Genomic DNA, 40698 nt, shown 5'->3' on the forward strand with positions numbered 1-40698 from the left:
CACCACACAGGTCATTCTTATTTAAACATTTTTGGAAAGAATATACTTTCTGGTCTGATGGTTATTTTGTTTGTTCAATAGGTGAAGCATCTCCTGATACTATTCGTGAGTATATTCTCAATCAGGGGTAGTCGCTTACATCCCACAGCCTAAAGACCTGTGGGTTTTACGCTCCGTTTTATAAAAGTTAAGTAAAGTCTTTAGAAAAAGACTTTACTTAATTCTTTTTGAAGGCGTTTATCGTCCATGTAATCATATACCGAAGTTTTCAATTTTTTAACAACAGCATCTTTGGATTCTGGCACTACTTTTTTCTTCTTAGTCAAAGTAGATGATATTACATCATTATTCAGCTCCACTTTCGTCGCGAACATATTGATATTCAATAAAGGAATGGAGACACCAAGAATTGTACCTGGCAAACCTTGTATAAGCTCTGGCCCTCCTGGAACCTCCAATTGATTGGTAAAAAATGCAACGACATATATCGAGTCCTGAATTAATCCATTGGCTCGGCGGCAGTCATAACCCGCCACGTTTCGGTACTCGTCTGTATATTTCCATTTTACAGTTGGGATAGTATCGGTCATAATCAATTCTTCGTCACCAAATGCCAACAATTTATTGAAAGTACCTTTTTTATAATCCACATAAGTCTTTGAATCTCTCATTAATGGGATATACCACATCGCACTTCTATAATTACTAGGATACTCCTCATTTACAGTTTCAAATAAGGTTTCCATTCCATTAAATTTTAATGTGTGGTGGGTAATCAATTCTGTAGGCCCACTCTTTTGCAAGAATTCCAATGAACTTTTGTCCCAAATATCAAGATCTACTTTCCCTCCCATAGTTCGTTTTAGAAAATTCTGCAAATGAAACTTCCGTTCATAGGTGATAGTACCACTATTAGGAAAATAGGTGTACTGTGCAAAACTCATATTACTAGAACAAACAAATATTAATATATAAAATAACTGCTTCATCTTAATTGTCTCCTCTCATAGTGGTGAAATTGTAAATCAACTTAAACATGCCATATCTTCTTAAGACATCGTTGGTAGATTGTGAGAACGTATACCCAGATTGATATCTTCTCACCCCTGTATTTTTATTGAATAGATCATTCACAAAAAATTGTGCTTCTAATGACTTATCCTTTAAGAACTTTTTAGACACGTATCCTGAGACATTGACCACATTGAATTCTGGTAAAGTTTTAGTAGCAGCTTCGTGCGATTGCTGCATATTCATTACTATCTTGTAATCTTTAGGGAAAGTATAACTTAAATCTACGTAAGAATTAAGTATGAAGTTGTTCGTATTTAAATCTGGCTGTAATGTTGACTTATTAATTCTATATCCTGGATTCATATTTAGATGAAAAGACCATTTATTAGCTTTATAAGAGCTAAATCCCAAAGATGGCGAAAGGGAATAGTTTTCATTATTATTTAATTGAGACTCTCTATTTGCCAAAGAAAGATAATTGTAACTATTGTTATAGCTGACGTTACCTCCAATATTCATACTTAAAGCGATTTTCTTCCACAATGGTCTTCTATATCCACCGTACGCACTTGCTGAAATATTTGATTCATCAATATTAACAAATTGAATATCTCGACGTCCACTTTCTGGATCAAATGTAACAGTGCTTCCTACTGGATTCAGATATTGACTTACATTTGCACCGAAATAAACGCTCACGTCTTTGAGTTGCTTATAGGAATTAAAATACAAATACATATTATTTGTAAAACCAGATTCCAAATCTTTGTTATCCATGTAATTAATTAATGGATTGTCATTCTGTTTAAGTGGCTCTAGCTGATTCAAGTCAGGCTGTGTAGTACGCCCAGAATAACTGAGATACATACTTTTACTTTTTGTAATTTGATAATTAACTGATAAAGATGGTGCTACAGACACTTGATCTCTTGTAAGCTTCTGATTAAGATTATTGTATTTTCGTTCTAAAGATTCAAAAGAAAATGAATTACTTAAATTAACAGTAATCGTATTCTTCTTATAATTAAGACCTGTATTCACTGAATTTCTTAATGTAATATTATCAAAGTCATTTAATAAACCTTGATCCAGTTGATCATAATTACCTGTGATTTCATTTTTATTGAAAGACTGATTTAACGTATACGAAGAAACCGAACCTAATGTGTAACCTGCAGTTGCAGTCAAGTATTTTGTAAGGGGCTCAGTATAATTTAATGTACTGTTGAAATTGGTATTTTCCCAGACATTGTTCTTAAACTGATCGATTAATAAAGAATCATTGAGCTGACGAAAGTTGGTATTCGAAAAATAATTGGAAGTTCCGTCCGTTGTGTTATTGGTGACAGAAGTATTCAATGTTAGTGATCTTCTTAGCTTTTTGAATCTTTTGGTAAGCATTATACTTGCATTTAAAGATTCATTTAGACTATTTCCAGAATTACTTGTTCTTGTATCGTTTAATAATTCTTCATTCAAACTTCTTTCTGTAGATGTACTAAAACCCGAATTATCTCTATTGGTTGTATTATATCCTAAGCGCACTGTCATATCAGAAGTTGAGTCGATTTTCAAATCATAACGCATATTTGCATTATGAGATTTATTCTCATTTGCACTAAAACCTTTAGATTGCTGAATACTCGCTAGTTCCGGCAAATTGTTTTGTATAAAGTTTGTACTATTATTCTCCACCTCCATCTGCCCGCGTCTATAATTCACATTTAGCTTATGCTTATCCCCTTTGAATTTGTCCGAAAAACTCGCACCCATATTCAAGGCATTAGGCACTCCATTGCCTCGGTAGTTTCCACTCCAAGAATCCATACCATCTCCAGAACCAGAAGACATGATATAAATGCCCCCATCATCTGAGATAGACATATTAGAGCTGTTCCCTCCATATTTCTCCCCATCCTCAAAACCCAGACTCACCATTCCATCATTAGCGGAAATCCCGTAAGCTGCAATTTTTTGTGCCCCCTTAAATCTATTGACCATACCTTTTAAGCCAAAATAGTTTTCTGATCCATATCCACTTTGTGCTTGACCAAAGGCACCTTTCTTTTTGTCTTCCTTGAGTGTGATATTCACCGTTTGCGTTCGTTCACCATCATCCACCCCTGTCCTATCATTCAAATCTGATTTTTTCTCGTAAACCTGCACTTTATCTACCATATCGGCACGGATATTTTTAGTTATCAAGGTTGGATCACTGCCAAAAAACTCCTCCCCATCCAACAAAACTTTTTTCACTTCCTTACCTTGGGCAGTGATTTTTCCATCTGCGTCAACTGTAATACCCGGAAGAACCTTGAGTAAATCATCTACTTTCGCGTCTTTATCCACCTTAAAACTGCCTGCATTATATTCAATTGTATCTCCCTTGATGACCACCGGAATTTTTCCTGTCACAGCCACTTCATCCAACAAAAGAAAAGCTTTAGATAATTTTACTGTGCCAATATTGTGATCTTCCAAAACCTTCAAATCTTGCACATAATCCGCGTATTGCGGATAGGATACTATCACTTTGTAAGATCCCGTATCCAATTTAGGAATCAGAAAATTTCCATTTTCACCACTTCTAGCGAAATTTACGAGGATTGAATCTTTAGGGTTTAATAAGGCTATTGTTGCTTTATGCAATTTAACGTCATCCGTTCCATCGGAAATCGTACCCGAAAGTTTGACTTGCGAAAATGAATACGTCACATTAAAAAACATAATAAATGTCAATAACACATAAAATAGATTAGACTTCATTCAAATTGGTTATTAAGTTTTCAATATAAAACTAAAAATTTAGTTGTAAATTTTTATTAAAAAACAGTTAAATTTTTATATTTAACTTCTTTTAACATAAGCTAATAACTCATATGATGACTAACCTATAAATTTTCCATAAAAAAAGTGTTGTATAACTACAACACTTATCTTATTTCAAATCCTTACCCAGGCAACGGTAAATAACCATCATCTCCCGGCACTTTTGGGAATTCATGTTTTCGCCAGCGTTCCTTCGCTTCTTCAATTATTTGCTTATCTGTTGCTACAAAATTCCAATAGATAAATCGTTCCTCAGGGAAAGGTTCTCCCCCAAAAATATAAACTGTGGTATTGGCTTTTATTGTGAACGAACAAAGATGTGCATCCTTAGTAATTAAGATTTGCTTTGCACCATAATCGTAGCCATTGCTCTCGATTTCACCCTCCAAAATATACAATCCACTCTCACCATACAATTCACCTCGAATATCAATCACCGCATCTTCCGAACTTTTGATTTCAATCATATACAATTTGCTATACACTGGAACAGGTGATTTTTTACCAAAAGCTTCGCCAGCAATTAATTTATAGTGTACATCATTCTCTACCCATGCCGGAATATCTTTGGCCTCGGTATGGTAAAATTCAGGATCCATAAATTCCAATTCCTTTGGTAATGCTACCCATATTTGCAATCCATGTAAAAATTTATCACGCTGACGCAAATGTTCTGGAGTACGTTCAGAATGCGTTACACCTTTTCCTCCTGTCATCCAATTTACAGCACCTGGAGTGATTTCCATCGCTGTCCCCAAACTATCGCGGTGGAAAATAGAACCCTCGAATAGATATGTCAGCGTCGAAAGCCCAATATGTGGATGCGGTCCAACATCTAAATTTTCATGATCTGCCAAACAGGCTGGCCCCATATGGTCAATAAAAACAAATGGACCGATTGAACGCTTTTGACGAAAAGGCAATAATCGCCCTACCAAAAAATTCCCAATATTTGCAGCAGTTTCTTCTCTTATGAAATCAATGTTTGACATAGTAAATCAATTTTAATCTAAAAATAGCTAAAATTTATGAAGGTTTAGAATGATTAAATTTACCGCTAACCGAGCAGTAAGTTCGGTCCAAATCAAAACGTGATTTAGCTAAAAAATATATTCAGAATTATTTTAACACGCTAAAAAACATTAAAAATAATTTTTACTTAGCACAGGAAACACTTCCAACAAAATCAAATACCGAATTAAAAAAGAGCAATTTCTGGAATTTAAAGAATATGTTTTATCCTATTGAATTACATGATATCCACAATGGTTGTTTTACATCAAACCATTCAACTATAGGCAAACTACATGGATGACAATAGATTCAATTTATTCATTGCTATTAAATTACAATCCTAAAAATCTTTCTGTAATTGAAACGATGTTCAGACATATTAGTTTCATTCAGCGCTATTAAACGCCTTATGTCGAGAATAGAAAAAATATAAACTTATGAGATTTCTCTCTCCACTACGTTTCGTTCGAAATGACACCGTCTTAATATCTTTCTGTGCTTTTAGTTCGTCATATCGACCGCAGAGAGATCTCTAAAAGGTAATCGGGAGTTTTAGCTAGACTTGCCCGGCAGAGGGGTGATTAAAGAAGCTTTACACAAAAAAGTCCTTTTGAATTAACAAAGGGACTTTTCATCTTCTTATCTTTCCTGATCTACCAGAACTATCTTTTCTTTCGAATTTTCTATTTTATCCTTTTTAGCATTGCTAAGTGTATGATCGCCTAATATTGGTGCAATTACCAATCCTACAAGACAGGTTAATTTTATCAAAATATTCATTGAAGGACCTGAAGTGTCTTTGAAAGGATCTCCTACTGTATCACCTGTTACGGCAGCTTTGTGTGCATCCGAACCTTTGAACGTCATTTCGCCATTAATTTCTACTCCAGCTTCAAAAGATTTTTTCGCATTATCCCAAGAACCTCCTGCATTATTTTGGAAGATGGCCCACATCACACCAGATACCGCAACACCTGCCATATACGCGCCCAGTGCTTCTGCACCCATCACAAATCCTACAATAATAGGCGTGATAATCGTCATCGCTCCGGGCAACATCATTTCGCGCAAAGCCGCCTTAGTAGAAATATCTACACACTTGCCATATTCGGGCTGTCCCGTTCCTTCCATAATCCCTGGAATCTCGCGAAATTGACGTCTTACTTCATTAACCATATCCATCGCTGCTTTACCCACAGATTGCATCGCTAATGCTGAAAACACAACAGGAATCATTCCACCAATAAACAAAGCAGCCAATACATTTGCCTTAAAAATGTTAATACCATCGATGCCGGTGAAAGTCACATAAGCTGCGAATAACGCCAAAGCTGTCAATGCCGCGGAGGCTATTGCAAAACCTTTTCCTACAGCAGCAGTGGTATTTCCTACCGAATCCAATACATCTGTACGTTGACGCACCTCTTTTGGTAATTCACTCATCTCTGCAATACCACCAGCGTTATCCGCAATAGGTCCAAAAGCGTCAATTGCTAACTGCATCGCAGTAGTTGCCATCATCGCAGAAGCTGCAATCGCAACTCCGTAAAAACCAGCCAACGCGTATGAACCCCAAATTGCGGTAGCAAACAACAATACCGAAGAAAAAGTTGAAATCATACCATTTGCCAAACCTGCTATAATATTTGTACCTGCACCTGTTGATGAATTGCGGACAATGTCCAAAACAGGCTTCTTTCCTAACCCTGTATAGTATTCTGTAAATGCCGAAATCAAGCCGCCCACAGCCAATCCCACAATCGTAGAATAAAACACATTCATACGTGGAATATCTTTATACCCTTCTCCGAAAAATTTCATTTGAATAACTTCAGGAAGCATATATCTTATCAAAAAGAAACAAGCAATTACTGTAAGAATAATAGAAATCCAGTTACCTAAATTCAACGCACCCTGAACTTCATTTTCTTTAGCATCATTATTTGATACTTTCACAAAGAAGGTACCGATTATTGAGGCTAATATTCCGACACCTGCAATTACGATGGGTAAAAGTATCGGTCCCATACCATTGAATGCATCCGTAAAAACACCTCCGTTGGCTTCTGCCATATCTTTGATAATATAATTTCCCAATACCATGGAGGCCAATACAGTTGCTACATAAGAACCGAATAAATCCGCCCCCATACCAGCCACATCACCAACATTATCACCAACATTATCTGCAATTGTTGCTGGATTACGCGGATCATCTTCTGGAATTCCAGCTTCGACTTTTCCAACCAAATCCGCACCTACATCTGCAGCTTTGGTATAAATACCTCCACCAACACGGGCAAATAAGGCAATGGATTCTGCACCCAAAGAGAAACCAGCTAAAGCTTCTAAAGCGATAGTCATTTCAACATAAAAGTTCCCTCCATCAGTGACAAACATCTTAAGGAAAAGCATAAAGAATATACTTAATCCCAATACTGCTAAACCTGCAACACCTAAGCCCATCACCGTCCCACCAGAAAAAGAAACTTTCAAAGCTTGAGGAAGGCTAGTACGTGCCGCTTGTGTGGTACGGACATTCGCACTTGTCGCGATACGCATCCCAATGTTTCCTGCCAATGCAGAAAAAAATGCGCCAAACACAAAGGCAACAACAATAATCCAATGTGTCGTCTCAACTAACGTTGAAACAAAAAATAATGCAATAGCTGCAATAACTACGAAAATAAATAGAATACGGTATTCGGCTTTCAAAAACGCCATTGCCCCCTCTTTAATGCTTTTGGAAATAAATTGCATTTTACTTTCTCCTGAGTCTTGTTTATTGACCCAATTCGCTTTTGAAACCATGAATAGTAAACCCAAAACAGCGAGCGCTGCTGGTAAGTAAATCATTAAGTTTTCCATAAAAAAAGTTTATTTTGGTTATATTAAAGCTATCACTTTTTTTGCAATAACCCTATACAAACAACACATTTTCTTTTATGAATCAATATGTTACAGTAGAAACATAATAAGGACAAATTATTTTTGAGTTACTTTGCTCAGTTCCACCTTAGCCCCATCTAGGTCTTTACTTATATCCGCAGCTTCAATAAATGCACAAATTTCCAGCGTTTCAGCACTATCAAAAGGTATTTTGTTCGTGTCGAAAAATTTGATAATCTCATCGAGTAAAGCATTATAACCTTCAAATTTCCCTAAAGTAACATTCGCCGATTCACAATATATTGTACCACCAAACTCAGGTTGTCCAGATCGTGTTCCGCGAACTGTCCCCACACGTCCATCATCCCATATACCGACCAAAATATCTGTATCTGCGGTGTGTGTACGGGATATGGATTTACAACCGACACCCATCGCCGCAAACAAAATCTCTACCCCATGGATTCCATACCAAAAGAAGTCAGGATGACTCGAGTCTGTTTCGGCTGGGAGAATACGTCAGTGCCCAATACTTTCTCGTATTTACCCGCAATCACGTCTTGTAAACCTGAAATGTAGCGCAAGGATGAAGACGAAAAAAATGGAACTTTATGTTGAGCAGATAATGCAAATATTTGTGCTGCATCTTGATATGATGCCGCTAAAGGTTTGTCTATAAAAAGAGGCTTTTTGGCTTTGAAAACTTCTCGCGCCTGTTCCAAATGCAAACGACCATCATTCGTTTCTAATAAAATATAATCTACTTTCTTCAATAAAGCTTTAATAGAACCAACAACTTCTACCCCTAATGTTTTGATCTATTGGATGTTACTGAGGAATGCGTGATGTCGCAGAAGGAATAGTTTTTGTACCATAAGGATAAGCCGCCACAACCTTATAACCTTTGAATCTATCTGAATCCTGCAATAATGATCTCGCAAACGCGATAGAATGTGAAGTGTCTGAGCCTATAACACCTATACGCTTGTTTTTTAGGTTAGTCAAGGGGTTAGCATATGTGTTATTAATTAGCAGCCCACCAAGCGCTAAAGTACCCATACCGATAAAGTCTCGTCGCGTAAAGTTATTCATAAATTAGATTTATACTGACGAATATAATGAATTGTTAACGTAACCGTAACAGCCCTTAAAATTAAAGATTAATTAATTAGCGTTCCAATAATAAAGCATCTCTTTTAGCTGTATTTTAGCATCATCCACTAATTCGCGTAATATGGATAGCTTTTTTTCATCATCGGTAACAGAGATAGCATCCATCAAATCATGTAAATTCATTGGCTTTTCAAGCAAGAGTACCCGAATTTCTTGTTTTATCTTCTCTTCTATACCTTCTGTATGTTTTCTTTTAAGACACAAATCACATTCCCCACATGGTTCACCATTTAACTCACCGAAATATTCTAATATTGCATTACTCCGACATCCTGTGGTATCCAAAAAGTGATAAATTGCTTTGATTTGTTCTTCCTTTACATCTTTACGTTCGCGGATGAATTCCGAATCGATAAAAAGATTTTTGTAATCAACGCGTGATTGCAAAAAAGTCAATTGCGGTTTATCCGTACTTTTCAGGTAAGAGCCCACTTGTTGTTTTTCCAAACCTTCGAGCATTTGAACGATAGTTTCATAAGGAACACTTAATTTTTTCGCAAATTCAAATTCATTGATCGGTACATAAAAATCAAAAACACCACCATAAGTTCGTAAAATCGCCTTGATCAACGGATCATATTTTGCAGCTTGCACCTGAAATTTATATAAATCTTGAAAGTCTATTTCAAATTTAAATCGCGAAGGAATAAAAACGGCTTCGGATAAACTTAACCAGCCATCACGTTCCAAAAATTTCAATGCACTCATCGTCGGAAGAACATCTAGCTTGTATTTTTTAGCGAATTCAGCTAGATCAAAATCAACGGTAATATTTTTCCCCGCACCATATGCAATTTGATAATGATTGGCCAAATGATGGTAAGCCTGCTGGATAAATTGAACCGAAGGAAAACTATCTTGAAAATTCTTCCACAGCTTATCTCTGTCTTCTTGTTGATACAACAAAACTGGAAAAGCTTTTTTTCCATCCCGACCTGCTCGACCTGCTTCTTGATAATATGCCTCTAGCGAATCTGGAATATCAATGTGAATCACAAAACGCACATCCGGCTTATCAATCCCCATTCCGAACGCGTTCGTTGCCACAATAACACGTGTTTTGTTAGTAGTCCACGCATTCTGTTTGGATTCTCGTTCTTTCATGGTCAATCCAGCATGATAAAAATCAGAAGGAACACCATGATTTAGGAGAAAACGAGCAACTTCTTGTGTTTCTCTCCTATTTCGAACATATACAACACCCGAACCACCAATTTTCTTCACAATACGTAGCATACGATTCATTTTGTTTTCCTCATGCAATGCCATATAGCTAAGATTTGGACGGGCAAAACTTTTAGAAAACACATTTTTTGTACGAAATGCCAAACGCTCTTGAATGTCTTCGACAACACGCAATGTAGCGCTGGCGGTCAATGCCAAAATGGGGACTTTTGGATGTGCTTCTCGCAAATCTGCCAACTGCAAATAAGAAGGACGAAAATCGTAACCCCATTGCGAGATACAGTGCGCCTCATCAATAGCAAACAAATTGACTTTCATGTACTTTATACGCTCACGTACTATATCCGAATAAAAGCGCTCAGGAGCAATGTAGAGGAATTTTATCTTTCCAAATACGCAATTGTCCAAAGCAATATCCACTTCACGGTAATTCATACCCGAATAAATGGCAATAGCTTCAATACCTTTGCTGCGCAAATTCTCAATTTGATCCTTCATCAAAGCAATCAAAGGTGAGATAACAATACAAATTCCTTCTTGTACCATGGCTGGTACTTGAAAACAAATGGATTTACCACCACCCGTCGGCATCAATGCCAATGTATCTTTACCTTGCAACACAGATTGAATAATATCCTCTTGCAAGGGTCTGAACGCGTCATAACCCCAATACTGTTTTAATATAAAATGAATCGAATTGCTCATGCTTAATCCTCTTCCCAAACATAAGCAAAATTATTTTTTAGAATATAAAGTCTATCTGAATTACTTGAAAACGCATTTTTCAAAGGCTCAAGCGTCTTGTCACCATTGCTTCCATCTGCGATGAAAGTGGCTTTAGGATAAAGAGATAACAAACTATCCGAATCGGAATAGTTATTTTTACGCCAAAGTACAAAATCAACCTCCACTGGAAAATCATCAATTTTCTTTTCTAAAATTAGAATCTTATGCTTTCAAATCTCAATCAGTCGATTATGTCTTTCCGTGTCTGGTAAACTCTTAAATTCAATATCACTTTCAATCATATACTGTCGCAAATCTGGAAGTACACTGTATTGTAAAGTTGGGTGATTTACGGAATCCAATGTAGAATATAACACAACTTGATTTTCATGTATTAACGCAACTCCAATTTCCGAACGAACACTATAAAATTTTAAAGCCTTATACGAAGATTTCTGAAAGTATTGAAAGCTATTGAACACAGACAGGAGAAATATCGAACTAAAAACTACCAGAAATGATTTCGAAGATTTGGAATTTAAGGCAATAATTAGCGAAGCAATTCCAATTCCTAATAATAAAACTTGGCTCCAATGCCAATCCACACCGTGTACAACGGCAAAAGGTAAATGTTCCATCCACTTTAATCCATTCATCATGAGGTTCAGCAGCCATTCGATAGCTACTCCAAAAAGTGAGATTGTCCATTCAAATGGTAATATCGCTAACCCCATGCCTACATACATAATTAAAGTACTCGGAATTGCTATAAAAAGATTAGCCATCAAAAAGTAATTTGGGAATTGTCCAAAATAATATAAGGTAAGTGGCAAAGTAAATAACTGCGCTGCAGTGGAAACATAAGTGTATTCCAATACGTAATTGCACCATTTATTGGGTGTGAGGTAATAGTTTTTCAAAATGGGATATAGTAATATGATACCTAAAATCGCCATATCAGACAATTGAAATTCCACATCAAATAAATAATTGGGCGAAAATAAGAGAATAAATAAAGCAGAAGCGGCAAGTGTATTCAAAGGAATTTGTTTTCGATTGATAACTTTTGAAAACACGAAGAATGAAATCATGGTTCCTGCTCTCAAAATCGGTGGACTCATTCCGGTCAGAATTACATAAGACCAAATAAAAAGTAAAATCAAAATGGATTTGATAAATTTTCCATAACGAAATCTATCCATCCAAAACAGCAGCAAATTCAACAATACAAAAACCAAACTCACGTGTAACCCAGAAATACTCAAAACATGTATAGTTCCAGTATTGGTGAATGCCGAAATCGTGTTTTGATCTATCTGTGAGCGGTAACCAAAAATCAACGCTACAGCCACGTTAAATGCTTCATCGTCTTGGATGTACATTCGAAATTTTGCGATTAAATTTGTACGCAGTTCCAACGAATATGCAATCAAGTTATTACCCTTTCTTCTATTCAGAACTTTGAGTTCGGTTCCTGTGAGTAAACTTTGTTGCTTGATACCCTTGTTTGACAAATAAGATTTATAATCGAATTCTTTTGGGTTGTAAGGAGGATTGACATCCGCTAGTTTATTTACAAAAACTATTTGATCGCCATACGCATACTTTTCTTCTCTCAAAGAATCCCGAAGGATAGTTAACCTCACTTTGCCTTCAGCTTTTGAAATCTTGGAAGAATCAATCGCTTGTTGTATTCGTACTGGAAAACGAATTGTTTTTACTTTTACAATGGATTCGTCATCGATAATTCCTATATATTGAATAGCCTTATAATTAGAATAATACGAGGCAATATATGCAGATTGATTAGTTGCGTATTGAAAATACCCAAAACAAATAACAACTACACTAAAGCAAATGTTAAATAAGTTTCGTCTATTATACTTGGTTAAATAATACCCTAAAAAATAAGCTCCAATCGCTAGTGCAATAACGATTAGACACACAAAAGGAGAAATAAAAGATTTACTGGCTACAGCCATAACAACACCTAACACGTAAAGAAATAATGCTTTGAGCATGGGTACTTTGCCCATCGACAAATCCAAGATATCATCCTTTACCATTGCCATCTTACTTGTAATCTTATGTCCGAACGTTTGTTTCCTTCAATCAAATCCAAGCCCGAACCAATATTTTCTCTATTTAAATTGTTGGTCAATGCACAACGCAACCAAACATCGTTAGATCTAAAAAGTCTGTACCGCACATTGAGGTATGTTCGAATTCCTTGATCAAAATACATTGGAAAACTCGACACATAAAGGACATCACTTTCGTAAGAATAGATGCGTGAGTCATAATCCTTTGTGTTGAAATAAGAAACCCGCGCATTCAGATTCAATTTATCCCGAAAGCCTTTCCAATACACATCCTGAAAAACCATGTATCCTTCAGATCGATTCTCCATTTTCTTCTCAAACAGTGACAATTCAGCACGGGTTTTAATGTTCCACGTATCACTAAGTATATATTGATATTCCAATCGAAATTGATTGCGTAGCACATCTGCCATAATATGTTCATTCGCTTTTGGCAAAGCCAAATTTTCCTGCTTTATCCGATAGCGATAACGCAACAAAAACTTACCACGTTTGTAACAAGAATAAGTGGCTTGCGATAAAAAATCAATTCCTTGACTTGGACTATCAACACGAAAACGCAACCACGGAAAGTTAAACATATCCACATAATTCACCCACTCAAATTTCCGCGTAACCTGATATACAAGATCAGTATACAAGCCTTTTTCGTTTGCGACATTAGAACTTTCCGAAAGTGTCTGTGCAAAAAAGCTGTGGTAATTACGTCGAAAATTACGGTAATTAACAAACGCTGAAACCTTAGGATGAAGACTTGCGATAAGTCCATTTATAGTGGCAAAGCCAGAACCTAAATATGTGCTGTTTCACCAAAAAAATAGACATTTCGGAAATTATACTTGTAGTGAACACCAACTTGAATCAAATCTTTACCTTCAAAATCGAATTGATTTCTGACAGCGTTAGCTTGCAGTATCTCTCCATTGAAATTCGTATAGACTCCAGTTATACCCACTTTTAGCCGCTTATATTGATATGAGAAATCCGATCCTATAACCAATTGACCAATAGCATCTCGATAGGATTGTTCGGTAGGTGTACGATGTAATCCTGAGCTGTTGATGGTATGTATATAAGAAGCCGTGTCTGATTCTTCTACATTCCCACTCAGCATATTATATGCTACAAATGGAGTTCATTCCATATTGTTAAACTTTAGCTTTGCAGCAATGCCACGTTGAAAATTGTTTTCATTCATCGAAGAATACGAGCGTAATCCTATCCCTTGCTTGGCTACAGCTCCAATCCAAGCCCCTTTACCAAAACTTAATCCATTCCACAGCAGCAATCCTTGTCCAAATTGTAAAGCATAATCTCCAACCACCACTTTCTTCACCGTTTTACTCACATGATTGATTTCGATATATCCGTAATAAAAATCAAATCCCCTCTTCTGCTTAAAGCAAAGAACGGTTCACCAGCATATTTTTCCGCGTTGATTCCAATTTTCAATTTTTGCTGATAATTCCAGCGATAGCGTAAGGAATATGCATTGGGGTCGTCCAAATACCGCGAACGCGTAGCGTCTTCAATGTGATAACCTTGCTGACTTTCTAATGTCCGACCGTAACGTAACATAATCATGTGTTCATCCTCCTTCCGAACTTCTTTCCATGACAAATCTTTTAGAGACGACTTTTGATCTACTTTTACAAATTGTCGGAGCCACTGAATCGTCTGCATATCAAGTCCAACAACACCTTGTAGTTCAAGGATGCTGATAAATCACCTTTTTGTTCACGATGTGCAATGATTTTGGCAACTTGTTGTGGAGAAAGAAAAATCAAATTGGTTAATTCGGATTCTGTGACCTCGTTCAAATCCAAAGGATGCCGCAATAAATGGTGTAACCGCTCAGAGACTTCACTGATATCCACATTTTCACCCACCTCTTCAGAAATTTGTTCTAATAGAAGTTCCTCTAACTCACCTTCATTTTCTTGCGCAAAGCAGTGATGCAATGGCAACAAAAAAAACAAAAGACCTATAGAGATTTTAAAAAGCATAGGCTAAAGCAAATTGTGGTGATGTACCCAACCTTATGTGAAACGAGGATGAAACATCAAACTGAAATTTATTCCATCGCAATCCAATTCCACCAAAATATTGCATAGGATTTGATGCCACGCCAGCTCGAAGTCTTACCACATTTGCAATGGAATATTCCAAACCCGCGCGAATATTAAAACCATCTGCAAATTCATAGTAGGTATCCCCAGCTACAGAAATTTCTCTTGAAATTTTATACAAGAAACCTGCTGCAATTTCAGTAGGAAGATATTGTTCTGTATCGTCTTTAAGTTTTGAAAATGTGGTATTTCTAAACAAAAAGCCAATATTGACCTGTTCACTCATCCTAATTAGTGCGCCAAGATCCAAAGAAAATGAATTGTCATTAATGTAATTTTCAACATAATAACGATGGTAGTTTGCAGTAACTTAAGTTGAAAATATTCCTCCAAAACTTCGCGCTTACGAAACATTAGCGGTTAAAAATGAAGATACACTCTGAATACCATAATTGCGCATACTAAGCCCCAAAGCACCTACATTCTTAATTGGTAATCCTAAGTACACAGCTTGAGTCCGTAATTCCTTAGTCATGAAATGAGGTTGATAAGCTATAGCAAGATACACGTCAGTTAAACTCCCAATTCCTGCTGGATAATTCGTAAGGCTATAAATCGATTCTGAAGCAATTCCCGTATTTCCCATTCCGTGAAAAGGTGTAGCATCAAATGTTTGAGCATTTAATTTCATGCAAAAAAGCAAGAAAAATAGTATTCGTGTGATCATACCGAGGAAATTGGCTGCCTAAATTTAACAAACAAAACCTTAAATAGGAAAAATAATTAACACAAAAGAAAGTTTATTAAAATAAAAAAGACCGATAAGTTATTATCGGTCTCTTAATATTATCTTATTAATGCTTAGACGTCAATCTTCGCATATTTTGCATTTTTCTCAATAAACTCACGACGTGGAGCGACCTCATCGCCCATCAACATCGAAAATACGCGGTCACATTCCGCTGCATTTTCTATAGTTACTTGTCTTAAAGTGCGGTGCTCTGGATTCATTGTCGTATCCCACAATTGATCTGCATTCATCTCACCAAGACCCTTGTAACGTTGTACGTTCACAGAATCTTCTTTACCAGCACCTTTCAAACGTTGAATTGCTGCTAAACGCTGATCTTCAGTCCATGCATATTCGAAATCCTTACCTTTTTTCACTAAGTAAAGAGGAGGAGTTGCAATATAGATATATCCTCTTTCGATTAATTCACGCATGTAACGGAAGTAGAATGTCAATATTAATGTAGCAATGTGACTACCATCGACATCAGCATCCGTCATGATTATAATTTTATGGTAACGAAGTTTAGCCGTATTCAACGCTTTAGGATCTTCTTCTGTACCTACAGAAACACCCAAAGCGGTAAACATATTTTTGATCTCTTCGTTCTCATAGATTTTATGCTCCATCGCTTTCTCTACGTTCAAGATCTTACCACGCAACGGCATAATCGCTTGATAATTACGATCACGTCCTTGCTTCGCAGTACCACCCGCTGAATCTCCCTCGACAAAGAATATTTCACATAAAGCAGGATCGTTGCTCGCACAGTCAGCCAATTTACCAGGCAATCCCGAACCGCTCATCACTGTTTTACGCTGTACAAGCTCACGCGCTTTACGCGCTGCTGCTCTCGCTTGCGCTGCAATGATTACTTTTTGTACGATGGCTTTAGCTTCTCTTGGATTTTCTTCTAGATATTGACCTAGAATCTCACCCACAGCAACATCTACCGCACCCGAAACCTCTGTATTACCTAACTTAGTTTTTGTCTGCCCCTCAAATTGAGGTTCCGCTACTTTAACCGAAATAACAGCAGTTAATCCCTCACGGAAATCATCACCCGTAACATCTACCTTAGAATTTTTCAATAGCCCAGACTCATCGGCGTATTTTTTCAAAATACGAGTCAATCCTCTACGGAAACCTGCTACGTGTGTACCTCCTTCAATGGTATTGATATTATTCACATAAGAATGCACATTCTCTGAATACGTATCATTGTATTGAAAAGACAATTCTACAGGAATACCTTGTTTGATACCTTCCAAATAAATTGGATTTGGAATCAAAGCCGAACGTGTACCATCTAAGAATTTTACAAACTCTTGAAGTCCACCTTCTGACAAGAAAACATCCTTTTTATCTGTACCATCTTCATTTTGCTCACGCTTGTCAATCAATGTAAGCGTAATTCCCTTATTTAAGAAAGACAATTCACGAAGACGATTCGCTAATGTATCGTAATTGTATGTTGTAGTCTGTGTAAAAATTTCTGGATCTGGCTTGAACGTAACGATAGTTCCATTTTTATCTGAAACACCTACTTCCTTCACCTCGTACATCGGTTTACCACGTTCGTATTCTTGATTGAATATTTTGCCTTCGCGGTGTACTTCAGCTTTCAAATGTGTAGATAAAGCATTCACACAAGATACACCTACACCGTGCAAACCGCCAGAAACCTTATATGTATCTTTGTCAAACTTACCACCTGCGTGAAGAATCGTCATAACCAACTCCAAAGCTGATTTATTTTCCTTTTTGTTGATTCCTGTCGGGATACCACGACCATTATCAGCTACGGAAATAGAATTATCCTCATGTATAGTAACAAGTATATCATCACAATATCCAGCAACAGCCTCGTCAATAGAGTTGTCCACTACCTCGTACACCAAATGATGTAGACCTTTAGGTCCTGTATCACCGATATACATTGAAGGGCGCTTACGTACCGCTTCTAAACCCTCTAAAACCTGAATATTATCCGCTGAATACGCTGTAGGATTGTTTTTTTCTTCGCTCATGAATTAAAAAAAATCTGATTAAATTAACATTCAAAGTTAATAAAAATTAAGGACTTAAACAACAGATTCACGAGGTAAAAACCATAGAAAATCACGATAATAATTCGAAAAAAATAACAAAAAATGGAATTTTAATTTTTTTATAGTAGGTTTGTTCTTTAAACTGAAAATAGACAACAAATGAATAAATTTTTATCAAACTTATCTAAAGTTACTTTGGGAATCGCAATCGTAGCAAGTGCTGCTTCTTGTGGTCAAAACACATCAAATACATCTTCTGCAAAAAATGATAGTACATCATCAAAAACTGGTGAAACAAAAGTAGCTGATAAAATAGTTTATGTAAATGCAGATACTTTATCTGCTCAATACGAATACTTCAAAGAAGCGAAAGCGAAACTAGAAGGTAAAGCTAAAAAAGCACAAGAAAACTTACAATCTAAAGGTCAAGCTTTCCAAAGAGAATTGGCTGAAGCAGAGCAAAAAGCGGCTACAATGAGTGCTTCTGAGCGTCAAGCAACCGAAGAGAGATTAGCGCGTAAACAACAAGAATTAGCACAATTGAACCAAAATGCATCCTCATCATTGGCTCAAGACGAGCAATCTGAAATGACTGCTGTTTACAATTCTATCACGGAGTACTTAACAAAGCATGCAAAAGAAAACGGTTACCAATACGTTTTGACGTATTCTAAAACTAATCCTGCTGTAATCTATGCAGATGAAAAATTAGACATTACGAAAGAAGTCGTTGCAGCTTTGAACAAAGAATATACAAGCAAAAAAGGCGCTGAGAAGAAATAGTCTTTCTCTACAGCATATAAAAAACAAAAAGGGATTTAATCTTGCAGATTAAATCCCTTTTTGTTTTAAATTTAAAGTATAAACGACGCTTATGATTGTTCATATTCTAACACCAGAGAATCATCCCTTTGAATGGATTGACATCACCAACCCTACATTGGAAGATTTCAAAGAATTGAAAGAAAAATTCAACCTTCGAGACGAGTCCATAAGAGATTGTCTTGAAGTAGGGCACTTACCCAAAATTGAAGAATTTGACAATTACCACTTTTTAATTATTCGTTCTACACGTTCGAAACTCGAAGAAGATTCAGATTCATTGACAGAAATAACCGATAGAATTTCGATATTTTATGGGAACAATTTTGTCATTACTACGCATCGTAATAACATCACATTTCTTGAAAACATCAAAAGACTTGACCCAAAAAGTCGCGTACTTGCTTCCAGTAAATCTTTGGTCAATACTTTACTTTCAGAAGCCTTAAAATCATTTGAAACATTGGTATTAGGTGATATGTCGACTAAATTAGATGAATACGAAGAGATCGTTTTCCTGCATCAAAAACGCAAGCCATTCTTAAAGAAATTATATTATATCAAACGCCAAATTGATGTAATCCGGTCAATTTTAGTGTTATATAAAGATATTGTGGATTATTTTCACTTGCCAGAATATAAAAACGTATATACACAAGATTTGAGGGATTTGTTTTCTAGAACCAGCACCTTATATCGTAATACTTCAGAGAATACAGCACAGCTCCTCTCTATTTATTTCAATATTGAATCCAATCATACCAACGAAATTATGCGAATTTTAACTATAATCTCCGTATTTTTCATGCCCTTAACGTTTATAGTTGGAGTTTACGGTATGAACTTCGATATTATGCCTGAGCTACATTGGAAATATGGCTATCCCATTGTACTTGGGGCAATGTTGGTATTGAGTCTTATTATTTACCTCTGGTTCAAAAGAAAGAAATGGTTATAATTTAATTGCTTTCGGTGTCGTAGCGATAAATTCTTTCAAATAATAAGGCTCGAAATAGATAAGATCTTCAAAATCTTGTTTGTTGAATTTCTCGAAAGCTGATTTCGCTAAATATGCAGAAGAATGTTTGTAACTACTATCAATGGTAATATTAGATGATTCCTCAAAAGTAGCTTTTAATTTTTCTGCGCCTGAACCAAATAAACAAATTTGCTTATCTGCGTAAGCTGAAAATGTTTCCGAATCAATAATCACAGCTTCGGTTTCTTTCAGCAGATTTCCTTGTGCATCCAGAGTCATCATGTACACTTCCATACGACGAGCATCCAACATCGGGATATATAGGTCAAACTTATCTTGCGGAAGTGAAGTATAACTCATATACATGCTTTCTAAAGTATTCACTGCTAACAATGGAATATCCAATGCATAACACAGTCCCTTGGCTGTAGAAACTCCAATACGCAGACCTGTGTAAGAACCAGGACCTTTACTCACCGCTATTGCGGAAAGATCTTGGTAAGACAGATTTGTGTTTTGCAACAATTGGTCAATAAAAATAGTTAATTTTGAAGCATGCAAATTTGGTTCCGCTGCATCAAACTTATCTATAATCTGACCATTAAGACTGAGCGAAACAGAACAAACTTCAGTCGCCGTATCAATTTGCAAAATATATGTACTCATCTTCAACCAATAATATTAAGGAATAGGATCGTGTCCATGACCGCCCCAAGGATTGCATCTTGCGATACGTTTTATTGTTAGCCAACCACCTTTAAAAGGACCGTACTTCAATATCGCTTCCTTGCCGTATTGTGAGCAAGTAGGTGTATACCTACAATTGGCGCCCAGCAAAGGCGAAATGAAAAGCTGATATATTTTTATGAGAAATAAAAATAGGTACTTTAAACACCATAATATCAAATTCCAAATGTTAAGCAGAAATTGCATCGACCAACTGTTTAAGTGTTTTGTTCATCTTTGTAAACAACAACTCAAAACCCAACTCTTCCTTGCCCACATATTGAATTGCCATATCCAAATTTAACGAGAGTTTATTTACTTCTTCGTACAACAACTCATTTTTTTGCAAACGATATACTTCGCGTATTAATCGCTTAATACGATTGCGGTCATGTGCATGCTTAAATCTACGTTTCGAAACAGATAAAATTACCTGAACAGGATATAGGTTCTCTTGAGCTGGACTAACTAAATAAACAACTCGAAAGGGGTAAACAACAAAAGAAGAACCCCTATGAAAAAGAGAATCAATTTTTCTCTTACTACACAGTCGTTCTTCTTTGGTAAATGTTTTTCTCATCAGATGACTAGTTTGGCCGGAATATAGCCACAGTAAAAGTCACCGGCGCTAAAAAAAGAATTAGCCTTTATGACGGTATTCGTCAGAAACTGTTAGACGTTTTCTACCTTTTGCTCTACGAGACGCTAATACTCTTCTACCATTAGCTGTGCTCATACGCTCTCTAAAACCGTGCTTATTTCTTCTTTTTCTTTGCGAAGGCTGAAATGTTCTTTTCATGACGCTCTATTATCTTTATTATTTTTTTCTATTAACCAAATATTACCCCCTAAGAGGAATGCAAAAGTACTGTATAATTTCAATATATACAAGTATATGAAAGAAAAAAGTTCACAATACACTTATGAACTTTCCTCCTTTTTCGGAACAGAAAAAACTATTTATTTCTCAACAAATCTCTAATTTCTGCAAGTAACACTTCTTCATTAGAAGGCCCTGCAGGCGCAGCAGCTGGCTTTTCTTCTTTTTTCTTCAATGAATTTAAAGCTTTTATCACCACAAAAATACAGAATGCAATTATCAAGAACTGAATAACAACATTTATAAAATTGCCATAATTCAATGTTACAGCTGGAGTCAAAATAGAACCATCTGCATTCAAAACAGCCTCTTTCAACGTTAATACCTTCTCAGAGAAATCAACGCCTCCTGTAATGACACCAATAATTGGCATAATTAAATCATCCACTAAAGATGTGACAATTTTGCCAAACGCTCCGCCGATAACAACACCGACCGCTAGGTCAATTACGTTACCACGCATAGCGAATTCCTTAAATTCTTTTATAAATCCCATAATAATTTTATTTTAATGAAACAAAAATAAGATAAAAATTCTAATTTAGATAGCACAATTATACACATCAGTTTTTTAAAATTAAAAGATTATCCTTGATAGAATAATTAGTTTAAAATAATAAAAATATTCTTATATTAATTATCGAAAAATAACACACCAAATCACCATGAATAGTATCCTTATAGCAGATGACCACAGCATTGTACGATTTGGTACTGCTGTAGCCATTAATGAAACATTCAAGGAGGCACAGATAACGCATGCATCCACTATTAAAGAGGTGTACTCTCACCTGAATTTCAAACGTTTTGATCTGCTCCTTTTGGACATTAACATGCCTGGAGGAAATAATATCAGCGTCATTAAAGAGGTATTGGATTTACAACCGGATTTAAAAATATTAGTATTTTCATCTTATGACGAAAATATTTATGCGTTACGCTACATAGAAGCGGGCGCTGCAGGGTATTTAAATAAGAATACAGCGATGGAAGAACTGAATAACGCTATCACAAGTATTCAAGAACGAGGGAAATATATGTCTCCTGCTGTAAGAAATCTATATATTCAAAAGTTGACAAGCACCAAATCAAGTATAGATAAGGCTAATCCTCTTAATAAATTATCTAACCGTGAAATGGACGTCGCTAAACACCTCATAGAGGGCCATGGCATCCTTGAAGTATCAAACCTATTGGATTTGAGCTCTTCGACGGTAAGCACCTACAAGAGCCGTATTTTTGAAAAATTAGGGGTAACGAATATTCCCGAGTTGATTGAACTATTTAATCTACATGCGCAAAACACCTAGTAAATAGAATGTATTTCGCTAAGACATAGTAAAGGCTCAACAATTGTTGAGCCTTTACTTTATAACTTTACTTTATTTTAATCGACATTGTCGTGTAAGAATGAATTATTCGAACGAATCTCCGTAACACCATCATCGAATGATAACGTAAAACGTGAGACTTGTGAATCCGAAGAATGAGGCACATCGTCTAAAGATTTTTGTTTTCTCTTGTATGCAGGCTCATTTTCTAATTCTTGTAAACCATTTGAAGATTTCAACTTCATACTCAATTCTTTCAAACGTAAGATACGCTCTTTAGTTTTTAGTAATTGATCTTCAAAATTTACTTCCTCTTCTACTTTTACAGTAGTATGTGCAATATTCGAAACATGATTAGTTTCTACAATATTATTTACTTCTTCCTCGACTTGCTCATCTACTTTTTCTTCGTAAGCATCAAAAACAGTAGGTAACTTGAATTCAAAAACAGAAGGTGAAGTTTTTAGCTCAAAACCACCGTTATCCTCAACAGTTTCTTCTGCCGTAAAATCATCTTGAACATCTAAAGTATGACGTACTACATTTGATTCTTGCTGCACCGCAATATTCGACACATTTGTTTTCAACGGATTGAAAAGATCAGCTTGAGGCGTTGTTGCAGGTTGAACTACATTGGCTGGTGTAACCACCGGAGTTACATATGCTGGAGTAGATTGCGCTACTGGTTTTTCAGCAAATTGATTTTGTGATACAGGTTTAATAAATGAGTGAACTGTTTCTGGGGTTAAAGGCAAAGCAACTTTTTCGTTTTCCTTTTCTTTCATGCGCTCTTCAGCCGTCTGGAATCCTGTAGCAATAATTGTTACAGACAAGTCATCTTCCAATGCCTCATCAATACAGTTACCCCAAATTAAGTCAGCTGTTAAACCTGCCTTTTCTTGTATGTAATCCGTCACAATTGCCACCTCATCCATCGTTACTTCTTTTTTACCAGAAGTAATATTCAATAAGATATAACGAGCGCCTTCGATTTCATTATCTTTCAATAATGGAGAAGCCAATGCTCCAGTTACAGCCTCAATAGCACGATTCTCTCCAGAAGCAATATGGTTACCCATAATAGCGACACCACTATCATTCATTACAGTGCGCACATCTTTAAAATCGACGTTTACATAACCTGGAATAGTAATGATTTCGGCGATACCTTTTGCAGCCGTAGTCAATATATCATCTGCTTTAGCAAAAGCAGCTGTCATTGTCAAGTTTCCGAAGATCTCACGTAATCTATCGTTAGAAATTACAAGGTAAGAATCTACATATTTACGCAATTCATTTAAGCCTTCTTCCGCTTGTGAACGACGTTTTTTACCTTCGAATGTAAAAGGAGTTGTGATTATAGCTACAGTCAAGATTCCCATTTCCTTAGCCGCTTTAGCCAAGACAGGACTTGCACCAGTACCTGTACCACCACCCATTCCGGCAGTGATAAAAAGCATCTTAGTGTTAGTACCTAACATTCTTTTGATATCATCAATACTTTCGATAGCAGAATTTTCGCCTACATCAGGATCAGCGCCAGCACCCATACCTTCAGTTAGACTCGTTCCCAATTGTACTTTGTTAGGAATAGGACTTAATTCCAATGCTTGCGCATCTGTATTACACACTATAAAATCAACTCCGCTAATCCCTTGCTTGTACATGTGATTAACGGCATTGCCACCGCCACCACCAACACCTATAACCTTGATTATAGATGATTGTTCCTTTAACATTTCAAATTGTATCGACATAATAATATCCTATTTATAAGAGAACTGCCAAGCTTAACATTTAACCCAAACTCAACAATTCGAATGTAATAATACCAAAATCTTAACAAGAGTTTTCCACATTTGTTAAATTGTGGAAAACTCCATCCAGTGTGGAAAAGTTATTTTTTTCCGATATAAGTTTCGTCGTCTATTTCTTGATTATCCTTGATAAATTCTGAGATAATTTTAGTAAACCAACTCTCTTTTTTACTTTGTTTTTCTGCGATTTCACCAACTTTCTCTTTGCGTGGTTTTTTAAGCTCACGCTCCTCTGAAGCCATATTTTGCTCGTCTTCGACAGTTTGAATTCCTTTGATCAACAACCCAATACTTGTTGCATACATTGGGGATTTCATTTCCTCCAATGTTTGTTTATTTAGCATGTCAGTTTTTGCCAAATATTCATTTGGATAACCAATACGACAATCGATTCCAGTGATGTATTCCACCAATTGAACCAAATGTTTTAATTGTGCACCACCACCAGTGATAACGATGCCCGCGATTAATTTATCTTCGTAACCCGAAGCTTTGATTTCATAATACACGTGCTCAATAATTTCTTCCATTCTCGCTTGAATAATATAAGCAAGATTTTTAACAGAAATCTCTTTAGAGTCACGACCACGAATACCTGGAACGCAGATAACTTCGTTTTCTTTATTTTCATCAGCCAAAGCCGAACCGTATCTAACTTTTAATTGCTCAGCTTGATTTCGAAGGACAGCACAACCTTGACGAATATCTTCTGTTACAATATTACCACCTAAAGGAATTACAGCAGTATGACGGATAATACCTTCGTGGAAAATAGCCACATCGGTAGTACCACCGCCTATATCAACAAGAACTACACCAGCCATTTTTTCTTCTTCATCCAATACAGCTTCGGATGATGCAAGAGGCTCAAGTACCAATGAAGACACTTCTAAATCAGAATTATCTACACATTTCTTGATATTTTTGATATCAGTAACACGACCTGAAATGATATGGAAATTAGCTTCCATACGACGACCAGCCATACCTATTGGTTCTTTGATACCTGGTTCATTGTCAATCGTAAACTCCTGAGGCAACACATGAATAATTTCTTCCCCTGGAGGCAAAACCAATTTGTACATATCCGAAATCAATCGTTCTACATCAAGACGGTTGATTTCATCATCATCGCTTTTGGTTAATATTCCGCGATGTTGAATACTTTTGATATGCTGACCCGCGATACCCACATTGACTACTTTAATATCCACATTGGACTGTCCCTCTGCTGAAGAAACGGCCTCACGAATACTAAATACAGTCTTTTGAATATTAGCTACTACACCACGATTCACACCGGCAGATTCTGCCTTACCCACGCCTAATAATTCAATTTTGTTTGTACCACTGCGTCGTCCTACAGTAACACAAATCTTTGTCGTACCGATATCTAAACCAACGATGATCGGATTTTCTTTTTCAATGTCTGTAATTCTTGGTTTCATATGCTGTATTTTTTAATTTTTCATGTTAATTTTCATCTGCAAGCTGTCCATGTACCACCCCTCTCTTCGCTCGCAGATAATTTGCCCGCCGTACTTCACATTTACTTTAGCGTACGCTTCCGTTCCTACTTTTGGCAATATATTTTTGTAATACATTTCCAATCTTCTGAGTTTGTATTCCAAAGAATCCGCTGATCCAATTACCAACAATTCTTTGCCTACACGTGGAATTAACTCGATATCATCTTGTTCATTGACATAAATCTGAACAATTTGATTTTCCCACAAATCATTTCCTTTTACGTGCTCCACAATCTGAACCAAATCCTTTACCATTTTAGTTTCAATTGGTTCTAAAGGCTTATTATAACTCTCCTTAATCTTGCCATTAGCAACCAAAACATGCGGCACGTATTTCAATGTTACAGGAATTTTATGTCCTTTAGTATCCACATAAAATTCGCGCCCATCTTTGTTTATCACTCGGAGAATCACTTCTCGTTGCTGTACATTGACATTGATTGTACCATCCATATCCGTATGAATCTCAGCATTTGACACATAAGGTAATTTCTCAATGGCACGCTCTATATCTTCATATTTTATAGTTTGCAATTCTTTACCTATTACAGCACCAAATTGATTATTTACCATCTTTGAAATATCATGTTGATCGATAAAAGTTTCCTTACCTTCTACATTTACTTTCAACGCTGTGCAAACCTGCGCCTTATCCTTATTACTAATCATACCCATGAGCACTACCAATCCCACCAAGGCGCTAACGCCTAGGAAAGTATAGAATACGAGTCCCCATTTGATGTTCTTCATAATTATTTCGCAATAATTGCTTTAAGTGGTCTTACCAATCTGTCAATATCACCAGCTCCTACCGTCACTACGAGCTCTGGCTTCTCATTTTCAACGTATTCTAAAACTTGCTTGGGAGTTAATACACGTTTGTTTTCTAAATCAATTTTCTCTAACAACCAAGAAGAAGTCACGCCTTCGATTGGCAATTCACGTGCTGGATAAATTTCCATCAGCAATAAATCATCCGCCATACCCAACGCTTCAGCAAATCCTTCTACAAAATCTCGTGTACGCGAGAACAAATGCGGTTGGAAAACGACCGTAATCTTTTTCGCAGGATAAAGCTTCTTCAACGAAGAAAGAAATGCTCTTAACTCCTCCGGGTGATGCGCATAGTCGTCAATATATATCGCATTTTGCTGACGCACGATGTATTCAAAACGTCTTTTAGCTCCGCTGAAATTTGCTAATGCAGCAACAATTTTATCTTGATCAATTTCTAATAATAATGCTACGGTTATTGCCGCTACAGCATTTTCAATATTGTGTAGACCAGCAATACCCATCTTGATATTTGAGATACGCAAATCACCTTTTACATAATCAAAATGAAATTCGCCATCGATCACTTCAATATGCTCCGCATGCGCATCCGCTTGCTCGTCTTTCGAGTAAGAAATATCACCCGAAAACGGCAAACCCTTTTTCACAATACGATGACCACCTTCTACCACTCTATCCAAGTACATTTTGAACGAATCAATCAAATGCGATTCATCACCGTAAATATCCAAGTGATCCGCATCCGCAGAAGTCACAACCGCGATATTAGGATGTAAAGTCAAGAAAGAACGATCATACTCATCCGCTTCTACTACCACAACATTGTTGTCACCATACAACACATTCGTATTGTAATTGGAACTGATTCCACCCAAGAAAGCTGAACAGTCATAGCCCGAATCTTTTAATATATGTGCGATCATCGTCGACGTAGTAGTTTTACCATGTGTACCTGCTACACCTATGGTGAAACGACTAGCACTGATAAATCCTAAAACTTGAGAACGTTTAAAAATTTCGAAACCTTTATCAATAAAATAGTTTTTGATTTTCAAATCCTTCGGAACAGCTGGCGTAAAAATCACCAAGGTCTCAGCTGAAGGTTGATCAAATTCAGCTGGAATTAAAGCGATATCATCTTGATAAACGACATCAATTCCTTCCTGTACAAGCGCAAGCGTCAAATCAGTTTCTGTACGGTCGTAGCCGACAACCTTACAGCCCAAATGCTGGAAGTAGCGTGCCAAACCACTCATACCAATACCACCGATACCGATAAGATAAACTTGCTTTATTTGATCAATATTTATCATTTGTCTATTTTATTATTTTCAACACTTCATTAGCAATTACATCGTCCGCATCCAACAAGGCAAGCTTCTTAATGTTCTCCGCTAAGTCGTTCATTTTATTTTCATCTTGTAATAAAGCCAAAGCTTCATTCACTAATTTCTCTCTTGCTTCCACATCTCTCACCATCAAAGCGGCATTTTTATTAAACAATGCCATTGCATTTTTAGTTTGATGATCTTCTGCAACATTTGGCGATGGAACTAAAATCACTGGCTTGCCCACTACACACAATTCCGAAATCGTCCCTGCGCCAGCTCTAGCGATAATTAAATCTGCTGCGGCGTAGGCATAATCCATACGTTGTAAGAATGGCATCATTTTCACATTGTAAGGTAAATCTTGAATTTCCTTATTCAATGCTTCATGATAATAGCTTCCACATTGCCATATCACTTGTACATCAGCTTCCTTGAATTTTTCAAAAGCTTGTTTCACACAATCATTCAATGTACCAGCGCCTAGACTTCCACCCGTTACTAATATTGTTTTCTTTCCAGCCTCCAAACCGAAAGAAACCAAAGCCTCTCCCTTTTTTCCTTCGATATCCACCGAAGTACGACGAATAGGATTTCCAGTCAACAAGACTTTTTCCGCAGGAAAGAATTGCTCCATTCCTTCGTAGGCTACACAAACTTTCTTCGCTTTACTGCCCAAACTTTTATTAGTCTTACCCGCAAAAGAATTTTGTTCTTGAATCAATGTTGGCAAGCCCATCATGTTTGCCATCATCAACAATGGACCCGAAGCATAACCTCCCACACCGACCGCTACATCTGCTTTGAAATCCTTGATAATTCTTCTTGCTTTCAACAGACTGCTAATCATCTTGAAAGGCAAGGATATATTTTTAAGAAGTGATGAACGATTGAATCCCTGAATATCTAATCCCACAATTGTATAACCTGCCGCGGGCACTTTCTCCATCTCCATCTTGCCATTCGCTCCTACAAACAATATTTCAATATTCGGTTCCACACGACGCAATGCATTCGCTATCGCAATTGCCGGGAAAATATGTCCCCCAGTTCCTCCTCCGCTTATGATTACTTTATGCGCCATATTCTTAAAACTAAACTGTTCCTACAACTACTTTTCTAGCGGTTTTTGGACCAGTAATCGTTCCTTCTTCTAATTCTTCTTTATTTTTTAATTCTTCAATACTTCTACTTACCGAAAGAATAATACCTAATGCAACACTTGTGAATAATATCGAGGTACCTCCCATACTTACCAATGGAAGTGGAACACCTGTTACTGGCCCCAATCCTACTGCTACCGCCATATTTGCTAATGCCTGAATGGTCAAACTAAAACCCAATCCGGCAGCCAAAAAAGCACCAAAAGCACGTGGACTCATCGTCACAATTCGAATCACCCGATACATCAGTGCCAAGTACAAGAACAACAATACAAAACCTCCTAACGCTCCATACTCTTCAATGATTATAGCAAAAATAAAATCCGAATATGGATGTGGTAATACGTTACGTTGAATACTATTACCCGGACCTTTTCCAAATAATCCGCCTGTCGCTATCGCAATTTTTGCATTGTTGGCTTGAAAATTTTTATCCTCTTGAAAGGGAATACTTGTATTTCTCCCGTCTACTTGTTCTGTTTTGAAGAATCCTTCTATACGACTTATATAAGTTGCACGACGAGGTCCTAATAGAATAACCAATGTCAAAAGAACTCCACCACCAAGACAAACAAGACCAATTTGTTTTATATCAATACGACCTATTACCAACAAAAGAATACTTGTTCCAAATAACATCAGCGCTGTCGATAAATTCGCAATTGCAATCAAAACAAACACCGCACATACAGTTCCCATAATTGGGATAAAAGACTTTTTCAAATCCTTAATTTCATGCGCCTTACGCGACAACATGCGTGCTAAGAATGTAATCAAAGCCAACTTTGCTAAATCGGAAGTCTGAAATGTCTGGTTGATAACCGGAATTGTCACCCAACGTGATGCTTCATTCACTGAACTACCGAATATCAATGTATACAGTAGTAAGGGTATGGTAATGACCATCAATATCTTCGAAATTCCAGCGTACCATCTGTAATCCAATTTGTGAGACAAATACATAAAAACTAAACCGATAGCAATAATGGAAAAGTGCTTAACCAGATACAATTCTGTTCCTTTGCCTTCTTTATAAGCCAAAGTACCCACCGAACTATACACAGCAAGCAAAGACCATCCTGATAAGATTATCACGATAATCCAAATCCATTTATCACCTTTTAGTTTTGAAAAGATTTGCTCCATAACTAGATTTACAATGCCATCACAGCTTCTTTGAATTTATCGCCTCTTTCTTCGTAATTTTTAAACCAATCAAAGCTTGCACATGCAGGAGACAATAATACTGTATCACCTTTAGATGCAATATGCGAAGCAATCATTACAGCATCTTCCATCGAAGAACTATTTACAATCACGTCCACTTCATCTTCAAAAGCATCGTGAATACGTGAAGTATCTTTACCAATACAGATTATTGCTTTTACTTTTTGCTTTACTAAATCACGAAGCATATCGTAATCATTTCCTTTATCTACACCTCCCAATAACAAGACGATGTCTGTCGAGAAACTTTCCAATGCATACCAAACGGAGTTCACATTCGTTGCTTTCGAATCATTGATATAGTTAACTCCACCGATCAACGCTACATGCTCCAATCTATGTGAAATGTTCACATACGACCCCATGCTCTCTTTCATGCTTTGGTTGCGTAACTCTTGCACTTTAGCGATTAAGCCAGATGCCATATTATTATAGACATTGTGCTTTCCTTGTAATGATAACTCTTCAATATTCATCTCGAACTCGTCTCTATTAGGTAAGTTAATTTTCAAATTTTTATTCTCGTCCAAATACGCTCCCACGGCTACTATTTGCTCTTGTGTCATCGGCAATTGCTGTGCTGTGATTTCAAATCTTGGCAATGCTTTTACCGTTTCCTCATCATCTAAGCAATAGATGAAATAGTCTTCTGGACGTTGATTTTGAATCATTCTGAATTTTGAATTCGAATAATTCTCCATCTTGTAATCATACCGATCCAAATGATCGGGGGTAATATTCAATATCACAGCAATATCAGCGCGGAAATGATACATGTCATCCAACATGAAGCTGGAAATTTCCAAAACATAAGTATCAAATGTTTCACGCGCAACTTGCAGTGCGAAACTCTTTCCAATATTGCCAGCCAAGCCTACATTTAAGCCTGCCTTTTGTAACATATAATGTGTTAGCAATGTCGTTGTTGATTTGCCATTCGATCCCGTAATACAAATTAATTTTGCATCCGTATATTGCGCTGCAAATTCAATTTCTGAGATTACAGGAATATTCAAAGAACGAAGCTTTTGAATCAATGGTGCTTTTTCTGGAATACCTGGACTTTTGACAACAACAGCTGCATTCAAAATCAAATCTTCCGTGTGTTGTCCCGATTCGAACGCAATCCCTTCCTCGACCAAACTTGATTGGTAAGAATCAGCTATCGTTCCCATATCCGATACAAAGACATCAAAACCTTTTTCCTTACCTAGAATAGCTGCTCCCACGCCACTTTCGCCAGCTCCAAGTACAACTAAGCGTCCCGATTGTGGATAATATGTATTGGCAATATTTCCCATATTATCTTGTTTTTAAAGTTACGATGGTCAAAATCGCCAAGATTACACCCACGATAACAAAACGTGTTACAATTTTAGCTTCGTGGTAACCCTTCTTTTGGTAGTGATGATGCAATGGTGACATTAAAAATATACGTCGGCCTTCACCAAATCTTTTCTTCGTGTATTTAAAGTAAGAAACTTGCATTATCACAGATAAATTTTCAATCAAAAACACACCACATAATACCGGAATCAACAATTCTTTACGAATCAAAATCGCAAATGCCGCTATAATACCACCGATTGCTAACGAACCTGTATCGCCCATAAACACTTGCGCTGGATACGCATTATACCACAAAAATCCAGTACACGCACCAACAAAAGCTCCAGCAAAAATCACGAGTTCTCCCGAATTTGGTATATACATGATATTCAAGTAATCCGAGAAAATTATATTACCCGATACATAAGCCAAAATCGCCAACGTAATACCGATAATAGCTGAAGTTCCTGTAGCAAGACCATCTATCCCGTCTGTAATATTTGCACCATTGGATACCGCGGTAACAATAAATACCACAACAATTAAAAATAAAGCGAAAGTAGCCCAAGGATTATCGATACCGATTACTGGCAATACTTTCGAATAATCAAATTCGTTATCTTTATAAAACGGAATGTTTGTCATTGTAGACTTTACATTTTCCGTGTAAGTCGTCTCACCTGTATTGGGATTAATTACCACCTCTACAGGAGTCTCAGAAGTAGGATTAATCACTTGCTCACGAACGACAATGTCCGGATGGAAATACATTGTGATAGCGATCAAAACCCCCAACCCCACTTGGCCAATTACTTTAAAACGACCAGCTAAGCCTTCTTTATTTTTCTTAAAAACTTTGATATAATCATCCAAAAAACCAATCGCACCCATCCAAAGTGTTGTCACCACCATTATGATGATGTAAATATTATCTAGTTTAGCAAACAACAATGTCGGAATCAAAATACCTGCGATAATGATCAAACCACCCATTGTAGGTGTACCTTGCTTCTTTTTCTCGCCCTCTAATCCCAAATCACGAATAGTCTCACCTACTTGTTTTTTGTGCAACAAATTGATCAATCGGCTACCGAAAACCGTCGTAATGATAAGCGACACAATAACCGCTATCGCCGTACGAAACGAAATGTATTGAAACAATCCCGACCCAGGAATCTTCCAGTTTTCTTGTAGCCAATCAAATAAATAATATAACATCGATTCTCTTATTGCTCGTTAAAGGTATTTTCTAACTCTTCTCTATCATCAAAATGATGACGTACACCGTTTATTTCTTGATATTTTTCGTGTCCCTTACCCGCCACAAGTACAATATCACCTGGATTTGCCAAATGAACTGCTGCACGAATAGCTTCACGACGATCAGCTATGCTGAATGTATTTTTCTTTTTTTCTGGTGAAACACCAGCTTCCATTTCCTTGATAATTTGAAATGGATCTTCTGTGCGTGGATTGTCTGAAGTGATAATCAACTTATCACTGTATTTCAATGCCACTTTTGCCATTTCTGGTCTCTTAGTTTTGTCACGATCTCCACCACAACCTAATACTGTAATGATTTGTTGACCTACATTGCGCAAGTCTTTAATCGTTTCTAACACATTTTCTACTGCATCTGGTGTATGCGCATAATCCACAATCCCAACTACACCATTTGTCGAACGCACAGTCTCAAATCTTCCTTCCGCTCCCGAGATTTCGCTTAGCGCCACCAAAACCTTTGAGGTTTCTTGTTCCAAAAGAATTGCAGCAGCATAGACAGCTAATAAATTGTATGCGTTGAATCCGCCAACTAACTTCACCCACAAATCATGGGAGTCAATTTGCAGCAACATCCCATCAAAGTGCGATTCCAAGACTTTAGCTTTAAAATCGGCCATATTTTGCAACCCGTAAGATTTACGATGTGCAAACGTATTTTGAAGCATGATATTCCCGTTTCTATCATCGAAATTCGTCAATGCAAAAGCATAACCATCCAAATCATCAAAGAATTTTTTCTTCGCTTTGATGTAATTGTCAAATGTGCCATGGAAATCCAAATGATCGTGCGTAATGTTGGTGAATATTCCACCAGCGAAACGCAACCCCACAATACGTTGCTGAATCACCGCATGCGAACTCACTTCCATGAAACAATAATCACAACCATCGTCCACCATTTGGCGTAGAAGCTTATTCAATGCTACCGGATCCGGAGTCGTATGTGTTGCTGGAATTATAGTCGAACCGATTCTATTTTCAACCGTTGAAAGCAGCCCTACATGATAGCCCAATTGATTGAATAAGTTGAATAACAATGTCGCAACAGTAGTTTTACCATTTGTACCTGTAACACCTACCAATTTTAAATCTTGGGACGGATTTCCATAAAAATTACCCGCGATAATTCCTAAAGCATACGCACTATCACTAACCTGAATGTAAGTTACTTCCTCATTAATATCTTCTGGCAATTCCTCTACTACCAAAACAGCAGCATTATTTTCTATGACTTTGGCTATATACAAATGTCCATCAGTATGCACACCTTTCACCGCAACGAAAAGAGTTCCATGCTGCACTTGTCTGGAATCAAAAGCAATAGCATCCACATCCACATCCAGTGAACCAAAAACCTGCAATACAGGAATAGCGTGTAACAACTCTTTTAACTTCATATCAATTCAACTCTAATGAGACATTTGAACCCATTTTTAAGCGCTGACCAGGAGCCAACGACTGTGCAATAACTTTACCCTTCCCTACAACCTTGGTCTTAAAACCCGCATTTTCCATTGTAAAAATCGCATCCACCAATCCCATTCCTTTTACATTCGGAACAATACCTTCTTTTATATTTACCTCCACAAATGGAAAACCACGTTGTGTTAGAGCAGAATCGCCTTGACTAATCGTGTTCCAATTTTGAGGATTAAATCCCAATGACTCATAAACTTTTGTTGACGCTTCTTTCGAACCATTCAACGTTAATGGCGTACGCATTCCCGCTGTATTCACACTTTTAGTAGCAAAAGTGCCATGCAAATTCAAGTCGTTTGCATAAACCATATCCGCCAATTCCTTGAAAACTGGACCAGCTACTGACCCACCATAATAGCCATTGCGTGGATTACGAATAACTACGATCATTGAATACCTTGGATTATCTGCCGGAAAATAACCTGCGAACGACGATTGATAACGTCTATGCCCATAGCCACGAGAATTATCAGCCATTTGCGCAGTCCCTGTTTTACCAGCAGCTGAATACAATGGACTCGCCAATCTCTTTCCTGTTCCGTCAATCATAACTCCCTCTAGCATACCCTTCATTTTAGCTATCGCTTCTGAAGAAGCCATTTGTTTGTTGATCACGCGAGCTTCAAATCTTTCTACGGTATTTCCCAAATGACGAATCTCACGTACAAACAAAGGAGCTATTAACTTTCCATTATTCGCTACACCGTTGTATAATGTCAAAGTTTGCAATGGTGTCAACAACAATTCATATCCATAAGCCATTTGTATCAATGACAATTTACTCCAAGATCTATTTTTTGGTGTCTTAACCACCGGTTTGCCTTCTCCAGGAATTTGCAATTCCAATGGCTCATGCAAACCCCAGCTATGCAATTTTGATGTATATTGCGCTGGATTATCTCCGTAATGCGTATTAATCAATTTCGTTATAGCCACATTCGAGGATTCCTCAAAAGCAGTTTTTACGCTGATATTAGATTTTTTAGGCGCATGCGAATCGCGAATCGTATGCGAAGGAACCTTGTACGTTCCATTTCCAATATCTACACGCGTAGCTGTATCAATATAGCCGTCATCCAAAGCAGCCAAATAGGACGCTAGCTTAAACGTCGAACCTGGATCAGCAGTTTGCGCAATAGCGTAATTAAATTTCTCGCGATATTCGCCATCTTTATCCTTCGTAAAGTTCGCTATCGCACGAATCTCTCCAGTCTGCACTTCCATCAATATCACACATCCCTCATCAGCATTGCTGATTTTCATCTGCTTGCCCAATGCGCGTTGCGCCATATCCTGCATATTCACATCGATAGTCGAAATAATATCCGAACCATCCACAGGAGCAACTTCCAATTCTCTATTTACCGGTACCCATACACCACCTGCAATACGTTGCATCATTTGAGCACCACTTCTACCTTCGATATAATCTCCGTAAGCACCTTCTAACCCAACTCTGAATTCATCATTCTTGTAACCGATAGTACGTGCCGCAAGATTCGTAAATGGCAAAATCCTTTTATTCTGTCTTACCGCAACAAGACTACTCGAATATCTTCTTTTACCCTCACGGAAAGTCTTAAACAACGGAAAAGTCTTCAATACTTTCAAATCCTGATGTGAAACTGCACGTTTCAACAAGACATAACGTTGCTTTTTATTTCTGGCTTGTTTCAGTATTACTAAATACTGACGCGAAGATTTATCTTTAAAAAATCCAGCCAATTTAGAAGCCAAGGAATCCACCTTGTTATTAAACACGTCATTGTACTCTTCAGGAATTGACATCGCGTCAAACCTAATTTCATATTCTGGAACAGAAGTGGCTAACAAACTTCCATCCACCGAAAAAATATTTCCTCTAGCCGCCTCTACCACACGCTCTTGAATAGTTAAACTATCCGCGATAGAACGCCATTTTTCTCCATCCACATATTGCAGGTGCAAAAGCTTAGCAAAAACCGCTAAAGCTCCGAATACCATAAGCCCGAAAGCCAGGTACACACGCATTAATATGGACTTCCTTATATTCATACTAAGTATTTACTACTTATTTTTTCTCTTTCACTACCTCAAGTTTAATTGGTGGCTCCGTCCGCTCCTTCAACCCCAACGTATCAGCCCTTTTTGCGATCTCCGATTGCGTTGTTAATTTCATCAACTCCGCAGACAAAGACTTATAATCCCAACTCAATTCCTTTACCTCACGCCCCAAACGATCAATTTGCCTAACTGTACGCTCCGCCAAGTGACGATTAGAAATATACAACAGCGCCAAAAAAGCTAAGAAAGCCCCAAAAGGCAAATTTCTTGTCACCAAATACGTTGACAACCTTGCTGGTGAAAACAAATCACGAAGAAAACTACGAGTCTCCTCTACTTTTTCTTCTACCGATTCCGAGATCTCCTCTTGGACATCTTCACTCAGCTCTTGGTTACGCAATGTATTTCTTCTCGACATAACCGTGATTGTTAATTAGCTATCTTTTCCGCTACGCGTAATTTTGCGCTACGCGAACGATTATTTAATTGCAATTCTTCTTCAGAAGCTGTAATCGCTTTTCGTGTAATTATTCGAAAAGGCTTAATTTCATTGCCGAAAAAGTCTTTTTCCACCTCTCCTCTAAATTTTCCTTTAAGCATGAAATTTTTCACCAAACGATCTTCCAAAGAGTGATACGACATAATGACCAAACGACCATTTTCTTTCAGAACAGAAATACTTTGCATCAAAAACTCTTGCAAGGCCTCCAATTCCTTATTTACCTCAATACGCAACGCCTGAAAAACCTGAGCATGATATTTATGTTCTTTTCCTTTTGGAACCAATTTCTTAATCACCTCTTTCAATTCAGCTACCGTATTAATTTCTTTTGTCAAGCGCGCCGTAACAATTGTTTTAGCCAATGACTTGGCATTTTGAACCTCACCATACATCCCAAAGATGCGATGCAAGTCTTCTTCCGAATACGTATTCAAAACTTTGCGCGCATCCAAATCCGAAACCTGATCCATACGCATATCCAAATCCGCATCAAAGCGTATAGAGAAACCGCGCTCTGCATCATCAAACTGATGAGAAGAAACTCCTAGATCGCCCAAAATACCATCCACTTCTTTAACCCCCTCAAGTCTTAGGTAGTTTTTTAGAAAACGAAAATTCTGATGAACCAACACAAATCGGTCATCAGCAATAGTATTGTTTATAGCATCAGGATCCTGATCAAATGCGACCAATTTTCCTGATGGACCTAATCTTTTTAATATTTCACGCGAATGACCACCACCACCAAAAGTCACATCCACATACACACCATCTGGCTTAATATCCAAAGCTTCCATGCATTCATGAAGCATTACAGGCACGTGATACACTTGTTCATTAGACATTAAAACCTCCTTCTAAATCAAAATCTCCCATTACTGACTCCGCCAAATCTGAAAAATCCTCTTCCGAAATAGCATTCATTCGCTCCTCATGTTTAGCTTTAGACCACAATTCTACTTTACTTAGGTTACACACCAACACCAATTCCGAACCCACCTGTGCGTAATCCAACAAATTTTTAGGCAACAACACACGACCCGCAGAATCCAATGTCAATTCCGTAGCGCCACTCGTAAACTTTCGCACGAAATCACGATTCTTCGCTTGAAATTGATTTAATCTCGACAATTGAGATAAAATTTTATTCCACTCTGTACGTGTATAAATCACCAAATTTCCATCAAAGCCACGATTCACAACAAGCCCTTCACGCTCCACATCAGGCAACTGACGTTTGAGCGCTGCAGGAACCACCATTCTACCTTTGGCGTCCAGCTTGCATTCGTATTCTCCGATTAAAAAATTCATCTGTAGTCTATATCGCTAATCAAATTTAACGTAAAAGTATACACTTTCTCCCACATACTCCCACAATCCCCCACAAAAAAGTTTTCCACATCACAATTTATGTTAAAATCATTAGCAAAAAACATAACCAAAAACATCATTAAGCATCCTTTTTATTGAAAATCAACATGTTAATTAGACCAACCTGTTATGTCATTTTTAAGCCACAAAACAGAAATTATTAACAGAAAAACACACTGATTTCGCTTAAAAAATTAAAAAAGTGGGGCAAAGTGGTAGAACATTATTCACAGTAGAAAATCAGTATTTTGAGTAGTCATTTAGTCCATTTTATTTCTACGAATGCATTAGTTATTCTCCTGCAAAACCGATAATTTTGCAAAATATATTTTCTACTTAATACTATGTATAGAAGTCAAAATTGCGGCGAACTTCGAATCGCTGATGTAAATAAGGAGGTAACACTTGCTGGTTGGGTACAAAAATCACGTGACAAAGGTTTTATGATTTGGGTGGATCTACGAGATCGTTATGGTATCACACAATTAATTTTTGATGAGGCACGTACAGAAACTGCTGTAATGCAATTAGCTAAATCTTTAGGTCGTGAGTTTGTAATCCAAGTAAAAGGCACAGTAATCGAACGCGAATCTAAAAACAATAATATTCCGACAGGTGAAATTGAGGTTTTAGTTACAGAATTAACTATTCTTAACGAAGCTCAGCTTCCTCCATTCACAATTGAAGACGAAACTGATGGTGGTGAAGATATTCGTATGAAATATCGTTACCTAGACATCCGTCGTAATCCTGTAAAAAACAGCTTATTGTTCCGTCACAAAGTGGCTCAAGAAGTTCGTAACTACTTATCAAATCTTGATTTCTGTGAAGTAGAAACACCTTACTTAATTAAATCTACTCCTGAAGGTGCTCGTGATTTTGTGGTTCCTTCACGTATGAATCCAGGTCAATTTTATGCGTTGCCACAATCTCCGCAAACATTCAAACAATTACTAATGGTAGCGGGTATGGACCGTTATTTCCAAATTGTAAAATGTTTCCGTGATGAAGATTTACGTGCAGATCGTCAACCTGAATTCACGCAAATCGACTGCGAGATGTCTTTCATCGAACAAGAAGACATTTTGAATGTATTTGAAGGCTTGACACGTCACCTATTAAAGAAAATCCACAATATCGATATTGAAAAATTCCCACGCATGACTTTTGATGAGGCAATGCGTACATATGGGAATGACAAACCAGATATTCGTTTTGGTATGAAATTCGGCGAATTAAATGCTATTGCTCAACACAAAGATTTTCCAGTATTTAATTCAGCAGAACTAGTGGTTGGTATAGCGGTACCAGGCGCAGCTACTTATACGCGTAAAGAAATTGATGCCTTAATTGATTGGGTAAAACGCCCACAAGTAGGAGCATCAGGAATGGTTTACGTAAAATTCGAAGCAAATGGTCAATACAAATCTTCAGTAGATAAATTCTACGATCAAGATGATTTAGCAAAATGGGCTGAAGCTACTGGCGCTCAAGAAGGCGATTTAATTTTAGTATTATCTGGCCCTGCTAACAAAACTAGAACACAACTTTCTGCTTTGCGTATGGAATTGGGTAATCGTATGGGTTTACGTAAATCGGATGAATTCGCTCCACTTTGGGTAGTAGACTTCCCGTTATTGGAATGGGATGAGGAGTCAGAAAGATTTCACGCTATGCACCATCCATTCACTTCTCCAAAACCTGAGGATATGCACCTATTGGATACAGACCCAGGAAAAGTACGCGCCAACGCGTATGATTTGGTATTGAATGGCAACGAAATTGGTGGTGGTTCTATCCGTATCCACGATAAAGAAATGCAAGCTTTGATGTTCAAACATTTAGGCTTTACTCCTGAGCAAGCGCAAGATCAATTTGGTTTCTTGATGAATGCTTTCCAATATGGAGCACCTCCACATGGTGGATTAGCTTTTGGTTTAGACCGTTTAGTAGCTATTTTGGGCGGTCAAGAGACTATTCGTGATTTCATAGCTTTCCCTAAAAACAATTCAGGCCGTGATGTGATGATTGATGCACCAGCACCAGTTGATCAAGCGCAATTAGAGGAATTAAGTTTAGCGCTAGCTTTAAAAGGCTAATAAACCATAATAAATAATATGAAACGAGGCTGTCTCAAAATAGGCAGCCTCTTTTTTGTATTTTATCACTCATATTATTTGCTTTAATCACCTGATTTTCATATCTTTAAGCTGCAATCAGATTGTTTTATGAGCAAAAGAGTACCTGTTTT

At 37.2% G+C, this 40698-nt stretch carries 40 protein-coding genes; 5 read left to right on the forward strand and 35 right to left on the reverse strand.

The window, feature by feature from the left end; genetic code table 11:
• Positions 1–131: transposase (locus FLS47_RS08955; RefSeq protein ID WP_188347396.1), on the forward strand; the 131-nt coding region annotated here is incomplete at its 5' end.
• 69 nt (positions 132–200) lie between these two features.
• Here FLS47_RS08955 and FLS47_RS08960 read toward each other — a convergent pair.
• The 17 genes from FLS47_RS08960 to gyrB form a co-directional block, all read right to left on the reverse strand.
• A complete protein-coding gene (locus FLS47_RS08960; protein ID WP_149914039.1) occupies positions 201–989 on the reverse strand; it encodes a GLPGLI family protein in 789 nt (262 codons plus the stop codon).
• 1 nt (position 990) lies between these two features.
• On the reverse strand, positions 991–3780 hold the full coding sequence (locus FLS47_RS08965; protein ID WP_149914040.1) for a TonB-dependent receptor: 2790 nt from the start codon (positions 3778–3780) through the stop codon (positions 991–993).
• Between the two features lie 185 nt (positions 3781–3965).
• The gene (locus FLS47_RS08970; protein WP_149914041.1) at positions 3966–4835 is read right to left on the reverse strand and encodes a pirin family protein; all 870 of its coding nucleotides are present in this window, start codon (positions 4833–4835) and stop codon (positions 3966–3968) included.
• Positions 4836–5496: 661 nt separating this feature from the next.
• Positions 5497–7725 carry a sodium-translocating pyrophosphatase gene (locus FLS47_RS08975; protein WP_149914042.1) on the reverse strand — a complete coding sequence of 743 codons (2229 nt, stop codon included), beginning with the start codon at positions 7723–7725 and terminating at the stop codon, positions 5497–5499.
• A 117-nt stretch (positions 7726–7842) separates the two neighbouring features.
• Complete coding sequence (locus FLS47_RS18510; protein WP_223225198.1) at positions 7843–8193, reverse strand: hypothetical protein; 351 nt, start codon at positions 8191–8193, stop codon at positions 7843–7845.
• A gap of 5 nt (positions 8194–8198) precedes the next feature.
• Positions 8199–8519 (reverse strand): Gfo/Idh/MocA family oxidoreductase, encoded by a 321-nt coding sequence (locus FLS47_RS18515; protein ID WP_262713865.1) that lies wholly within the window; start codon positions 8517–8519, stop codon positions 8199–8201.
• A 55-nt stretch (positions 8520–8574) separates the two neighbouring features.
• Positions 8575–8838 (reverse strand): hypothetical protein, encoded by a 264-nt coding sequence (locus FLS47_RS18520; RefSeq protein WP_223225199.1) that lies wholly within the window; start codon positions 8836–8838, stop codon positions 8575–8577.
• Positions 8839–8910: 72 nt separating this feature from the next.
• Positions 8911–10809 (reverse strand): RecQ family ATP-dependent DNA helicase, encoded by a 1899-nt coding sequence (locus FLS47_RS08985; RefSeq protein WP_149914043.1) that lies wholly within the window; start codon positions 10807–10809, stop codon positions 8911–8913.
• Between the two features lie 251 nt (positions 10810–11060).
• Positions 11061–12902: a ComEC/Rec2 family competence protein gene (locus FLS47_RS08990; RefSeq protein WP_149914044.1), complete on the reverse strand. Its 1842-nt coding sequence runs from the start codon at positions 12900–12902 to the stop codon at positions 11061–11063.
• Entirely contained in the window at positions 12890–13513 is a 624-nt protein-coding gene (locus FLS47_RS08995) for a hypothetical protein (protein WP_188347397.1), read from the reverse strand. Before FLS47_RS08995 ends, FLS47_RS08990 begins: the two co-directional genes overlap by 13 nt.
• A gap of 209 nt (positions 13514–13722) precedes the next feature.
• Positions 13723–14046, reverse strand: coding sequence for a hypothetical protein (locus FLS47_RS09000; RefSeq protein ID WP_149914046.1), 324 nt, complete (start codon positions 14044–14046; stop codon positions 13723–13725).
• A 21-nt stretch (positions 14047–14067) separates the two neighbouring features.
• Positions 14068–14280, reverse strand: a complete 213-nt coding sequence (locus tag FLS47_RS09005; RefSeq protein WP_149914047.1) for a hypothetical protein — start codon at positions 14278–14280, stop codon at positions 14068–14070.
• Complete coding sequence (locus tag FLS47_RS09010; RefSeq protein ID WP_149914048.1) at positions 14277–14615, reverse strand: hypothetical protein; 339 nt, start codon at positions 14613–14615, stop codon at positions 14277–14279. Before FLS47_RS09010 ends, FLS47_RS09005 begins: the two co-directional genes overlap by 4 nt.
• Positions 14582–14938, reverse strand: coding sequence for a helix-hairpin-helix domain-containing protein (locus FLS47_RS09015; protein ID WP_149914049.1), 357 nt, complete (start codon positions 14936–14938; stop codon positions 14582–14584). The genes FLS47_RS09010 and FLS47_RS09015 overlap by 34 nt, the downstream gene beginning before the upstream one ends.
• Positions 14928–15287 carry a PorV/PorQ family protein gene (locus tag FLS47_RS09020; protein ID WP_149914050.1) on the reverse strand — a complete coding sequence of 120 codons (360 nt, stop codon included), beginning with the start codon at positions 15285–15287 and terminating at the stop codon, positions 14928–14930. The genes FLS47_RS09015 and FLS47_RS09020 overlap by 11 nt, the downstream gene beginning before the upstream one ends.
• Before the next feature lie 117 nt (positions 15288–15404).
• Positions 15405–15692 (reverse strand): hypothetical protein, encoded by a 288-nt coding sequence (locus FLS47_RS09025; protein ID WP_149914051.1) that lies wholly within the window; start codon positions 15690–15692, stop codon positions 15405–15407.
• Between the two features lie 170 nt (positions 15693–15862).
• A complete protein-coding gene (gene gyrB, locus FLS47_RS09030; RefSeq protein WP_149914052.1) occupies positions 15863–17821 on the reverse strand; it encodes a DNA topoisomerase (ATP-hydrolyzing) subunit B in 1959 nt (652 codons plus the stop codon).
• A 180-nt stretch (positions 17822–18001) separates the two neighbouring features.
• On the opposite strand from gyrB, the gene FLS47_RS09035 reads away from it, so the two are divergent.
• A complete protein-coding gene (locus FLS47_RS09035; RefSeq protein WP_149914053.1) occupies positions 18002–18625 on the forward strand; it encodes an OmpH family outer membrane protein in 624 nt (207 codons plus the stop codon).
• 91 nt (positions 18626–18716) lie between these two features.
• A complete protein-coding gene (locus tag FLS47_RS09040) occupies positions 18717–19622 on the forward strand; it encodes a magnesium transporter CorA family protein (RefSeq protein ID WP_149914054.1) in 906 nt (301 codons plus the stop codon).
• Here FLS47_RS09040 and tsaB read toward each other — a convergent pair.
• The 5 genes from tsaB to mscL all read right to left on the reverse strand — a co-directional run bounded on the left by tsaB (position 19617) and on the right by mscL (position 21745).
• Entirely contained in the window at positions 19617–20309 is a 693-nt protein-coding gene (tsaB, locus tag FLS47_RS09045) for a tRNA (adenosine(37)-N6)-threonylcarbamoyltransferase complex dimerization subunit type 1 TsaB (protein WP_149914055.1), read from the reverse strand. The genes FLS47_RS09040 and tsaB overlap by 6 nt on opposite strands.
• 15 nt (positions 20310–20324) lie before the next feature.
• Entirely contained in the window at positions 20325–20576 is a 252-nt protein-coding gene (gene yidD, locus FLS47_RS09050; RefSeq protein WP_149914056.1) for a membrane protein insertion efficiency factor YidD, read from the reverse strand.
• Positions 20560–20949 (reverse strand): ribonuclease P protein component, encoded by a 390-nt coding sequence (gene rnpA / locus FLS47_RS09055; protein ID WP_223225200.1) that lies wholly within the window; start codon positions 20947–20949, stop codon positions 20560–20562. Before rnpA ends, yidD begins: the two co-directional genes overlap by 17 nt.
• 60 nt (positions 20950–21009) lie before the next feature.
• Positions 21010–21168, reverse strand: a complete 159-nt coding sequence (rpmH, locus tag FLS47_RS09060) for a 50S ribosomal protein L34 (protein WP_003002285.1) — start codon at positions 21166–21168, stop codon at positions 21010–21012.
• 157 nt (positions 21169–21325) lie between these two features.
• Positions 21326–21745: a large-conductance mechanosensitive channel protein MscL gene (mscL, locus tag FLS47_RS09065; protein WP_149914058.1), complete on the reverse strand. Its 420-nt coding sequence runs from the start codon at positions 21743–21745 to the stop codon at positions 21326–21328.
• Between the two features lie 169 nt (positions 21746–21914).
• Here mscL and FLS47_RS09070 point away from each other — a divergent pair, with 169 nt between their 5' ends.
• Positions 21915–22559 (forward strand): response regulator transcription factor, encoded by a 645-nt coding sequence (locus tag FLS47_RS09070; protein WP_149914059.1) that lies wholly within the window; start codon positions 21915–21917, stop codon positions 22557–22559.
• A gap of 77 nt (positions 22560–22636) precedes the next feature.
• Here FLS47_RS09070 and ftsZ read toward each other — a convergent pair whose 3' ends face one another.
• The 13 genes from ftsZ to mraZ form a co-directional block, all read right to left on the reverse strand.
• A complete protein-coding gene (ftsZ, locus tag FLS47_RS09075; RefSeq protein ID WP_149914060.1) occupies positions 22637–24337 on the reverse strand; it encodes a cell division protein FtsZ in 1701 nt (566 codons plus the stop codon).
• A gap of 140 nt (positions 24338–24477) precedes the next feature.
• On the reverse strand, positions 24478–25845 hold the full coding sequence (ftsA, locus tag FLS47_RS09080; protein ID WP_149914061.1) for a cell division protein FtsA: 1368 nt from the start codon (positions 25843–25845) through the stop codon (positions 24478–24480).
• A 12-nt stretch (positions 25846–25857) separates the two neighbouring features.
• On the reverse strand, positions 25858–26676 hold the full coding sequence (locus FLS47_RS09085; RefSeq protein WP_223225201.1) for an FtsQ-type POTRA domain-containing protein: 819 nt from the start codon (positions 26674–26676) through the stop codon (positions 25858–25860).
• Positions 26677–26678: 2 nt separating this feature from the next.
• Positions 26679–28031: a UDP-N-acetylmuramate--L-alanine ligase gene (gene murC / locus FLS47_RS09090; protein WP_149914073.1), complete on the reverse strand. Its 1353-nt coding sequence runs from the start codon at positions 28029–28031 to the stop codon at positions 26679–26681.
• Positions 28032–28038: 7 nt separating this feature from the next.
• A complete protein-coding gene (murG, locus tag FLS47_RS09095; protein WP_149914063.1) occupies positions 28039–29133 on the reverse strand; it encodes an undecaprenyldiphospho-muramoylpentapeptide beta-N-acetylglucosaminyltransferase in 1095 nt (364 codons plus the stop codon).
• Between the two features lie 10 nt (positions 29134–29143).
• A complete protein-coding gene (locus tag FLS47_RS09100) occupies positions 29144–30358 on the reverse strand; it encodes an FtsW/RodA/SpoVE family cell cycle protein (RefSeq protein ID WP_149914064.1) in 1215 nt (404 codons plus the stop codon).
• Between the two features lie 8 nt (positions 30359–30366).
• Positions 30367–31740 (reverse strand): UDP-N-acetylmuramoyl-L-alanine--D-glutamate ligase, encoded by a 1374-nt coding sequence (gene murD, locus FLS47_RS09105; RefSeq protein WP_149914065.1) that lies wholly within the window; start codon positions 31738–31740, stop codon positions 30367–30369.
• A 1-nt stretch (position 31741) separates the two neighbouring features.
• Positions 31742–32986: a phospho-N-acetylmuramoyl-pentapeptide-transferase gene (gene mraY, locus FLS47_RS09110; protein ID WP_149914066.1), complete on the reverse strand. Its 1245-nt coding sequence runs from the start codon at positions 32984–32986 to the stop codon at positions 31742–31744.
• 8 nt (positions 32987–32994) lie between these two features.
• Complete coding sequence (locus FLS47_RS09115) at positions 32995–34449, reverse strand: UDP-N-acetylmuramoyl-L-alanyl-D-glutamate--2,6-diaminopimelate ligase (RefSeq protein ID WP_149914067.1); 1455 nt, start codon at positions 34447–34449, stop codon at positions 32995–32997.
• A gap of 1 nt (position 34450) precedes the next feature.
• Positions 34451–36565, reverse strand: coding sequence for a penicillin-binding protein (locus FLS47_RS09120; RefSeq protein WP_149914068.1), 2115 nt, complete (start codon positions 36563–36565; stop codon positions 34451–34453).
• Between the two features lie 16 nt (positions 36566–36581).
• Entirely contained in the window at positions 36582–36992 is a 411-nt protein-coding gene (locus FLS47_RS09125) for an FtsL-like putative cell division protein (RefSeq protein ID WP_149914069.1), read from the reverse strand.
• 11 nt (positions 36993–37003) lie between these two features.
• Entirely contained in the window at positions 37004–37921 is a 918-nt protein-coding gene (rsmH, locus tag FLS47_RS09130; protein WP_149914070.1) for a 16S rRNA (cytosine(1402)-N(4))-methyltransferase RsmH, read from the reverse strand.
• The gene (gene mraZ / locus FLS47_RS09135) at positions 37914–38387 is read right to left on the reverse strand and encodes a division/cell wall cluster transcriptional repressor MraZ (protein ID WP_149914071.1); all 474 of its coding nucleotides are present in this window, start codon (positions 38385–38387) and stop codon (positions 37914–37916) included. Before mraZ ends, rsmH begins: the two co-directional genes overlap by 8 nt.
• Before the next feature lie 404 nt (positions 38388–38791).
• On the opposite strand from mraZ, the gene aspS reads away from it, so the two are divergent.
• A complete protein-coding gene (aspS, locus tag FLS47_RS09140; protein ID WP_149914072.1) occupies positions 38792–40546 on the forward strand; it encodes an aspartate--tRNA ligase in 1755 nt (584 codons plus the stop codon).
• Positions 40547–40698: the final 152 nt, after the last annotated feature.

The organism is Sphingobacterium cavernae (assembly GCF_008520265.1).
GTDB lineage: Bacteria > Bacteroidota > Bacteroidia > Sphingobacteriales > Sphingobacteriaceae > Sphingobacterium > Sphingobacterium cavernae.

Excerpts from the sequence above, each read along its gene's own strand:
- FLS47_RS08960 (WP_149914039.1), bottom strand. The coding sequence starts at position 989 with ATGAAGCAGTTATTTTATATATTAATATTTGTTTGTTCTAGTAATATG.
- FLS47_RS08965 (WP_149914040.1), bottom strand. The coding sequence starts at position 3,780 with ATGAAGTCTAATCTATTTTATGTGTTATTGACATTTATTATGTTTTTT.
- FLS47_RS08970 (WP_149914041.1), bottom strand. The coding sequence starts at position 4,835 with ATGTCAAACATTGATTTCATAAGAGAAGAAACTGCTGCAAATATTGGG.
- FLS47_RS08975 (WP_149914042.1), bottom strand. The coding sequence starts at position 7,725 with ATGGAAAACTTAATGATTTACTTACCAGCAGCGCTCGCTGTTTTGGGT.
- FLS47_RS18520 (WP_223225199.1), bottom strand. The coding sequence starts at position 8,838 with ATGAATAACTTTACGCGACGAGACTTTATCGGTATGGGTACTTTAGCG.
- FLS47_RS08985 (WP_149914043.1), bottom strand. The coding sequence starts at position 10,809 with ATGAGCAATTCGATTCATTTTATATTAAAACAGTATTGGGGTTATGAC.
- FLS47_RS08990 (WP_149914044.1), bottom strand. The coding sequence starts at position 12,902 with ATGGCAATGGTAAAGGATGATATCTTGGATTTGTCGATGGGCAAAGTA.
- FLS47_RS08995 (WP_188347397.1), bottom strand. The coding sequence starts at position 13,513 with ATGTTTAACTTTCCGTGGTTGCGTTTTCGTGTTGATAGTCCAAGTCAA.
- FLS47_RS09000 (WP_149914046.1), bottom strand. The coding sequence starts at position 14,046 with ATGCTGAGTGGGAATGTAGAAGAATCAGACACGGCTTCTTATATACAT.
- FLS47_RS09010 (WP_149914048.1), bottom strand. The coding sequence starts at position 14,615 with ATGCAGACGATTCAGTGGCTCCGACAATTTGTAAAAGTAGATCAAAAG.
- FLS47_RS09015 (WP_149914049.1), bottom strand. The coding sequence starts at position 14,938 with ATGCTTTTTAAAATCTCTATAGGTCTTTTGTTTTTTTTGTTGCCATTG.
- FLS47_RS09020 (WP_149914050.1), bottom strand. The coding sequence starts at position 15,287 with ATGAGTGAACAGGTCAATATTGGCTTTTTGTTTAGAAATACCACATTT.
- FLS47_RS09025 (WP_149914051.1), bottom strand. The coding sequence starts at position 15,692 with ATGAAATTAAATGCTCAAACATTTGATGCTACACCTTTTCACGGAATG.
- gyrB (WP_149914052.1), bottom strand. The coding sequence starts at position 17,821 with ATGAGCGAAGAAAAAAACAATCCTACAGCGTATTCAGCGGATAATATT.
- FLS47_RS09035 (WP_149914053.1), top strand. The coding sequence starts at position 18,002 with ATGAATAAATTTTTATCAAACTTATCTAAAGTTACTTTGGGAATCGCA.
- FLS47_RS09040 (WP_149914054.1), top strand. The coding sequence starts at position 18,717 with ATGATTGTTCATATTCTAACACCAGAGAATCATCCCTTTGAATGGATT.
- tsaB (WP_149914055.1), bottom strand. The coding sequence starts at position 20,309 with ATGAGTACATATATTTTGCAAATTGATACGGCGACTGAAGTTTGTTCT.
- yidD (WP_149914056.1), bottom strand. The coding sequence starts at position 20,576 with ATGCAATTTCTGCTTAACATTTGGAATTTGATATTATGGTGTTTAAAG.
- rnpA (WP_223225200.1), bottom strand. The coding sequence starts at position 20,949 with ATGAGAAAAACATTTACCAAAGAAGAACGACTGTGTAGTAAGAGAAAA.
- rpmH (WP_003002285.1), bottom strand. The coding sequence starts at position 21,168 with ATGAAAAGAACATTTCAGCCTTCGCAAAGAAAAAGAAGAAATAAGCAC.
- mscL (WP_149914058.1), bottom strand. The coding sequence starts at position 21,745 with ATGGGATTTATAAAAGAATTTAAGGAATTCGCTATGCGTGGTAACGTA.
- FLS47_RS09070 (WP_149914059.1), top strand. The coding sequence starts at position 21,915 with ATGAATAGTATCCTTATAGCAGATGACCACAGCATTGTACGATTTGGT.
- ftsZ (WP_149914060.1), bottom strand. The coding sequence starts at position 24,337 with ATGTCGATACAATTTGAAATGTTAAAGGAACAATCATCTATAATCAAG.
- ftsA (WP_149914061.1), bottom strand. The coding sequence starts at position 25,845 with ATGAAACCAAGAATTACAGACATTGAAAAAGAAAATCCGATCATCGTT.
- FLS47_RS09085 (WP_223225201.1), bottom strand. The coding sequence starts at position 26,676 with ATGAAGAACATCAAATGGGGACTCGTATTCTATACTTTCCTAGGCGTT.
- murG (WP_149914063.1), bottom strand. The coding sequence starts at position 29,133 with ATGGCGCATAAAGTAATCATAAGCGGAGGAGGAACTGGGGGACATATT.
- FLS47_RS09100 (WP_149914064.1), bottom strand. The coding sequence starts at position 30,358 with ATGGAGCAAATCTTTTCAAAACTAAAAGGTGATAAATGGATTTGGATT.
- murD (WP_149914065.1), bottom strand. The coding sequence starts at position 31,740 with ATGGGAAATATTGCCAATACATATTATCCACAATCGGGACGCTTAGTT.
- mraY (WP_149914066.1), bottom strand. The coding sequence starts at position 32,986 with ATGTTATATTATTTATTTGATTGGCTACAAGAAAACTGGAAGATTCCT.
- FLS47_RS09115 (WP_149914067.1), bottom strand. The coding sequence starts at position 34,449 with ATGAAGTTAAAAGAGTTGTTACACGCTATTCCTGTATTGCAGGTTTTT.
- FLS47_RS09120 (WP_149914068.1), bottom strand. The coding sequence starts at position 36,565 with ATGAATATAAGGAAGTCCATATTAATGCGTGTGTACCTGGCTTTCGGG.
- FLS47_RS09125 (WP_149914069.1), bottom strand. The coding sequence starts at position 36,992 with ATGTCGAGAAGAAATACATTGCGTAACCAAGAGCTGAGTGAAGATGTC.
- rsmH (WP_149914070.1), bottom strand. The coding sequence starts at position 37,921 with ATGTCTAATGAACAAGTGTATCACGTGCCTGTAATGCTTCATGAATGC.
- mraZ (WP_149914071.1), bottom strand. The coding sequence starts at position 38,387 with ATGAATTTTTTAATCGGAGAATACGAATGCAAGCTGGACGCCAAAGGT.
- aspS (WP_149914072.1), top strand. The coding sequence starts at position 38,792 with ATGTATAGAAGTCAAAATTGCGGCGAACTTCGAATCGCTGATGTAAAT.